Raw genomic sequence first — 53,834 nt, 5'->3', positions numbered from 1 at the left:
CACCCCGAGTCCCACCCCGGCGGTTGCCGGCCAGAGCACGCCCACGGTGGCGCGCCGCCTGATCGCTATGGTGTACGAGACCCTGCTCGGCCTGGCCGTGCTGTTCCTGCCCTTCCTCGTATTCGAAATCGCCACCCAGGCCAGCCACGCCAAGGTGATCGAGCACATGCGGCAAGCGCTGGCCTTTCTCGTGCTGGGCGCCTACTTCATCCATCAATGGAGCCGCGAAGGCCAGACCCTGGCCATGCGCACCTGGCGCATCAAGCTGGTGATGCCGGGCCACGAGCATGTGCCGCTGCAAGCGGCCGCCGTGCGTTATCTGCTGAGTTGGTTGTGGATCGTCCCCGCCGCCCTGCTGGACTACGCGCTGGGCTTAGGACACTGGCAAGCGCTAGGCGTCCTGGGCGCCGGCATCCTGGCCTGGTCGGCCACGGCCTTGCTGGACAAGGACCGCCAGTTCCTGCACGACCGCCTGACAGGCACCCGCCTGATCCAACTGCCCAAGCCCGAAAAAAAGAAAAAAACCGCGTAACTTGGCCGCAAAAAAAATGGGGACGTACCCCATTTTTTTGGTCTTGCTTAGAAACGCTCGTACGGCTGCAAGTAGCGCCACTCGGAAAATGGGGACGTACCCCTTTTCCGGAAAATGGGGACGTACCCCATTTTTTGGTGTTGCTTAGAAACGCTCGTACGGCTGCAGGTAGCGCCACTCGCCCACCGGCAAGCCGGCCATGGCGATGCGGCCGATGCGGATGCGCTTGATCGCCACCACGCTCAACCCCACTTGCTTGCACATGTGCTCGATCTGGCCCGGCTGCACGCCTTTCAGGGCGAAGCGCAGCCGCTTTTCGTTCTGCCAGCTGACCTTGATGGGCGGCAGCGCCTTGCCGTTGAACGTCAGGCCGTGGTTCAGCCGCGCCAGGCCGTTTTCCGCGATCTGACCGGCCACTTCCACGATCAACTCCTGCTCCACGCGCGACGCTTCATCCACCAGCTTGCGCGCCACGCGGAAGTCCTGCGTGAACACGAGCAGGCCGCTGGCCATCGTTTCGAGCGGATTGGTCAGCGTTAGCCCCGTCAGGTGGCGCTTGAGGAAGCGCTGGCCGCGGGCGTCGGCCGTCAGCGTGTCGGCGCTCAGGCAGCTGAGCGCGGGCGCGCCCTGCCGGCCGATGCCGGCATTGACGCCGGCCGGCTTGTGCAGCAGCAGCGTCACAGGCACCAGTTCCAGCAGCGTCGCATCGGGCGCAATGACGACAGCCTGCTCAGGCGCCGCGCGTGCGCCCGGCTCCTCGACGATGACGCCATCCACGCTGACCCAACCGCCCTCGATGTATTGTTCGGCCTCGCGCCGCGAACATGCGCGCATTTCCGCCACGCGCTTGGCGAGACGGACGGTGTTGTCTGTGCTGGTATCGGTCATTGCTTCAATCAAAACGGGGGAAACTGCCATTGTACTCGCCGGCCTGGTCGGGCGGCGAGCGTGGCATGGCAGTACAACTGGCCGGCCTTTGCGCCAGCGAGGAGGATAGTCGTTACGCGCTGGCCTGCGCCACTTGCTCGGTGAAGAAACGGTTGCCCATCTCCTCCAGCCCCAGCGTTTCCAGCACTTCCTGCAGGCGCTCGGTGGGACGGCTGCGCGGCAGGTTCTTGTAGGTGGCGATGATGAGCTCATTCTTCATCGAATGCTCCCAGCCCACCAGCTCCGTCACGTTGACCTGGTAGCCGTGCGCTTCCAGCTGCAGGCAGCGCAGCACGTTGGTGATCTGGCTGCCGAATTCGCGCGTATGGATGGGATGGCGCCAGATTTCCGTCAGCGCGGACTTGGCCAGCGCCTTGCCCTTGTTCTTCTTCAGTACCGAGGCCACTTCGGCCTGGCAGCACGGCACCAGCACCATGTAGCGGGCCTTCTTCTTCAGCGCGAAGTGGATCGCGTCGTCGGTCGCCGTGTTGCAGGCGTGGAGCGCGGTGACGATGTCGATCTGCTCCGGCAGCAACTTCGATTCGGTCGATTCGGCCACCGACAGCGGCAGGAAGGACATGCCGGGGAAGTTGAACTTCTTCGCCAGTTCCTGCGAGCGGGCCACCAGTTCTTCGCGCGTTTCGATGCCGTAAATGTGCGAGCCGTCGTTGCGGTTCTTGAAGAACAGGTCGTACAGGATGAAGCCCAGGTAGGACTTGCCCGCGCCGTGGTCGACCAGCGAAATGCCGGCACCGCCCTCGCCCCGCTCGGCCTGCAGTTCCTTGAGCAGCGGCTCGATGAACTGATACAGGTGATAGACCTGCTTGAGCTTACGCCGGCTGTCCTGGTTCATCTTGCCGTCGCGGGTCAGGATGTGCAACTCCTGCAGCAGCGCGACGGACTGCCCTTCCCGGATTTCCGGCATGGTGGCGGTGCTGGTGGTGGCGGCCAGCGGCACGGCCTTGGCCGCCCGGTTGTCAGCGCGCTTCATCGATCCACGCCGCTTGTATCGCTTCCAGGATCTTCTCGCCGCCACGGGTGTGGTCGTCGTCGAAGCCATCCAGGTCGACCACCCAGTTATGCAGGTCGGTAAAGCGGATGGTGGTCGGATCGGTGTCCGGATATTTGTCGTACAGTGCTTCCGCAATCGCGGAGATATCAGTCCATTTCATGTCGCTCTCCAGTCTCAATGACCGCCTTCGCTGGCATGGTTGATGGTGTATTTCGGGATCTCGATAACCAGGTCTTCGTCGGCCACGATGGCCTGGCACGACAGGCGGGACACCGCTTCCAGGCCCCAGGCCTTGTCCAGCATATCCTCTTCCGTCTCGGTCGCTTCGTTGAGCGAATCGATGCCCTCACGCACCAGCACGTGGCAGGTAGTGCAGGCGCACGATTTCTCGCAGGCGTGCTCGATGTGGATGTCGTTTTCAAGCAGGACGTCGCACACGGACTTGCCGGCGGGCGCTTCGATCACGGCGCCTTCGGGGCACAGTTTGGCGTGTGGCAGGATGACGATTTGTGGCACTTAATTACCTCTGTCTGTTCAGTTCGAGCCCGCCGGCCGGCCCGCGCAGGCGGGCGTCCGGCGGGACATGGTTGTTACACTACCTGGTCCAGCGTCTTGCCGGCCAGGGCGCTGCGCACGCTGCGGTCCATGCGGCGCGATGCGAATTCCTCGGTGCCGTTGGCCAGCGCCTCGACGGCCGCCTTCACGCCGCTGTGGTCCAGCGTGCCGGCCATCGATTGGGCGACGGCGTCGCGCACCTGCTGCATCAGCGCATCGACGGCGGCGCGCTCGGCGCCGTCCAGCAGGTTGCCGTCTTCATCCAGCGCGGACTGGGTGGCCAGCAGGATGCGCTCGGCCTCCACCTGTTCTTCGCGCAGCGCGCGCGCCACCATGTCGACGTCGGCCGACTTGTACGAATCCTGCAGCATGCGCGCCACGTCCTCATCGCCCAGGCCATAGGCCGGCTTGACGCTGATCGACGCTTCCACGCCGGAGCGCAGTTCGCGCGCCGACACCGACAGCAAGCCGTCGGCATCGACCTGGTAGGTGATGCGGATGCGCGCCGCGCCCGCCACCATGGGCGGTATGCCGCGCAGCTCGAAGCGGGCCAGCGAGCGGCAGTCCGACACCAGCTCGCGCTCGCCCTGCAGCACGTGCACAGCCAGCGCCGTCTGCCCGTCCTTGAAGGTGGTAAACTCCTGCGCGCGGGCGCACGGGATGGTGGAATTGCGGGGGATGATCTTCTCGACCAGGCCGCCCATGGTCTCGATGCCCAGCGACAGCGGAATCACGTCCAGCAGCAGCCAGTCGTCGCCGGGCGCGCGGTTGCCCGCCAGCAGATTGGCCTGGATGGCCGCGCCCAGCGCCACCACCTTGTCCGGGTCGATATTGGCGTGCGGGATGGTGTGGAAGAATTCGCTCACGGCGCGCTGCACATGCGGCATGCGCGTGGCGCCGCCCACCATGACCACGCCGTCCACGTCGTCGGCGTCCACGCCGGCGTCGCGCAGGGCCTTGCGGATCGCGTTCATGGTCTTGGCGACCAGGTGCTTGGTGATGTCGTGGAAGGTGGCGGCCGTGATGCGCAGGTGGACTTCCTCGCCCGAGCCCAGCACCGCGTCCACCGTCACTTCTTCCTTGTTCGACAGCAGTTCCTTCGCTTCGCGCGCCTTGACCATCAGGACCGCCGTGTCCTCGTCGGACAGGGGCGCCAGTTTTTCCTGCTCGTGGATCCAGCAGAACAGGCGGTGGTCGAAGTCGTCGCCGCCCAGGGCCGAGTCGCCGCCGGTCGAGAGCACCTCGAACACGCCCTTGGACAGCTTGAGGATGGAGATGTCGAAAGTGCCGCCGCCCAGGTCGTAGACGGCGTACAGGCCTTCGGAACCGTTATCGAGGCCATAGGCGATGGCGGCGGCCGTCGGCTCGCTCAGCAGGCGCAGCACGTTGAGGCCGGCCAGCTGGGCCGCATCCTTGGTGGCCTGGCGCTGGGCGTCGTCAAAATACGCGGGCACCGTGATGACGGCGCCCACCAGGTCGTCGCCCAGCGAGTCTTCCGCGCGCTGGCGCAGCGTGGCCAGGATCTGGGCCGAGATCTCGACCGGGCTCTTGATGCCGGCGATGGTCTTGAGCTGCACCATGCCTGGCGTGTCCTGGAAATCGTAGGGCAGGTTTTCCGCGTAGGCGATGTCCGCCAGGCCGCGGCCCATGAAGCGCTTGACCGAGACGATGGTGTTCTTGGGGTCGGTGGTCTGCGCGGCCTGGGCCTTGTAGCCAATGTTGGCGTGGCCGTTGGGCAGGTAGCGCACCACGGACGGCAGCAGCGGGCGGCCCTCTTCGTCGTTCAGCACTTCGGGGATGCTGTTGCGCACGGTGGCGACCAGCGAATTGGTGGTGCCCAGGTCGATGCCCACCGCCAGCCGGTGCTGGTGCGGCGCGGTCGACATGCCAGGTTCGGAAATTTGCAGAAGTGCCATTTATGGTTTCATGCCTTGCGGCTCTGATTGAAAGTATGCGTCGAGACGGTCGTCAACAAGCTGCAGTGCGCTGCGCTGCCGGCGTCGGCCGCGGGCGCGACGCCCTCTGTTTATACGTCCTCTAACAGCTGGAAGACCTGGTCGATCTCGTGCTTCATTTTGTCGATGAACATCAGCGCGCGGATATCCTGCGCGGCGGCGTGGTAGTCGCCCCCATCGAGATGCACGGCGATGTCGAGCAGGCGGCCCTTGCGGTCGTTGCGCAGTTCCAGGTCCAGCGCCTCCAGCGCGCCCAGATCCCTGGCGGTGCGGGCCTCGCCCAGCGCTTCGCGCCATTCCATCTGCTGCATCAGGAAGGTCATCGGCATGGCCGTGTTGGACTCGGTCTGCAGGTCCACGCCATTGAGCTCGCACAGGTACTGGGCGCGCTTCTGGGGATTTTTCAGGGTCTGGTAGGCTTCGTTGGCGCGCGTGGCCCATTGCATGGCGACGCGCTTTTCCGCGCCGGTGGCGTTGACGAAGCGGTCCGGATGGACCTGGCCCTGCACGTCTCGGTAGGCGGCGTCCAGCGCGCCCTGGTCGAGCGCGAATTGCTGCGGCAGGTGGAACAGTTCGAAATAATTTTGCATGGCTGGGGTCTATCCGTTTGCTGCCGTATCAATCGCAAGACCGCGGCGCATGGAACTCTGGGTCAGATGCGGAAGCTTTCGCCGCAGCCGCACGCGTCCTTCTGGTTCGGGTTATTGAACTTGAAGCCCTCGTTCAGGCCTTCGCGCGCGAAATCGAGTTCGGTGCCATCGATGTAGGGCAGGCTCTTCGGATCGACGAAGACCTTGACGCCGAACGATTCGAACACCGCATCTTCCGGCGCCGCCTCGTCCACGTATTCCAGCTTGTAGGCCAAACCCGAGCAGCCCGTCGTGCGCACGCCAAAGCGCAGGCCCACGCCCTTGCCGCGCCGTTCAATGTAGCGGTTGATGTGCTTTGCTGCTTTTTCGGTCAGTGTGATTGCCATGCATCTCTCCTACCGGCCCCCGATTGCATTCAGGGGCCGGCGTCAAACAAGTTTAAGCCGCAGCGACCGGGTGCTTGGTCTGGTAATCGAGCACGGCGGCCTTGATGGCGTCTTCCGCCAGGATCGAGCAGTGGATCTTCACCGGCGGCAGCGCCAGTTCTTCCGCGATCTGGGTGTTCTTGATGGCCAGCGCCTGGTCCAGCGTCTTGCCCTTGACCCATTCGGTCACCAGCGAGCTCGATGCGATGGCCGAACCGCAGCCATAGGTCTTGAACTTGGCATCTTCGATCAGGCCATCGGCGCCGACCTTGATCTGCAGCTTCATCACGTCGCCGCAGGCGGGCGCACCGACCATGCCGGTGCCGACGGTTTCATCACCTTTTTCGAAAGCGCCCACGTTGCGGGGGTTTTCGTAGTGGTCCAACACTTTGTCCGAGTAAGCCATTTTGATACTCCTAAATATACTGAATTCGTGCGCGCAGCTGGTGTGCTTAGTGCGCCGCCCATTGGATCGAATTGATGTCGATCCCCTCTTTGAACATGTCCCACAGCGGCGACAGTTCGCGCAGCTTGCCGACCTTGGACTTCATCAGGTCGACGGCGAAGTCGATGTCCGCCTCGGTCGTGAAACGGCCGATGGTAAAGCGGATCGAGCTGTGCGCCAGTTCGTCGCTGCGGCCCAGGGCGCGCAGCACGTACGATGGTTCCAGGCTGGCCGAGGTGCAGGCCGAGCCGGACGACACGGCCAGGTCCTTGACGGCCATGATCAGCGATTCGCCTTCCACATAGTTGAAACTCACGTTCAGGTTGTGCGGGACGCGGTGCGCCATGTCGCCGTTGACGTAGGTTTCCTCGATCTCCTGCAGGCCGGCCGCCAGGCGGTCGCGCAGCGCCTTGATGCGCACGATCTCCTCGTCCATCTCCAGCTTGGCCAGGCGGAACGCCTCGCCCATGCCGACGATCTGGTGCGTCGGCAGGGTGCCCGAGCGCAGACCGCGCTCATGGCCGCCGCCGTGCATCTGCGCTTCCAGGCGCACGCGCGGCTTGCGGCACACGTACAGGGCGCCCACGCCCTTCGGGCCGTAGGTCTTGTGAGCGGTGAAGGTCATCAGGTCGACTTTACTCTTTTGCAGGTCGATCACCACCTTGCCCGTCGCCTGGGCGGCGTCGCAGTGGAAGATGATGCCTTTCGAGCGGCACAGGGCGCCGATCTCGTCGATCGGCTGGATCACGCCGATCTCGTTATTGACCAGCATGACGGAGATCAGGATGGTGTCGGGGCGGATGGCCGCCGTCAGCTGCTCGATCGAGATCAGGCCGTTGTCCTGTGGGTCCAGATAGGTCGCCTCGAAGCCCTGGCGTTCCAGTTCGCGCACCGTGTCGAGCACCGATTTGTGCTCCGTCTTGACGGTGATGATGTGCTTGCCCTTGGTCTTGTAGAACTGGGCCGCGCCCTTCAGGGCCAGGTTGTTGCTCTCGGTGGCGCCCGAAGTCCAGATGATTTCGCGCGGGTCGGCATTGACCAGCGCCGCCACGTGGCCGCGCGCCTCTTCCACCGCCTTTTCCGCCGCCCAGCCGTACATGTGGCTGCGCGAGGCGGGATTACCGAACTGCTCGCGCAGATACGGAATCATCTGGTCGGCGACGCGCGGATCGACCGGCGTGGTGGCCGAGTAGTCCATGTAGATCGGGAAATGCGGGGCGGTATGGAACTGGACCTGCGCGACGTTTTTTTCAGGGGCATTCATCTAGTAACTCCAATGCGTAACAACTATTTATCAGGCGATTTTCAGCGCAGTGCGAGGCGATCCTCAGCCAAGCGCGGCTTGGTTGCGGTGTAGCACGACCACATTCTGTTCAGCGTTCTTCAGTTTCTGCTGGTCGACCAGGTCTTGCAGCGACACGGAATCGAGGTAGTCGACCATCTTTTCATTGAGCGTGGCCCACAGTTCGTGGGTCATGCAGCGCGCGCCGCTGGCCGCGTCGGCGCCGTGGCAGTTTTCCTTGCCGCCGCACTGGGTGGCATCCAGCGGCTCGTCCACGGCGATGATGATGTCGGCCACCGTCACCTTGTCGGCCCGGCGCGCCAGGCTGTAGCCGCCGCCGGGGCCGCGGATCGATTCGACGATTTCATGCCGGCGCAGCTTGCCGAACAGCTGCTCCAGGTAAGACAGCGAAATGGCCTGGCGCTGGCTGATGCCCGACAGCGTGACGGGGCCCTTGCCCTGGCGCAGGGCCAAATCGATCATCGCAGTCACGGCAAAACGGCCTTTGGTGGTCAGACGCATCACTACCTCGGTTCAACTCGGTTAAAATATCGGTATTCCAACTAGTCAAAGCCTGATTAGTTGATCGATTTAGTCAAGTATATCAAACTTTGACAAAGTTTGTCAGGCGGCCCCTTGGCCGGCCGCCAGCAGCCGCAGCGGGCCGAACAGGCCATGCATGGCGCGGTTGACGATGAAACTCAGGTTGTACGGATGCTCGCAACATACTTGCGGGAAACTTTGCATCACCGGCAACTTATTCAGCTGTTCCGCGATCTTTCCCCACAGTATGACCACCGGCACCGGCTGCGCCAGCCGGGCCAGCTCCGCCATCACCGTCTCGAAGAACGGCAGCCACGCCTTGGCGTCGCGCGCCGGCGCCACGTGGGGGCGGAACACGAGGGCCGCGTTCAGCAGCAGGAAACCGTGGGCCGTCAGCCGTTCCTGCATCTGCGCCAGGGTCTGGATGGTGGCGCCGCCGTTGCGGGCCCGCTCGGCCACGGCCGCCAGCGCCGGGCCGGCCGTGTCGTCGGGCGCCAGCTGGCCGTCGGCCACCAGCAGCATCTTCATGAAATTGCGCAGCGAAGTGGCCTTGTTGACGGGCTTGGACAGGCCGCCGCCCGGCTCGTCCGACCACAGGCTGCCCACGGCGCCATCCATGAAGCACACCCCGGTCGCGCTTTCGGCGCGCGGATACGGCCCCTCCCCCACCAGCACGTAACGTACCTGGTCCAGCGGCAAGGCGAAGGCGGCGAACAGGCGCTGCTCCGTGGGCAGGTAGTGGTCGCGGGCCAGGGCCGGCAGATAGGCCGGGTCGGCCGCCATCATCGCCTGCAGGCCCTTGCGCAGGATGGGGCGCCAGGAAGCATGGGCGCGCGCGAGCGCGTCGGCGATGGGCTTGGGGATGGACATGGCAGTACGGCGGGAGGGGAAAGGCGAAATTGTAACGCAGGGCGCTTACGGCTGTCTTGCGCCCACACGGGTTGCCGCGCTTGCGCAAGCATCGACAATGTAGCAAGATTGTTATGTTGTTTTCGCCGTCTCTTCCACCATCGAGGTCAAATGTGGCAACACCCGACATTTCCAAGCTCAAGATCGAACGCGGCGCCCAGGCGCAGATGACGGGGCCGCGCACACGGCGGCGCTGGATCAGGTGGGTGGTGGCGGGCTTGGTGCTGCTGGGCGCGGCCTCGGTCGTATCGCGCCAGCTGGGCGGCGCGGCCAGCGTGGAGACGGTCACCGTGGCGCTGGCCTACCCGTCCCAGAACTACACCCTGCTCAACGCCACCGGCTACGTGGTGGCGCAGCGCAAGGCGGCCCTGTCGTCCAAGGCCACCGGCCGGCTTGAATGGCTGGGCGTGCTGGAAGGCAGCCATGTGAAAAAGGACGAGGTGATCGCACGCCTGGAAAACCGCGACGTCAGCGCCGCGCTGGGCCAGGCCCAGGCCAACGTCAAGGTGGCGCAGGCCAACCTGGCGCAAGGCCAGGCCGAGCTGCAGGATGCGCAGGCCGCCTTCAAGCGCAGCGCCGAGCTGCTGCAGCAGAAGTTCATCGCCGCCGCCACCTACGATGCAGCCCAGGCCCGCCTGAACAAGGCGCGCGCCAACATCCTCGGCTACCAGGCCGGCATCGCCGCCGCCCGGGCCGGCGCGCAGGCGGCCCAGGTGGCGCTGGACCAGACCCTGATCCGCGCCCCGTTCGACGGCGTGATCCTGACCAAAAGCGCCAACGTGGGCGACAATATCACCCCCTTCTCGTCGGCCGCCGACAGCAAGGGCGCCGTCGTCACCATCGCCGACATGGATACGCTGGAGGTGGAGGCCGACGTATCCGAATCGAACATCAGCAAGATCCGCGTCGACCAGCCGGCCGAGATCCAGCTCGACGCCTTCCCCGAGCTGCGCCTGGCCGGCACCGTGTCGCGCATGGTGCCCACGCTGGACCGCAGCAAGGCCACCCTGCTGGTCAAGGTGCGCTTTGCCGCGCCCGACAGCAGGGTGCTGCCCGACATGAGCGCCAAGGTAGCCTTCCTGTCGCAGCCCGTGCCGGCGGCCGAGCGCGCGCCCGTGGTGGCGGTGCAGCCGGGCGCCATCGCCACCCGCGACGGCAAGGCCGTGGCCTTCCTGGCCGATGCCGGCAAGCTGCGCCAGGTGGCCGTGACGGCCGGGCACAAGGTGGGCGAGCTGGTCGCCGTGCAGGGCGTCAAGCCCGGCGACAAGCTGGTGCTCAATCCCGCCCCCGGCCTGCGCGACGGCCAGGCCATGGCGCTGGCGAAGAAATAGGCGACGAGACAAGCATGCAGCCCATCGTCCAGATCGAACACCTGGTCAAGTCCTACCGGCGCGGCGGCCAGCGGGTGCCGGTGCTGACCGACATCAGCCTGACCATCCAGGCCGGCGACTTCACGGCCCTGATGGGGCCTTCCGGTTCCGGCAAGAGCACCTTGCTCAACCTGATCGCCGGCATCGACAAGCCCGACAGCGGCCTGCTGCGGGTCGACGGCCTCGATATCGCCGCCATGAGCGAGAGCGCGCTGGCGCGCTGGCGCGCCAGCCACGTCGGCTTCATCTTCCAGTTCTACAACCTGATGCCGGTGCTGTCGGCCTACGAAAACGTGGAGCTGCCGCTGCTGCTCACGCCTCTGTCGCGGCGCGAACGGCGCGAGCGGGTGGAACTGACGCTGGCCATGGTCAACCTGTCGGACCGCATGGACCACACGCCCAACGAACTGTCCGGCGGCCAGCAGCAGCGGGTGGCCATCGCGCGCGCCATCGTCACCGACCCGGCCCTGATCGTGGCCGATGAACCGACCGGTGACCTGGACCGCCAGTCGGCGGCCGAAGTGCTGGCCCTGCTGCAGCGCCTGAACCGGGAACTGGGCAAGACCATCATCATGGTCACCCACGACGCCAACGCGGCCGCCGCCGCGCGCAGCATGGTCCACCTGGACAAGGGCGAACTGCTCGCCGAGCCGGTGGCCTGACGCATGTACGCGCCGGCCTATACGCTGCAGCTGATCGCCAGGAACACCTTGCGCCACAAGCTGCGCACGGCGCTCACCGTGCTCGGGCTGGTGGTGGCCACGCTGTCGTTCGGCTTGCTGCAGACCGTGATCGACGCCTGGTATGCGGGCGCCGAAGGGGCGGCCAACACCACGCTCGTCACCCGCAACAAGACCTCTCTCGTGTTTCCCCTGCCGCTGTCCTACCAGGCCCGCATCCGCGGCGTGGAAGGGGTCAAGGCGGTGGGCTATGCCAACTGGTTCGGCGGCGTGTACCAGGACCCCAAGAACTTCTTCGCCCAGTTCGCCGTCTCCGGCCAGAGCTACCTCGACATCTATCCCGACTACCTGCTGCCGGACGAGCAGCGCGCCGCCTTCCTGCGCGACCGCAAGGGCGCCATCGTGGGCCGCAAGCTGGCCGACCAGTACGGCTTCAAGGTGGGCGACGTCATTCCCATCAAGGGCACCATCTATCCGGGCCAGTGGGAGTTCGTGGTGCGCGGCATCTACGACGGGCGCCAGACCAGCACCAATACGGCCACCATGTTCTTCCACTGGGATTACATCAACGAGTCGGTCAAGAAGACGGCGCCGCGCCGTGCCAACCAGATCGGGGTGTACGTGGTGCAGATCGGCCAGCCGGAGAACGCGGCGGCCATCTCGGCGGCCATCGACAGCCAGTTCCGCAACTCGCTGGCCGAGACGCTGACGGAGACGGAAAAGGCGTTCCAGCTGGGTTTTGTGTCGATGTCGGAGGCGATCGTGGTGGCGATCCGCATCGTGTCCTATGTCGTGATCCTCATCATCATGGCGGTAATGGCCAACACCATGGCCATGAGCGCGCGCGAGCGGCTGGGCGAATACGCCACGCTCAAGGCGCTCGGCTTCGGTCCCGGCTTCCTGGCGCTGATGATCTTCGGCGAATCGCTGCTGCTGGCCCTGTGCGGTGCCGGGCTGGGGATCGCCCTGCTGTTCCCGGTGGCGGCCGGTTTCGCCGCCAGGATGGGCACCATGTTCCCCGTGTTCGAAGTGTCGGCGCCGACGGTCGTGCAGCAGGCGCTGGCCGCGCTGGCCATCGGCGTGGTGGCCGGTGTCGCGCCGACCATACGCGCGATCCGGGTCAACATCGTCGACGGCTTGCGCAGCATAGGATAAGGGATGAAGATTCCGCTCTCCTACATCGCCCGCAACCTGTGGACCCGGCGCCTGACCACCGGCCTGACGGCGGCCGGCCTGGCGCTGGTGGTGTTCGTGTTCGCCACCGTGCTGATGCTCGACGAGGGCCTGCACAACACGCTGGTGACCACCGGCGAGTACGACAACGTGGTGCTGATACGGCGCTCGGCCGACACCGAGATCCAGAGCGGCATCGACCGCGGCCAGGCCAACATCGCGGCCAGCCACCGGGCCATCGCGCGCGGACCGGACGGCCAGGCCATGCTGTCGAAGGAAACCGTGGTGCTCATTTCGCTCAACAAGCGCGATTCGGACAAGCCGTCCAACGTCATCATCCGCGGCGTGGACCAGCGCGGGCTGCAGCTGCGGCCCCAGGTGCGCCTGACGAGCGGGCGCATGTTCCGGCCCGGCGCCTCCGAGATCATCGCCGGGGCCAGCATCGCGCGCCGCTTCGCCGGCGCCGGCATCGGCGAGAAGCTGCGCTTCGGCCAGCGCGAATGGACCGTGGTGGGCCTGTTCGATGCCGGCAACAGCGGCTTCGATTCCGAGATCTGGGGCGACGCCGACCAGCTGATGCAGGCCTTTCGCCGCAACGCCTATTCGGCCATGGTACTGCGCCTGGCCAGCACCGACAGCTTCGACGGCTTCAAGAAGGATATCGAGGGCGACCCGCGCCTGACGCTGGAGGCCAAGCGCGAACAGGTGTTCTACGCCGACCAGTCGAAGGCGCTGTCGAACTTCATCAGCATCCTGGGGTTGACGCTGTCGGTGATCTTCTCGATCGGCGCCATGATAGGGGCCACCATCACCATGTATGCGTCGGTGGCCAACCGGGTGGGCGAAATCGGCACCCTGCGTGCGCTCGGTTTCCAGCGCCGCAGCATCCTGGCCGCCTTCCTGACCGAGGCCATGCTACTGGCCCTGGTGGGCGGCGCGGCCGGGCTGGCGCTGGCCTCGCTGATGCAGTTCCTGTCCTTCTCCACCACCAATTTCCAGTCGTTCTCGGAACTGGCCTTCGGCTTCAAGCTCAACGCCGCCATCGTAATCAAGACGCTGGTGTTCGCCCTCATCATGGGCTTCGTGGGCGGCTTCCTGCCGGCCGTGCGGGCGGCCCGCATGCGCATCGTGGAAGCGTTGCGCGCCGCCTGAGCAGGTCCCGGGTTCGCCTGCGGGCCCGGCCAGCTCGCCGCCCACCTGGCCGCCCACCTATCCGTCCGCTGGTTCGCCCGCTGGTTCGCCGGCGGCATCGCCTGACGAACCATTCTGCCATCCGTCCGTATTCGCATATCACTTGGCTCAAATGCGAATCATTATCATTTGCATTGACATTCGCAATACGAACCGGTAAGGTGGCGGCATGCCATTCAAACAAGCTTTCTTTTGAGGAAATTGCTGCGCCATGCCCCATCCACTCACCTTCTTGCCGTATTACGCGTCCGCGCGGGAGCGCACCCTGCGCCAGTTCATCGAAGCCTTTTGGAACGAGGGTTGTCTGACAGGCGCCGTCGAACAGCACCGCGGCTGCCGGCCCATGCTGCGGCTGGAAGGGCTGGGCGAAGACGGCCAGGTACGCGGCTACGCCGTCGCCATCGCCGGCCATAGCGGCTTCGAGCGGCTGCGCCTGGCCGGTCCGGTGCATGCGGCCGGCCATCCGGCGCCGGAACCGGAACTGGCCACCATCGCCTGCGACCTGCTGCGCCATCTGCAGCCGCAGGCGCCGGCACTGCGCCAGTTCGTGGCCGAGTTGCAGCAGACGGCGCTCAAGCAGGCCTGGTCGATGACGGCGCCACCCCAGGCCACGCTGGATTCGTCCTATCCATGGCAGGAGGCACAGCTGGGCGACGGTCACCTTTACCATCCCTGTTTCCGTTCCCGCATGGGGTTCTCGGTCGACGATCACCTGCGCTACGGCCCGGAGTTCGCGCGCCCGTTCGAACTGGTGTGGCTGGCCATCGGCCGCGACGCCAGCGCCGTGCATACCTTGCCCGGCATCGACTACGACGAGTTCCTGGCCGGCCAGCTGGGCCAGGCGGAGTACCAATGGCTGCAAGGACGCATCGCGCAGCAGGGCCACGCAGCGGCGGACTACCGGCTGCTGCCGGTTCACCCATGGCAGTGGGAGCACAGCGTTGTCCAGCACTACGCCGGCTGGCTCGCCGATGGCACGCTGCTGTATCTGGGCCAGGGACAAGGCCACTGGCTGGCGCAGCAGTCGATACGCTCGCTCAGCAGCCTCGATGGCGCGCAGCGTTGCAACATCAAGCTGCCGCTGGCCATCGCCAACAGTTCGGCCGACCGCATCCTGTCCGACCACCACGTGCACAACGCGCCCCGCATTTCGCGCTGGCTGGACGACATCTGCCGCAACGATCCCTATCTGGCCCAGGGCCAGCGCCTGGCCTTGCTGACCGAGCCGGCCGGCATTACGCTGGCGGCACAGCGCCAGCTGCCCGGCGCCTACGGCATGCTGGGTGCCATCTGGCGTACCGCGCCGGAATCGCTGCTGAGGCATGACGAACCGCGCGAACAACTGTTCCCCATGACGGCACTGACCACGGAGCTGCCGGACGGCGCGTTGACGATCCAACCCTGGCTTGCACAGCACGGGACCGAACGCTGGGTCAAGGCACTGCTGGCGGCCATGGTGCCGCCCCTGCTGCACCTGATGATGGCGCACGGCGTGCTGCTCGAATGCCATGCGCAGAACACGCTGCTGATCGTGCGCGATGGCCTGCCTTGCCGGATCGCCCTGCGCGACCTGCCGGGCGGACTGCACTACCTGCCAGGTCCGGCTGCCGACGCGGCGCAACAGGCGGGCCTGCGCACGGCGCCCGCCTACCGCAACGCGCTCAATGCCAGCGCGGGCTTTGCCTTCGGATCGGAGACCGAGGCGCGCGACTATCTGCTGGAGGTGATGTTCTTCATCAACCTGGGCGAACTGGCGTGGCGCCTGGAACGGCAGCACGGCTACCCCGAGGCACAGTTCTGGCGCGCAGCCGCCTGCGCCGTGCTGGACTACCAGGAACAGTTCCCCGCCATGGCGCCGCGCCAGCGCCAGTTCGACCTGCTCGGCCCTACCCTGCAAATCGAATGCCTGGCGGCGCGCCGCCTGCTCGGCTGGAGCACGCCGCACCTGCGCACCGTACGCAACCCGCTGTACGACGCACTGGCCGGAACATCGCAATGAACACGGCCATCATGAAGCCGGCGGCGATGGTCACGCGGCCCGTCATGGCGACCGTGGCCGGCCACTTCGGCGCCGCGTTCGCCGCGCTGTGCATGCCGCCGTTCTATGCTCACATCCTGCAGGCCAGCTTCGCGGAACAGGCGCCGTCGCTGGTCCTGGCCGGCTGGTACTTCACGCTGCCCACGCTGGCCGCGGCCATCGCCAATCCGCTGTGGGGACGGCTGGCCGACCGCATCGGCCGGCGCGCCTCGCTGATGCGGGCGCACGGCGGCTTGTGCCTGAGCTTCATCGTCACGGCCCTGGCCCGCACGCCGCTCGAATTCGCCATCGGCCTGACCTTGCAGGGACTGCTGGGCGGCACCTTCTCCGCCTCCAATGCCTACCTGGCCGAACAGCTGCCCGCCTCGCGCCTGGCGGTCTTGCTGGGGGTGATGCAAGGCTCGGCGCGGGCCGCCCTGTTCGCCGGACCGGCCCTGATCGGCCTGCTCAACGGCCGAACCGACCTGCTGCACCTGTTCTTCTACCTGGCCGTGTTTCCGGGCGCCGCTTGCCTTGCCCTGTGGCTGCTGCCGGAGCAGGCGCCCGCCGGACGCACGGCCGGTGGCCAGCACCTCGCCCCACCGGAGCGCAACGGCGCCGTACGCCTGGCCGCGCCCAACGCCAGTTGCGGCATCAGCGCCGGCGCACTGTATCGGCTGCAGGCGCTGTTCACGATAGGGACCGCGCTGAGCTACCCCTTTTTCGTCACCGATCTCGCGCAGCGCCTGCACCTGGGCAGCGCCACGGCCGGCATGCTGTTTGGCCTGCCCCATGCCGTGTTCCTGCTGCTGGCCTGGCCGCTGGGCCGCCGGCTGCATTGCGCCAATGCCGCTGCCAGCCTGGCAGGATATGCCGCCGTCACCTGCGCCGCCCTGCTGCTGCAACTGCTGGCCCATGGCCTGCCCTTGCTGGTGGCAGGACGCCTGCTGATGGGCGTGGGCATGACCGGCGCCTGCCTGGCCATCAATGTGCTGGCCGCCGCCACCACCGACACCACGCGGGCCGGCCGCCACTTCGGCCAGCTCGAGGGCGCCAACAAATGGGGCGCGGTCGCCGCCGGCCTGCTGGCCAGCGTGCTGGTCGCGCCGCTCGGCGCACCACTCGGTTACACCGCCCCCATGTGGCTGGGCTGCGCCCTGCTTGCCGTCTTGTTCATTTCACTGAAACGGAAACTGCCTTGAACTCTCCCCTGTCGCACACCCATTTGCAGCCCCCCGGGGCTCAAGCGCCTTCCGCCCGCGCGCCGCGCTTCGCCGAACTGCAGCACTGCCGCCTGCTGATCAACTGCTACGCCCGCGAGGTGGCGATGCAGGAACATACGCTGGCCGTGCTGCCCGCGCACCAGCTGGCCGACGCCGTGCCGCAACTGGCCGGCTACCACGGGCAGGTACTCGACATCGCCCTGCCGCGCATGGACAGCCGCCTGCGCGTCGGCGTGCTGCACGTTTCGGCCACCGCCAATTTCGACTACACCACGCCGGCCTACCTGAGCTCCGGCGGCGACGCGTGGCGCGAAGCGCCCTGGCAGGACCTGGCCCGCCTGCTGATCGAAGACCTGTCGCGCCGCGCCGGCACCGCCTTCAACGACGAGCTGTTGCAGCAGATCGGCGACAGCATCGCCACCATGCAGGATGTGCTGGACCGCCAGCCGGCGGCGGCCGCGCCGTGCCAGCCGTCCAGCTGGACGCCGCTGCAAGCCTATATCGACAGCGAGCAAAGCCTGCTGACCGGCCATCCCTTCCATCCCGCGCCCAAGAGCCGGGCCGACTGGTCGCCGGCCGAGCAGCGCCACTACTCGCCCGAGCACAAGGCCAGCATGGCGCTGCACTACTTCCAGATTCCGCAATCGTGGCTGGCGAGCGACAGCGTGGACGGCGAACCGGCAACGACATTGCTGGCCCGCGTGGGCGGCCACGGCCTGCAAGCGGAACCGGGCAGCGTGATCGTGCCGCTGCATCCGTGGCAGGCGGGCTGGATGCGGCGCCAGCAACGCATCGCCGCCGCCTTGCATAGCGGCGAGGTGCGCGACCTGGGTCCGCGCGGCCTGCCGTTCCACCCCACGGCCTCGATCCGCACCCTGCTGGCGGAAGACGCCCGGCACTTCCTCAAGCTGTCGCTCAATATGCGCATCACCAACTGCATCCGCAACAATGCGCGCCATGAGTTGCAAAGCGCGCTGACGGGCACCCGCCTGTACCGCAACCTGCGGAGCACCATGCAACAGCGCTTCCCCGGCTTCCACGTGCTGGAAGAACGCGCCTTCGTCACGGTGGCCTTCCCCGGCGCGGACGGCGCCGACAAGGAACTGGCCGACGGCTTCGGCGTGCTGGCGCGCGAAGGCATGGCCGACCTGATGCAACAAGGCGTACGCCCCGCCGTCTGCGCCGCCCTGTTCGGCAACGGCGCCCATGGCCGCGCGCGCGTGTTCGCGCTGATCGAACGCTACGCCCTGCACCGCGGCTACACGCTGGAGCGGGCCGCGCGGCTGTGGTTCGCCCGCTATGCGGAAACGGCCGTCCATCCCATCCTCTACCTGCTGTTCGAACATGGCATCGCGTTCGAGCCGCACATGCAGAACACGCTGGTGGGGCTGGACGCCGATGGCGCCCCCACCCATTTCATCCTGCGCGACCTGGAACTGACCCGGCTGGCGCCGCTGGCGCAGCCGCTGGCGCGCACGCTGGCCCTCGATGCGGCCACGCTGTCCGAACTGTGCTGCAGCGACGAGCGGGCCTGGATACGCATCGGCTACTGCCTGTTCGTCAACAACCTGTGCGAAGTGATCGCCACCATCGCCAACGGCAACCAACAGCTCTATCTGGGCCTGTGGGGCGTGCTGCGCCATACCCTGCAGGACTATCTGGCCCGTTATCCGAATCCGTCCGCCAGCCGCCGCATCCACGGCTTGCTGGCCGGCGAACCGCTGCCGGCCAAGGGCAATCTGCTGACCCGCTTCCTGCGCCAGGCCGACCGCCAGGCCAGCTACCTGCCGCTGTACCACCCGCTGGCCGTCGTCAACGGCGCGGCCGCTTCATCGATTTGATCCACCTTCACTTCACGACCTTATGTACCCAACCTCTCCCAAGCTCAAACCCCTGCCCCTGCTGCTGGCCGGCCTGTTCCTCCTGCACGGCGCCGCGTATGCCGACGACCTGCCCGACATGGCGCAAGTGACCATCAGCGGCAGCGGCGGCGCAGCCTCCAGCGGCGGCGCCACCAAGACCTACAGCAGCATGCTCGACACGCCGCAGGCCGTCACCGTCGTCAACCGCGACAGCCTGCGAAACCGCGCCGCCCTCACCAGCAAGGACGCGCTCGAATATGTGCCCAGCGTGATGGCCGGCCAGGGTGAAGGGCGGCGCGACGAGTTCTATATCCGCGGTTTCTACGCGCTGCGCGACACCCTGCTGGACGGCCTGCGCGACGACAGCCTGTACTCGCGCGACCTGGCCACGGTGGACCAGATCGAAGTGCTCAAGGGCGCGGCCGCCGCCCTGTATGGCCGCGGCTCGGCCGGTGGAGTGATCAACCGCGTCAGCAAGAAGCCGCACGCCAGCCAGGACACGGAAGTGACGGCCATCATCGGCTCCGAGCGCGAACGGCGCGTGAGCGTGGACGCCGGCGGTGCGCTGGGCGCCGCGGCCAACGGGCGCCTGATCGCCGTCTACGACAAGGGCGACAGCTACCGCGACGTGGTGCATCACACGCGCAGGCTGCTCGCGCCGTCCGTCCAGTTCGCGCTGGCGCCGGAAACGTCGCTGCTGCTGCAAGCCGAAGTGCAGCGCGAGGACCGCACGCCGGATCGCGGCGTGCCCGCGCTCGGGGGCCGTCCGCTGGCCGTGGCGCCCGGCACCTACTACGGCGAGGCCTACGACTACACCCGCACCGACAGCGACCTGGCCAGGGCCAGGCTGGAACACCGCATCGGCGAGCACCTCACGCTGGACAACACGCTGCAATACAGCCGTACGGAACTCGAAGGCGTGAACACCCGCAACCGCCGCGTCAACGCCAACGGCACGCTGTCGCGCCAGATCACCTACTTCCCGCAATGGCAGCGCAACCTGGTCAACCAGACGGAATTGACGTACACGCTCGATAGCCACACGCTGCTGGCCGGCCTGGAGCTGTCCGAGCAGCGGCGCGCCGTGCGCACGGCACAGACGGGGATCGCCTATCCGATCGACCTGTACGCGCCGCGGCAACTGCTGGCGGCACCGCAGGTGTCCACCTTCCCCGTCTCGCTCGACAGCGCTTTCGTGGCGCGTACCCAGGCGCTGTATGTGCAGGACCAGATCGACCTGCATCCGCAGTGGAAGGCGCTGCTGGGCGCGCGGCTGGACCGCTTCCAGCAACAGCAGACCAACCGGCTGAAAAACAACGAGCGCAGCGAGCGCACCGATAACGTGGCCTCGCCGCGCATGGGATTGGTGTACCAGCCCGACGACAGCCAGTCCTGGTATGTGAACCTGAGCCGCTCGTTCCAGCCTGGCGGCGGCGACCTGCTCTACACCGGCAACACGCCACTGGCGCAGGTAAAACCGCTGCAGACGGACTTGCAGGAACTCGGTTACAAGCACGACTGGCTGGGACGGCGCCTGTACACCACCGTGGCACTGTTCCGCATCGAGCAGCGCAACCAGCTGACGCTGGACCCCAGTGATCCAGCCGGCCTGCGCCAGCTACAGGTGGGCAAGCAGCGTAACCAGGGCGTGGAGCTGGAGCTGCAAGGGACGCTGTGGCAAGGGGCGCGCCTGAACGCGGCCTATACCTACAACGATGCGCGCATCGTGGCATCGAACGACGTCCCGCGCGGCAACCGGGCCGAGATGACGCCGCGCCACCGGGCCAGCCTGTGGCTGGACCAGAGCATCGACGCGGCATGGAGCGCGGGCCTGGGTGTGCTGGCCAGCAGCAGCCAGTTCGCACTGTCGGACAACGCGGTGCGCCTGCCCGGCTACGCCCGCGTGGACGCCATGCTGGCCTACCACCAGCCGCGCTACGATGTGCGCTTCAAGCTCAACAACGTGGGCAACGCACGCTACTACGAGTCGGCCATCAACAACGTCCAGATCCAGCCGGGCGCGCCGCGCAACGCCAGCCTGACGCTGGCCAGCCGGTTCTGATCCGGAGGCCCCGCCTCGGGGCATTGCCGCCGCGCAGCAAAGGCGGAGTCCCGCTAGCCCACAGCGCGGGGCTAGCGGCATAGCCCTAGCGACACACCGGTCGACGCCGGCCCTATTCCGCGTCCGGCTGCTGTGAAGGATGGGCCGCCGCGAACGCGGGCAGCGCCACGCAGTTGGCGTGAATGCGCATGATGGTGGGATACGGCGCCAGGTCCAGTTCGAAACGCTGGGCGTTGAACACCTGCGGCACCAGGCAGCAGTCGGCCATGGTGGGCGTGTCGCCGTGGCAGAAGCGGCCCGTCTGCGGCTCGCCGGCCAGGTGCGCTTCCAGCATGGCCATGCCCTCGCCCAGCCAATGCTTGTACCACTGCGTCTTCACTTCCTCCGACAAGCCCAGCGGCCCTTTCAGGTACTTGAGCACGCGCAGGTTGGTCAGCGGATGGGTGTCGCACGCCACCGTCAGCGCCAGCGCGCGCACGCGGGCGCGGCCCAGGGCGCCGGCCGGCAGCAGCGGCACGGCCGGATACAGTTCGTCCAGGTATTCCATGATGGCCAGCGACTGGTGCACGATGGCGCCTTCGTCGTCCAGCACCGGCAGCAGGGCGCTGGGGTTGACGGCGCGGTATGCCGGCGCCAGCTGCTCGCCGCCGTTGCGCAGCAGGTGCACCGGTAGCGCTTCGTACGCGAGGCCCTTGAGGTTCAGGGCGATCCGCACCCGGTACGCGGCCGAGCTGCGAAAGTAGGTATAGAGCTTCATGTCAGCCACGCTCCCGGTAGTGGGTCACGGTCTGCTCGATGGCGCCGAAGATGCTGGCGCCATCGGCGTCGCGCATTTCGATGCGCACCGTGTCGCCGAACTTGAGGAAGCCCGTCTGTGGCTTGCCGCGCTCGATGGTTTCGTACATGCGCACTTCGGCCAGGCAGCAGTAGCCCACGCCGCCGTTCTCGATGCTCGAGCCGTGCAGGCTGCCCTGCTTGTTGGACACGGTGCCGGAACCGATGATGGTGCTGGCCGCCAGTTCGCGCGTGGCGGCGGCGTGCGCCACCAGCTGGGCGAAGTTGAAGGTCATGTCCTCGCCCGCGTTGGGACGGCCGAACGGACGGTGGTTCAGTTCCACCAGCAGCGGCAGGTGCAGCTTGGTGTCGGCCCAGTGCGCGCCCAGTTCGTCCGGCGTGACGGCCACCGGCGAGAACGCGCTGGCGGCCTTGGACTGGAAGAAGCCGAAGCCCTTGGCCAGTTCGTTCGGGATCAGGTTGCGCAGCGAGACATCGTTGACCAGCATGACCAGGCGGATCGCCCGCGCCGCGTCGTCCGCGCTGGCGCCCATGCGCACGTCGCCCGTGATGACGGCCACTTCCGCCTCCAGGTCGATGCCCCACTCCTCGCTCAACGCGAAGATGGGATCATGGGGGCCGATGAAGCTGTCCGACCCGCCCTGGTACATGAGCGGATCGGTGTAGAACGAGGCCGGCACTTCCGCGTTGCGCGCCTTGCGCACCAGCTCCACGTGGTTGATGTAGGCCGAGCCGTCGGCCCACTGGTAGGCGCGCGGCAGCGGCGAGTGGCATTGCAGCTGGTCGAACGGACGGGCCTCGGCCACGGCGCCGGCGTTGAGCGCGGCGTAGGTCTGCTCCAGCCGGGGCGCCACGGCGTCCCAGTTGTCGAGCGCGTACTGCAAGGTGGCCGCGATCTGCGGCACGGCGGCGCAGCGCGACAGGTCGCGGCTGACGATGACCAGGGCGCCGTCGCGGCTGCCGTTTTTCAGGGTGGCGAGTTTCATTGCTGGCCCTCCGCTTGCGGCGCGTGCATCCAGGCCGCGTGCTTGGGCGCCTTGCGCGTTTTCGACCACTCTTCCAGCATCTCCCACTTGACGGCGTCGAGCCGCGCCATCATCTCGGGCGTGCCCGTGTTGGCGGCCAGTTCCAGCCGATGGCCGTTCGGATCGAAGAAGTAGATCGACTTGAAGATGGTGTGGTTGACGGGGCCCAGCACGTCGATGCCGGCGGCCACCAGGCGCTCCTTGGCGGCCAGCAGTTCGTCCATGCTTTCCACTTCCAGCGCCAGGTGCTGGACCCAGGCCGGGGTGTTGCGGTCGCGGTCCATCGGCGCCTGGGTCGGCAGCTCGAAGAAGGCCAGCACGTTGCCGTGGCCGGCGTCCAGGAACACGTGCATGTACGGGTCCGGCGCCTTGGTCGACGGCACTTCGTCTTCGGCAATGGCCAGCACGAAGTCCATGTTCAGGTGTTTGACGTACCACTCGACGGTCTGCTTGGCGTCGATGCAGCGGTAGGCCACATGGTGGATTTGCTTGATTTTCATCTCTGTCTCCGGGTGAGTCCTCATGTCACGCATTAGAATCCAGTTTCAGATATCATACAAACAGTATTTTCCAGACTATTTATCAGGTTTTCTTATGAATCCTAGCCTGCGCCAGATGCGCGCCCTGGTGGCCGTGGCCAAGACCGGCAGCTTCACGCTGGCCGCGGAATACCTGCATGTGACCCAGTCCGCGCTGAGCGGCCAGATCAAGGAACTGGAGCAGGTGCTGGGGGTGACCGTGGTCGAGCGTACCACGCGGCGCGCCCAGCTGTCGGAGCTGGGGCGCGAACTGTACCCGCTGTTCGACAAGATGCTGCAGGACCTGGACGGCGCCATGGCCGACATCGCCAACCGCAAGGCGCTCAAGAAGGGCATGGTGCGGGTGGCGGCGCCGCAGATGATGTCGTGCACCCTGCTGCCGGAAGTGATCGCGGCCTACCGGGCCGCCCATCCCGAGGTGCAGGTGCGGCTGGTGGACTGTCCGCTGGAACAGGTGACGGGCCGCGTGTTCAGCGGCGAAGTGGACTTCGGCATCGGGCCTGAACGCGACCCCACGGCCGAGATCGACGCCGTCCAGCTGCTGGAAATGCCGTTCGTGCTGGTCTACCCGCCCGGCCACCCGCTCGAACAGCGCGCGCGCGTGACGTGGGCCGACGTTTGCGACTACCCCTTCATTTCGCTCCAGGGCCAGTTCACGGAACGGCTGCTGCGCGACATGCATGCCTCGTTCCGCGACCTCTCGCTCAGCCCCTACAACGAGGTGACGTTCATGACGACGGCGCTGGCCATGGTCAGCGCCGGGCTCGGCATCACCGTCTGCCTGCCCTACGCGGCCCAGATGGTCAGGCTGTACGGCCTGCAGATGCGCCAGCTGTATGAGCCGGAGCTGACCCGGCGCTTCTTTGTCTACACCAAGAACGCGCGCGCGCTGTCGCCGGCGGCCGACAGCTTCGTCGGCTTCCTGCACCAGTTCGTGGCTGGCCACGAATGGAACGTCACGCTGGACTGAGGCGCGCCGGGCGCCGCCGCCCGTAGCGAGTAGCCGGCAGCCGGCAACCGCCCGCTTGCCGCCATCACACGCAATTGCAACAAAATATATACTTTTTACCCATTGGCAACATTATTGCAGCAAGGCTATACTGCGCGGGGCGCTACGCCCGACAACGAAACGAATCAATGCACATCCTCCATATTGACACCTGCGCCCTGGGCGACGTTACCGGCTCACGCCAGTCCACTGCCGCAGTTGTCGCCGCGCTGTGCCCTGCCGGTACGGCGCAAGTCGTCTATCGCGACCTGGCCGCCGCCCCGCTGTCACACATCAGCGGCCCGCTGCTGCAAGTACTGCGCCAGCATTGGGACGACACCATCCCCCTCAACGCCGAGCTGCGGGCCGAAGCCATGCTCAGCCAATCGCTGTTGCGCGAATTGCTGGACGCCGACCTCATCGTCCTGGGCGCTCCCCTGTACAACTATTCCATCCCTTCCGTGCTCAAGGCCTGGCTGGACCGCATCTTGCACCTGGTGCAGGGACCAGACGGTGAGGCGCTGCGTGGCGGCCTCGACGGCAAGCGCCTGATCCTGGTCACCACCTGCTGCAGCCCGGCCGACCAGCCCGCGCAACTGCAGTTGATGGAATTGCATGAACAACACCTGGCCCGCGTGTTCCGCCACATCGGCATCGGCCAGCCAGAATGCATGCGCATCGCGACGGACGGCAACGGCAAGTTGCTGATGCCCGACACGCTGCCCACGCCCCGGCTGCTGCCCCGCTCCTGAACCGAGCCTGGCAGCCGGTCGGACAGAGGCCCTAAGTCCGACCGGCTGCCCCTAAGTCCGACAGGCTGCCAGCCTCGCCGAACCGCAACGCCGGCCTTATAATGCAGAGGTGCCGCCCCTGCGCGCGGCGAGCTGGCCACCGACCCCCCCTGCAACCGCAACCGCAACAATGACTGCCAACACCATCGCCGCCAACCAGAAGATGGACAAGTTCGACGGCTGCCACAGCGTCTGGCTGTTCGGCTACGGCTCGCTGATCTACAAGGCCGACTTCCCCTACCTGGAGCGCCGTCCCGCCAGTATCGCGGACTGGACCCGCCGCTTCTGGCAAGGTTCGCACGACCACCGCGGCACACCGGACGCGCCGGGCCGAGTGGTGACCCTGATCCGCGAAGCGGGCGCCATCTGCCACGGCATGGCTTACCTGATCACGCCCGAAGTGTTCGGCCACCTCGACCACCGCGAGAAGAACGGCTACCTGCGCCTGCCCATCCCCATCCGCTTCGACGACGGCCGCAGCGAGGAAGGCCTGGTCTACATCGCCACGGAAGACAACACGGCCTTCCTGGGCGCCGCCTCCGAGCGCGAGATCGCGGCGCACATCGCCCGCTCGTCCGGCCCCAGCGGCCCCAACAGCGATTACCTGAACCACCTGGCCGCCGCCCTGCGCGAACTGGGCCAGCACGACCAGCACGTGTTCGCCATCGAGCGCCACCTGGCCGAACTGAACTCAGCCGAATAAATCCAGCTGCCCCTCCCCATCGCCCCTGGCCCGCGCACCGAGCGGGGGAATGACGAGCGGGCGGCGGAACTGGCTGGCATCGAGCTGCTGGAAGCGGCTGCCCCGCCCGGCCAGCCCCAGCCGCGCGGCGGCGATCTTGAAACGCTGCCGTATCAGTTCGGCCCACACGCCCTCGCCCTTCATGCGCGTGGCGAAATCGCTGTCGTAGTCCTTGCCGCCGCGCATTTCCCGCACCCGGTTCATCACGCGCTGGGCCCGCTCCGGAAAGTGGGCCTGCAACCACTGCTGGAACAGGGGATTGACTTCCCACGGCAGGCGCAGCACGACGTAGTGGGCCGAAGTGGCGCCCGCCTCGTGCACGGCTTCCAGCAAGCGCTCGATTTCCGGTTCTGTGATGAAGGGGATGATGGGCGAGATGCTGACACCCACCGGTATGCCCGCCGCGGCCAGCGTGCGGATGGTGCGCAGCCGGCGCGCGGGCGCGGCCGCACGCGGCTCCAGCGTGCGCGCGATGGCCGGGTCCAGCGTGGTGACGGTGATGGCCACGGCCGCCTGCTGGCGGGCCGCCATCGCCGCCAGGATGTCGATGTCGCGCTCGATCAGGGCCGACTTGGTGATCAGGCCGACGGGGTGTTCGCACTCCTGCAACACCTCCAGCACGCGGCGCGTGAGGCGCAGTTCGCGCTCGCAGGGCTGGTAGGCGTCCGTGTTGACGCCCAGCGCGATCGATTCCGGCACATAGGATGGCTTGGCCAGTTCGCGCCGCAGCAGTTCCGGCGCGTTGACCTTGGCAAAAATCTTGCTCTCGAAATCGAGTCCCGGCGACAGCCCCTGGTAACTGTGCGTAGGCCGGGCGTAGCAGTAGATGCAGCCATGCTCGCAGCCCCGGTAAGGGTTGAGCGACACGTTGAACGGCAGGTCGGGCGAGGCGTTGCGGCTGAGGATGCTGCGGGCCTGCTCATGCGTCACCTGGGTCTGCCAGCCGCGCGGCGCCTCCTCTTCGTGTTCCCAGCCATCGTCGAACGCCTCACGTGCATTGCGCTCGAAGCGCCCCTGCAGATTGCTGACGGCGCCACGTCCCTTGGTGGCCTGCAGGGGCCTAGGCGGCAACATCACCTGCTCGAACTGTTCTTCCTCGTTGGACATTGCGCACCTGAAAATACTGTATGGATACACAGTATTTTAGGCAGTTGTGGCAGCCATATCAAGCGCAACCGTAAAAAAAATCTATCCATGTCACCTCGCATCGATCACTGCCCTGAATAGCCAAGCGCTAGTTAATCCGATTAACGCAATCGCGTCTTGAATAATGACGATTATGCACTAGACTGGCGAAAAGAAATTAAAAGATATTAATAAATTAATTGAAATAATTTCCACAGAACAAAGCGATACCACGTGAATTAATAAACAACGTCAATTTCCGAAACTTAATTTATTTGACCAACCAATAAAAGGGAGGACGCCACACGCTTTAACATCCATACTGCAACTCATTATTCGCATTCAATAATAAAAGGGAGAAACACCATGGCAGACATCACCAATATTCAAACCACGGCAAGCAAGGCTTCCGGCGCGGGCAACAACTGGGATATCACGGTCACCTACGACGCCGTGTTCAGCCAATATGAATGGAAGACGGCCAACTTCACCTTCCGCGACGGCTTCATCCTGATGGAGTCGGACCAGGGCGAAATCTTCGGCGGCGCCGACGACCAGCTCACCGGCATCGTGGCCGTGAGCACCTTCAACCCCAACGAGCCCAAGGTGCGGCGCGTGATGAAGCTGCGCATCAACGGCGACACGCTGGACACCGAACTGGGCGGCGAAGAACTGTATCCGGTGGTGCGCCTGCGTAACCTGGACCTCAACCTGCTGTATCCCCAAAAGAAAGGAGGCATCCTGCATTTAAACCCCTAGTTTGACCATCCCGGTCGCGGGAATAACATCTGACCGATGTTAGCGGAGCTGGCCCAATCGCGCAGGCGGATCGCGCCGCGCATTGCTGGCCGGCTTTGCCATTGCGCGTCCAATATATAAAATGGTTGCAGATAAAATATCAATGGAAATATTATTTCCGCCTCGCAAAAACAATACCACAGCGCATATTCAGCATGCCGGAACGGAATAAAGATTTATCCGGCAATTAGCCTGACAATTCAAATCACCACAGGTAAAATGCAAATCGGAAGCCGGTTTGCATGGCCGTCCCTTGCTGCGTCCGTGCCACTGTGCCGGCGGACCGGCCGGAGGCCTTGCCTCTGCAGTTCCAGCCCGCAAGCTGGTATCATGCGAACAAACTTGGGGAGAAATCATCCCCACGCCGCGCGCGCCCCGGTTGCTGCGCCGGCGGGCCTGTAGCGCCCCAGCCCCACACACCAACATATCCCGATGCCGCCCGGTGCATGGCGGCGTCGTGATGATTACCTTATGCGAGCACCCCATGACCCAAGCCACACCCGCCAAACTGTCGTTCTGGAGCCGGCTGCCGCTGGCCTTCAGCGCCTTCATCAACACGCTGTCCGATGCCGACTATGCTAGTCGCCTGCAGCGCATGACGGACGCCGCCAGCTATCCGCCAGCCCCTGTCGCAACGCCTGCCCCCGCGCCGCTGCGCGTGGCCACGCCCGACGCCGCCCTGCAACTGCTGAGCCTGCTGCAACGGGAAGCGCGCCTGATCGACTTCACCCAGGAAGACCTGAGCGCCTATGCCGACGCCGACATCGGCGCCGCCGCCCGCGTGGTGCACGCAGGCTGCGGCAAGGTACTGCGCGAGCACTTCCACATCGAACCGGTGCGCAACGAGGCCGAAGGCAGCCGCGTGGTGCTGGAAGACGGCTTCGACGCGGGCGCCGTGCGCCTGACGGGCAACGTGGTCGGCAAGGCGCCGTTCCGCGGCACCCTGTCCCACCGCGGCTGGCGCGCCACCAACGTGCTGCTGCCGAAGCTGGCCGAAGCGCACGACGCCAGCGTGCTGGCCCCGGCGGAGGTGGAATTATGAGCGAACCGCGCTATGCCATCGGCATCGACCTGGGCACCACCCACAGCGCCCTGTCCTATGTAGACCTGGCCGCCAGCGACGGCGAGCAGACCAGCCACGGCGTGCTGGCCGTGCCCCAGCTGACGGCGCCCGGCACGGTGGAAGAACTGCCGCTGCTGCCGTCCTTCCTGTACCTGCCGCACGCGGACGAACTGGCGCCCGGTGAACTGAGCCTGCCCTGGGCGCAAAGCGCCGCCGAGCAGACCGCCGTGGTAGGCGAGATGGCCCGCAGCCGCGGCGCCACCACGCCGATCCGCCTGGTCTCCAGTGCCAAGAGCTGGCTGTGCCACCCCGGCGTGGACCGCCGCGGCCCCATCCTGCCGAACGACGCGCCGGAAGAAGTGGCGCGCGTCTCGCCGCTCGACGCCTCGACCCGCTACCTGGCGCACCTGCGCGCGGCCTGGGACCAGGCCCACCCGGAAGCGCCGTTCGCCGAGCAGGCCGTCACCGTCACCATCCCCGCCTCGTTCGATCCGGGCGCGCGCGAACTGACGGCCGACGCGGCCCGCGCCGCCGGCTACGACGCGCTCACGCTGCTGGAAGAACCGCAGGCCGCCCTGTACAGCTGGATCCAGGGCAGCGCCGGCCGCTGGCGCAAGGAAGTCAAGCCGGGCGACGTGATCCTGGTGGTGGACGTGGGCGGCGGCACCAGCGACTTCTCGCTGATCGCCGTGCTGGAACGGGACGGCGTGCTGGAACCGCACCGCGTGGCCGTGGGCGACCATATCCTGCTGGGCGGCGACAACATGGACCTGGCGCTGGCCCACCTGGTGGCGCGCAAGCTGGCCGCCAACGGCACCGCGCTGGACGCCTGGCAGATGCGGGCCCTGACCTACGGCTGCCGCGCCGCCAAGGAAGCGCTGCTGGCCGATGCCGACGCGGCCACCTGGCCCATCGTCGTACCCAGCCGCGGCTCCAAGCTGATCGGTGGCTCGATCCGCACTGAACTGACGCGCGAGGAAGTGAGCACCTTCATCCTGGACGGCTTCTTCCCCACCGTGGATGCGTCGGCCCGGCCGGCCGTGCGCACCCGCGCCGGCCTGACCCAGCTTGGCCTGCCGTATGCGCAGGATGCCGGCATCACGCGCCACCTCGCTTCGTTCCTGGCGCGCCAGCTCGGCGCGACGGCGGAGCTGGCAGGCTATGCCGGCCGGCAGAACGCGGACGCCACCTTCCTGCATCCGACGGCCGTGCTGTTCAACGGCGGCGTGTTCAAGTCCGAGCTGCTGGCCCAGCGCGTGATGGCCACCCTCAACGACTGGCTCTACCTGGAGGGCGCGGAACCGGCCCGCATGCTGGGCGGCGCCGACCTCGATCTGGCGGTGGCGCGCGGCGCGGCCTACTACAGCTACGTGCGGCGCGGCAGCGGCGTGCGCATCCGCGGCGGCACGGCCCGTTCCTACTACGTGGCCATCGAGTCGGCCATGCCGGCCATCCCCGGCATGGAACCGCCGATCCAGGCCCTGTGCGTGGCGCCGTTCGGCATGGAGGAAGGCGCGGAGATGGAATTGCCGGCGCAGGAATTCGGCCTGGTGGTGGGCGAGCCAGTGCAGTTCCGCTTCTTCGGCTCCACCGTGCGGCGCCAGGACCAGATCGGCGACATGCTCGACAGCTGGCTGCCGGACGAACTGCAGGAACTCAACGAGATCGCCGCCACGCTGTCGCCGGAAGGCCGCCAGCCGGGCGACGTGGTGCAGGTCAAGCTGCACGCGCTGGCCACCGAATCGGGCACGCTGGAACTGCTGGCCGTGGCCAATGACGGCCAGCGCTGGAAGGTGGAGTTCGACGTGCGTGCGGGAGCTGCTGCCTGACGATGACGCACTACCTCGTCAGCATCGACCTGGGCACCACCAACACGGTGCTGGCTTACTCCGAACTGGGCGCCGCGCCCGGAGCGGAGCAGATCCGGCTGTTCGACATCGAGCAGCTGGTGGCGCCGGGCGAAGTGGCGCCCGGCACGCTGCTGCCGTCGCTGCGCTACCATCCGGCCGAGGGCGAACTGGCCGGTGGCGATCTGCAGCTGCCATGGCGGCAGGACGACGTGGCCGGCCTGGCGCAAGTGGTCACGGGCCGGCTGGCCCGCCAGCTCGGTGCGCAGGTGCCGGGCCGGCTGGTGGCCAGTGCCAAGAGCTGGCTGTCCCATCCCGGCGTGGACCGCATGGCGCCCATCCTGCCGTGGGGCGCCGAGGACGGCGTGCCGCGCGTGTCGCCGGTGGCGGCCAGCGCCAGCTACCTGGCCCACTTGCGGGCCGCGTGGAATACCCGCTTCCCGCAGCAGCCGCTGGAGCGGCAGCAGCTGGTACTGACCATCCCCGCCTCGTTCGACGAAGGCGCACGGGCGCTGACGCTGGAGGCGGCCCGCATGGCCGGCCTGCCCGCCTTACGCCTGCTGGAAGAACCGCAGGCCGCCTTTTACGACTGGCTGTTCCGCCACCGTGCCACCCTCAATGAAGAACTGGCCGCCACCCGCCTCGTGCTCGTGTGCGACGTGGGCGGCGGCACCACCGACTTCAGCCTGATCAAGGTGGAGCTGGCCGACGGCGAGCCGCAATTGAGCCCGCAGTTGAGCCGTATTGGCGTGGGCAACCACCTGATCCTGGGCGGCGACAATATGGACCTGGCGCTGGCCCACCTGGCCGAAAGCCGCATGGCGGCCGGCGCTGCGGGCGCAGCGCGCCTGTCCGCCGGCCGGCTGGCGCAGCTGACGGAGCGCTGCCGCGCCGCCAAGGAACAGCTGCTGGCGGCCGATGCACCGGAGCGCGCCACCGTCACGCTGCTGGGTGCGGGATCGCGCCTGATCGGCGGCACCCGCTCGGTGGAATTCACGCGCGAGGAAGTGGAGCGGCTGGTGGTGGACGGCTTCTTCCCCATGGGCGCCGTGGACGACGGCGCGCGGCGCGGCCGTGCCGCCATCGTCGAATTCGGCCTGCCCTACGCCAGCGATCCGGCCATCACGCGCCACCTGGCCAGCTTCCTGCAGCAGCACGCTGGCGCCGCGCGGGCCGCGCTGGGCTTGGCCGAAGACGCAACAGCCACCATCCCCATTCCCGACACGCTGCTGCTCAACGGCGGCGTATTCCGCGCCGACGCCCTCGCACGCCGGCTGCAGGCAACGCTGGCGCAATGGCGCGGCCAGCCGCTGCGCGTGCTCCACAACGACAATCCCGACGTGGCCGTGGCCCGTGGCGGCGTGGCCTACGCACTGGCCCGGCGCGGCGCGGCGCCCGCCATTACGGGCGGTTCGCCGCGCAGCTACTTCCTGGTGCTGGACGAGGAACCGCGCGCCGACAAGCCGCGCCGCGCCATCTGCATCCTGCCGCGCGGCAGCGCCGAAGGCAGCGAAGTGCTGCTGTCCGAGCGCACCTTCGCACTGCGCCTGGGGCGCCCGGTGCGCTTCCACCTGGCCTCGTCCACCACGCAAACGGGCGCCGCGCCGCTGGCCGGCGACATGGTCGATCTGAACCAGGGCGACTACGTGCGCCTGCCGCCCATCGCCACCGTGCTGCGCGACAGCGGCGGCGCCGCGCGCAAGGAAATCCCCGTGCAGCTGGCCACGGCGCTGAGCGAATTGGGCACGCTGGAAGTGCATTGTGTGGCCGCCGCCGATGACGATGGCGGCCAGCCGCCCCAGCGCTGGCTGCTGGAGTTCCAGCTGCGCGAAGCGAACGCGCCAGATACCGGCGCCGGCCAGGCGCAGGAGCCGGAAGGTGCCGCGCATCCGGGGCTGGAAGCGGCCATCGAAAAGATAGACCGCATCTTCGGCGCCCGCGCGCAGCAAGTGGAACTGAAGGAAGTGCGTCAGCTGCGCACCCAGCTCGAACAAGTGCTGGGTAGCCGCGAAAAGTGGGCCACGCCCCTGCTGCGCCAGCTGTTCGACGCCCTGCTGGCGCGCGCCAAGGGCCGGCGCCGCTCGGCCGAACATGAGCGCGCGTGGCTTAACCTGGGCGGCTATTGCCTGCGTCCCGGCTTCGGCTATGCGCTCGACGAGTGGCGCATCGAACAGCTGTGGGCCCTGTTCGAAACGGGCGCCCAGCATCACAAGGACAGCCAGGTCTGCGCCGAATGGTGGACCTTGTGGCGGCGCGTGTCCGGCGGGCTGGATGCGACGGCCCAGCTGCGTATCCTCGACGATTTCGCCTTCAACGTGCAGGCCGACGCGCAGGAGCGGGGCCGCCGTCCGCACACGCTGGTCACCGGCAGCGAAGACGACATGCTGCGCCTGGGCGCTTCGCTGGAACGCATCCCCGGCAACTACAAGGCGGAAATCGGCGCCTGGATGCTGGGACAACTGGAGCAGGCCACGACGGCGTTGCAACGCACCGTGGCGGCCAAGGGTGGCGCGGCGGCGCGCAGCAGCAGCGCCAAGGCGGAAACAACAGCCAAGGCGGAAGCGGCGCAGGCCCGCTACCTGTGGGGCCTGAGCCGCGTGGGCGCACGCCAGCCCTTCCACGGCAGCGCGCACGACGTGGTGGCCACCGCCACCGTGGAGCAGTGGCTGGCCGTGATCCTGGCGCTGGACTGGAAGAAGGTGGAGCCGGCCGGCTACGCCGCCGCCCACCTGGCGCGCATGACAGGCGACCGCTCGCGCGACGTGGACGAAACGCTGCGGTCCGAAATCCTGCGCCGCCTGACCGCCGTGGGCGCGCCCGCCGGCTGGAGCGCCATGGTGCGCGAAGTGGTGCAGCTGGACCAGGCCGACGAAAAGCGCCTGCTCGGCGACGCGCTGCCGCCAGGCCTGAAGCTGATCGCCTGAGCCCGAATACATCGGGGGTCAGTGCCAACATTCATGCACGAGGTCGACCGTAGAAATAGCTAAGGCTGAGCCCGTGTATGAATGTTGGCACTGCCCCCGGCACTGTAACCTTGCTGCTGCGCGACGAAGCCGTCGAAGGCGGCGATCAGCGGGTCGAAGGCGGCCGCCCTGCCCTCCAGCTGCTGCAGCGCGTAGCAGGTCGCTTCCAGCGTCGACAACTGGTCGGGCAGGTGCGCCTTGCGGATCAGATAGTGGGATGGCGGCGTGTCGCGCAGCGGCAGGCGCGGCAAGCCTTGCAGCGCCGGATTCAGGTACAGCATCTTGCGGCTCTTGCGCCAGGTGCCGTCCAGTACCACCAACCGCAGACGCTCCGGCTGAGCGCGCCAGGCTGGATCGAACGGGGCCGCCGGGACCATGGCCGGACCGCCCGCTTCCACCGTCTCCGGATACAGCAGCACCGGGCGGCGGCCGTCCGCCGTCAACCAGTTGGCCAAGGCATCCGCCGCAAACGTTTCCCCCACTTCCAGCCGGCTGCGTGACAGGCTCAGATGCAGCAACCGCGCGCTGCCCTTGGCGTTCGCCACTTCCATCGGGTGCTGCAGAATCAATACGTCGACCACGTTGTCCAGCGCGGCCACCCAGCGGCAGATGCAGGCCGATTGCGCGCGCAGGCAGGCGGCGCATATGGCGCGGCGCTGGCCGCCCGTTGCGGCAGGTTCCATGGGAATAGTCATGAGGCGACATTGTACCGAAGCGGCGCTCGCACTGGCCGGGCGGTAACGGATCTATATCTGCAAAAACAGCTGTTAATCCAGTCAAATAGTAAAAATGAAATTGTGTGAAAAATAGTTCTTAAAATGTAAATTATGCAATAGCAATCACAAATGCCTCTGCTTATACTGGGTGAGCCTAACAGGCGCAATCCTCGCTTTCACCGCACTATCGTCAACAATAATCCGGAGGTGATCCATGAAACCACTACCCCGCTTACTTGCCGTGGCCGCCCTGCTGGCCGCGACGCAGCCGGTGCTTGCCGTGCCGCTGCCGGTCAACACTTACACCAGCCTGCCCGGCACCACGGTAGCGGCGGAACCGCAACTGGCCGGCGTCGTGCTGGCGGATGAAGTGCAGGCGTTCTCATTCAACAATGGCAGCGGCACCATCTCCGGCACCGTGCAGTCGCGCGTGGTGCGCTCGAGCGTGGACGGTACGCTCGATTTCTATTGGCGCGTCATCAGCGACCGCAGTTCGGCCGCCGATATCAATTCGTTCAGGCTGGGGAATTTCATCGCGCCGGAATATAACGGCAACTGGCGCAGCGACGGTCTCGGGTCGGTGGCGCCGGATGCCGCTTACCACTTCAGCGTGCCTTCCACCGCCTATGTCAACTACCTGTTCGGCCACACGCAGGGCGACCCCACCCTGGCGCCGGGCACGGAGTCGTATTTCATGTTCCTCGATACCACGGCCACCAGCTATGGCAAGACTGCGCTGTACGACCTGACCGCCACAGGATCGGGCAATATCTCGGCCAGCTACGCCACGTTCGCCCCGGCCGTGCCGGAGCCGTCGGGCAGCGCCATGCTGTTGCTTGGCCTGGCCGGCATCGCCGTGGCCGCCGCACGCCGCCGCGGTTAGCCCGCGGTTAGCTCGCAGTTAGTCCCCGGCGCCGGACGCCGCCGCACCCAGCAAGTCTTCCAGGCTGGCCAGCGTGACCGGGTCCTTGACCACGGCGCGCAGCCACAGGTGCAGCGGCTGTTCGCCCCAGCTGGCCGCCTTGTCCGCGAGATACAGGTCCACCAGGCCTTTCTGGATTTGCTCCGGGCTGCCTTCCAGCGTCAGGTCGTCCTTGGCGGCCGTCTTCAATACCCAGTCGGCGCTTTGCAGCTCGTGGGTGGCCGCTTCCTTGAAGGCGCCATCGACGTATTTTTCCCACGCCTCGCGGGTGAAGGCGCCGGACACGGCGTGGCTGCCGGCCACCAGCGCCTGGTCCTGTTCGCCCACGATACGCGCCACCGTCATGGTGGGGAAGCGGGTGGCGGCGCGGGCGCGGATGTCGGCGTACACGCGCTCGCGCGCCGGCATGCCGTGCACCACGCGGCGCAGGTTGTCGCGGGCCTGGTCCACCAGCGCCAGCTTTTCTTCCACCCGCGGCCAGGACGGGTCGTTGATCTGGGCCAGGTAGAACGTCATCAGCCGCTCGGCGCTGCGTATCATCTGCTCGCGCGGCATGGCGCCGCGGTTGCTTTCCAGCCAGCCGCGCCAGTAGCGGGTCAGCTGGTCGTTCAGGTGGCTGGGCTCGGCGTGCGACTTGTCGGCCAACATCAGATAGGTTTTCAGGGCGTTGTAGGCATCCTCGACATTGGTAGGCGAGGCGTCCAGGTAGGGCTGCGTGGCCGCCGGGCGCGGGATGGCGCCCTGAACGGCAGGCTGGCCGGCGGCTGGCGTGACGGCCTGGCCGGCCGACGGTTTCGCTGCTACGCCGACAGGTGCGCCCGCAGCGGCCCCGGCAGCAGCGCCTGCCCCCTCACGCCCGTCCGGCGCGGGCCGGGTGACGGCTTGCAGCTGGTCGGCATTGGCGTTCATTTCCGCCAGCAGCGCTTCCAGATTGGCGGCGACGGGCCTGAGCATCACTTCCTTCACCCCGGAAAAATATTCCTCGCGCAGCTTGCGGTCCAGCAGCTCGCCCTGATACAGCCCCATGCGCAGCGACCATGGCCGGTGCTTGCGGTAGCTGTCCAATTGTTCAATGCGGTCCTGCAAGATGTCGAGCGCTTCCAGCCGCGACTGCAGATCGAGCCGCTGGTCCTGCAGCTTGATGACTTTGTCCAGGTCGGCCTGCACATTGCTGACCAGCTGCCGGTTGCCCAGGTAAGACCAGCTCCACCCGCCCAGGGAGGCACCCAGCAGGATGGTGGAGGCGAAGAACACGCCGTACTTGATCTGCATCTTGCTCTTGCTGGCGTACTGGGCCACCAGTTCCTTGTCCGCAAAGATCACCTTGCGGAACAGGTTGAGCAGGAAGTAACCGGTCTGGCCGCTGTACGTGACCGGCTGCGTGGCAGGCAACTGCAGCGCAAAGCGCTTGGCAATGTGCTCCGATTGCGCGCTGACCGGCTGCCCCTCCTGCAGGGCGCTGGTGAAATAGAAGCCGCGAAACACGGGCTTGAACTGGAACGGATTTTCCTCGAACAAAGTAGCCAGGAACGCCCGCAGCGAAGGACGGATGGTGGCAAACTCCAGCGGGAAGGTGAACACGCCGGCCGGCATCCGTTCGCGCCGCTGCATGGCCATGTTGGCCAGGCTCATTTCCTTGAGGCCATCGCACAATTCGTCGAAGCCCTGGTCGAAGAATGCCAGCAGCTGCTGGCTGGTGATCTTGCGTTTGTAGGGCATGGTGGCGCCCCACACGCGCTCGCGCTCGCTGCGCTCCGTCTTGGCGAAGAACTCGCCGAAACCGGCGATCAGGTCCACCTTGGTGAAAACGACGTACACGGGCGCGAACACTTCCAGCCGTTCGATCAGGTCCTGCACCCGCTTGCGCAGGCTGTGCGCCAGCTTGATGCCCGTTTCCGGATCGTCGCCCCGCAGCTCGGCGATGCTGACGGCGATGATGATGCCGTTGATGGGCGCGCGCTTGCGGTACTTCTTCAGCAGGTCGAGAAAGCCGAACCATTCCTCGCGGTGCTGGTCGACCACGGCATAGCGCCCCGCCGTATCGAGCAGGATGCCGTCGGTGGTAAAGAACCAGTCGCAATTGCGGGTGCCGCCCACGCCCTGCACGATATGGCCGTCCGCCACAGGGAACTGCAGGCCGGAGTGGGTGATGGCGCTGCTCTTGCCGGCCGCTGGATTGCCGATAATCATATACCACGGCAACTCGTACAGTGCCCGCGCGCCCGACACCATGCCCATCTTGGAACCCTTGATGGTGGCGATGGCCTTCAGCATGCTGTCGCGGATGCCGTCGACTTCCGCGCGAGACGGCCCGTCGGCGCGGAAGTCGACGGACGCGTCGGCCGCGCTGGCTGCCGCCTCGGCGCCGATGGCATCGCCCAGCTTTTCCGATTCGCGCCGGGCGTGGCGGCGGCGCAACCAGCGCCAGGTAACGACGCCCAACACCGCGGCGACCAGCGCCACCGCCGCCCACGCCATGGCCAGTTCCAGCAGCGCCGCGCCGCCGAACAGCAGTAGCGCCATCGCCACAAAACCGACGACGCTCAAGCTGCGGCCATCGGTGAGAAAGTACCAGATTTTTCGCATCATGAGCGGACCGCCAGGTTAGGGTGAAGGAGGATGCGGGCAGACCGAGCCATGTTGCCACTGCTGCCCCGGCGCTTATTTGAGCGGGAACAACGATAGCGCCGCGTCCGCCTATTTCCTCACCGTGCCCGGCACGCGCAGCTCCGTATGGCCCAGGTCCATCATGGTCCAGCGCCCGCCCCAATGCAGGCCGACCGATTCGGCCGCCTCCCCATACAGCCGGTAGCCGCGCATGGCCCACGGATCTTTCTCGGAGATGAGCAACTTGCCGTCGCGCAGGAAGGCGCAGTCCGCCGCCAGGCCGAACTGGTGATAGCTCTGGAAAGCCTTGGCATTGGTCACGCTGGAACCGGCGGCCGCCAGCTGGTTCTGGCGCTCTGGGCTGCGGTAACCTTCCAGGATAGCCATGTCGTAGCCGTGGCGCTCGCGCATGATCCTGAACACCAGCAGCAGGCGCTGGGCGAACTCGGCGTCGAGCAGGCGCCAGTTGCGGTTGGCACTGTCGAGCATGGGCCGCACCTGCGCCACCTCGGCCGTGGTGAAGGTAACAGGCGGCAGCGGTGCGGGCGGGGCCAGCTGTTCTCCCTGCAGCAGCTCCGCCACCTGGGCGTTCACTTCGCTGCTGCTGCCGCCATCAAAGCCCCCCAGCATGCCGCGTCCGCTCACCATCCAGGCCAGCATGGGCGGCACCGTCACCAGCACGGCAGCGGCCAGCAGGGTCAGCCAGTGGCGGCGCAGCAGCCGGCCGCCCGACCGCAGCGCCGTCGCGGTGCCGTCGGCCAGCGTTCCGGCGCCGTGGCTGCCGCGCTGCCCCGCGCGCTGCAAGCGCCGCCCCGTCCACTGTCCCACGTAAGCCAGCGACTGGCGGGCCAGATCGCGGCCGGCGGGAAACAGCGACAGCCAGGCGCCGGCGCAGACCAGCAAAAAGAAGATCAGCATGGAAAGAAGAAACATCGTGCGCTCCGTCAATACAGGCGGCTGGCGCTGATCGGACACTAACTAGCGGCCATGCCGGGATCGTCCCATCGTAGGCCGCCCAGAAAACTTCATCGAACGCTAGATCAAATTCGGGGGTGGTATTTTGGAGACGCAGAACAAACCGACGTTGGTGACGGCCAAACGCAAGGCGCACGAAGGCACGCGGCGCATCCTCGCCAGCCTGGAGCATGGCGCCCTGACGCTGGAACAGGAAAGAGTGGCCCGCTGGAAGTTGAATGGCTGGACCATGGGCCTGTGCATCCTGCTGCTGGCGATGACGGTGCTGGCGTGGGTGGTGCACCAGTCGGCGGTCAAGACCGTAGCGCATCAGGATGACGCACCTCCCAGCGTTGGCGCAGCCAGGAGCGACACCATTTTCACCCATGCCACAGCGGCGCCAACCACCCTGCCTGCCGCCAGCCAGGCGGCAGCCATCATCAACGATGGGCCAGTCCAGGTGGAGATCGTACGGCGTGCCGACCCGCAGGGCGCGGCGCTATCACAGCAGTCCGGCAAGCCTGCCGGGAGCGAAGCAGGAGTTGCCGGTACGCTGGCCGGGCGCCCGGCGAAGACGGTAGCCAAGACTGCAGGCATCGGACCGGCACACGCCCGGAAAGCGACTGCGGCCCTCCCCGTGGCGCCGAGCGATACGGATGTCACCTTGCTCGCGGCCTTGGTGGCGCACGCCAACCAAACAGCCGTCGTCACCGCGGAACGCAGCCGCGATATCGTCGAGCGCACCGACGGCGACAATACGGCCGAACTGCTGCGCCGCTGCAAACAACTGGGCCTGATCGAAGGCATGCTGTGCCGTTCACGCATCTGCTCCGGCCGCTGGGAAAACGATCCGGCCTGCCGCGCGCCCAGCCGTTGAACGGGTCGCCCAGCCAATTCAGAAGACAGCCTGCTCCACGCGCCCATGCAAAAGGCCCGCAATCGCTCGCGGGCCTCATGGACTAATCCGATCCGGTGGGACGCAGCGCGCCCCGCTGGCTTACATGCCCAGCGACTTCAGCAGTTCATCGTTGTCTTCGTCGGCCGACGTCACGGGCGCCGATTCGGCCGCCTGGTTCTCTTGCTCGAACGCCAGCAAGGCATCCGGATCGGGCGCCTCGTTCGCATCGAATTCATACAGGCGCACGAACTCGGTACGGTCGATCGCCAGTTCCAGGTAGAACACATTGCCCTTTTCAGTGTAGAACGACACGCGGCGCATTTCCGGCCGGTCCAGCGGCGTATCGACGCTCAGCATGACCTGCTTGTTCAGCACCAGCATCTTGGGCTGGTTCTGGGTGATATTGGTCTGCAGCTCGCGCCGCACCTTGCCCGTGAAATCGCCGACGATCTGGTTCATCAGTTCGCCCAGGATGTTCGACACTTCGTCCGACGTGTGGGAACCGGCCAGTTCGGACTTGGGCATCCCCATGTGCAACATGTAGCGCGAATAGATCTCCATCGCCGTGTCGGCCGAGAAATTCAGCACCACCAGGCCCGTGAAACCGCCGTCGAACAAAACGAAGCAGCCGATGTCGGGCTTCAGGCCCACCTTGGTAATCCGTTGCACCATGGCCGAGTAATGCACCTTGGTTTGTGTAGCAATGCCCAGTACGCGCGTGACCGAATTGCACAGACTGGTCAGCAAATCCTCCGTACCGTATACGATTTGTGTTTCTTCCATGGCCTAGGCCCCTTCCATTATTATTTGAGCATTATGCTCTATCAGCCAGCGCTATGCGAAACAAAGTGACCTCGCTCAGCAGGCGAGCGATCTGCGCCCGCCGTTCCGTATCGTCCATGGCCGCGCCGGGCGCGCCGGCCAGGCTGCTGCGCAAATCGCACACAGCCCGCTCCAGCGCGCGCACGCGGCGCGCCGCCAGGAGGGCTGCGTCAGAAATGTCTTGTTTGGCGGACAAGTCGTCCACCGGCATCGCCGTTACGGGTCCCACGTCGGTGATCTGCATCTCGCCTCCCTCTGCGCGTCCAGTCCGGCCACAGTGCTGGCCAGGCGGACGCCCTCGCCCGCCTGGATACCAAGAGAATACTGAAATGCAACTTTCCCGTCCACCGTATTTAACGGCTGGCAGGTAATTGTCGTTTTCCCGGCGTGTCCAAGCGAAAAACCCAGCCTGTTGGGGCTGGGTTTTTGGCATGCCGGGGCAATGTCCAACGGCAGAACTGCCACGGGCTGACGATCGGCAACACAGCGGCATCAGGCCAGGCGCACCCAGTCGAGGGTTTCCATCGCATAAGGCGCAAACAGAAAGTCGCGGATCATCGAGATTCGCCCGTCCTGCCATTCGAGCAAAACAAAATGGGCGGGCTGCACCATGGCACCGGCATGGTCGAACACCAGCATCGCCGGCCGTCCCTCCACGGCGCCGAAGGCGAAACGCCACTTGTTCTCCTCGGCATAGCGCGTGAAATAGCGGCCGATGCTTGTGCGCCCCTCCAGTTTGAGGCGGTTCACCAGGTCGAGCCTGACATCATCGGCAAGCATGGCGCGGATCGCATCGAAATCGCCGCTTTGGAACAGGTGCACGTAGGTCGTCATTTTTTCCCGGCCGGCATCCGGCATGAGCGGCAGCCGCGCATCGCGCGGCTGCTTGATCAGTTGCCGCAGCGCCGCGCGCCCCCGCTGCAACGCGGACTTGGCCGCCGCCGGCGTGCATGCGGCGATGGTCGCAATCTCTTCGACCGAATGGCCAAGCACGTCCTTGAGGATCACGGCGCAGCGTTGCAGTTCCGGCAGTTGCAGGAAGGTCTGGAAGCCGACCATGACGATGTCCGCCTCGGGCAGCGTGGCGTCTTCCATGTCGTCGGTGAGCGGAACGATGTTGTGGCGGGCACGCCGGCGCAGGAAATCCAGGCTCGTATTGTGGGCGATACGCAGCAACCAGCCGCCCAGGTTGTCCACCACCACGCCGTCCGCCCGCGCATGCAAGGCCTTGATCAGCGTATCTTGCAGCACATCCTCGCCGTCCACGACCGAGCCGGTCATGCGCGCGCAGTAACGGTGCAGCCGCGGCCTGAGCTCCTGCAGGCGGCGCTCAAAGTCATCCTCTCGCATGGCGGGCGTCGCGTTGGTCATCGTTCCTCCTCATTGAATGTCGCTGAAGACTGTCTCGCCCAGCGTCGAGTCGAAGCTCGCCAGTTCGCGGATGCGGGGAAAATAGGCTTGCATCCGTGGATCGGCCCGCATGGCCTCGACAGCGCCGGGCGCATCCCATTCGGAATAGATGATAACGCTGGCGCCGTCGCTGGCGGCGATCAAGCGGCTGCCACGCCAGCCGGCCAGCGTTCTGACGACGGTATCGATGTTCTGTTTCAAGAGCGCAATCAGCGCTGCCTGGTTGCCAGGTTCGACCTTGAGTACATTGACGAGGACGGCAGGTTCGGTTTTCATGGAGTGTCTCCCTTTTCAAATTGATGGACACACTAAAGACGAAGCGGCGCAGGCAAACGGATCGCGACTGGAGAAATTTTCTTCCGAACAAAAAGCCCAGCCGGTGAAGGCTGGGCTTTTGCTCGCGGCATTCAGGCTCCCCGCGGAACGGCGTGCACAGCTATTTTTTTCGGGGATCATCCATCGGATTGACATAGTTAATACCCCACGGCCCCATGCCATGAATCTGAACGACCGTTTCGTCCTTGGTCCAGGCAAAATGGTTGGTCTTGGGCTGCATGATGGCAACGCTGCCCGGCGACAATGGTTTGGTCTTCGACGCATCAAGCTTGTCGCCCATTCCCATGTTAAACGTGCCGGAAATCACTGTAACGTGTTCAATGACGGGATGCCAGTGGGCTGGAATTTCATAGTTTGCGGGCAACTTGATGCGCGCGGTAAATGGCACCGCCTCGTTCATGGGGCCCTCGATCACGGCGATTTTCGCGCCGGGAGGAAGTGACGAGACGTCCGCCCACTTCAGGTCAGCCGGCACGACCATTAAGTGCTGCATCGGATCAGCCCAACTTGCGGATAAGCCCAAACCAGCAACCACGACACCGACGGATAAGGCAAATATTGTATTCTTCATTTTGCGTTTACTCCTGATGGTATTGGGGCCCCAAAAAGTGACAGCACGAGCATCGGCTCCGGTACGCTCGCCCATACTTGATAAGCGGCCGGCTAGCCGGCAATGTAGCAGTGCTGAAATTCGATCAATATCATCGGCAAACACCGCATCAAGTCCGCAGCGCATTGACGAATACGGCGGGCGCAGGAAATCGCCCGTCCGATCAGGCATTGTGATGATGCATAGCATACTCGCTCAGTCGCCGAACAGGCGATTCTCCTGAAAAGGCCTTGACGCTCCCGACCGGGCGGCCTCTTGATTCTGTACAACTAAAATTCCGCGCTCCCGATTTAGTGACATGCTCGAAAAAAATGATATTCTGCACGCCGTCCAAACCGCGCGTAGATAGCCGTCGAGGAAAACACGGTATGGCGCATACTCGGTTTTTCAAGACGCCGCAATACACTCATGCAAAAAATCTATACGATTTCGATCACCTGCCTCACTGGCCGATACTTGACGGAGGCGTTTCAGTTCGTCCTCGACATGCCAGCGGACGCGACCCTTGATGAGCTGGCGTCATGCATTCTTGACGTGGTCGAATTCGACGGCGATCACCTGTCCGAGTTTTACCTGGCCAATAGCTTGCGCGGCAAGAAGCTCTACTTCACGGCCGATGGCGCTTGGGATGACGACGATAGCGCCACGCTGGATCTCCGTCTATGCGATATCTACCCGCTGGACCGGAATAAGAAAATGTATTACGCCTACGATTTCGGGGCCTCGTGGTGCTTCGAGATCGTCAAAAAAGGCAAGGAGACTCCCCCCTTGGAAGGCCGCGAGTACCCCTATCTCGTTTCGCAGGAAGGCGCGAAGCCATTGGAGTATGGCCCCGACGATTAGAGATCAAAAGTAAGCGTTCCATAAACCCCATTTTTCAACTGCCCCGCCGGGAATAGCGCTGCCCTAGCTGGACAAGTATTGGTCCAGGCTGGTGCGCTACACCGAGCGTGGCGATCTGCCGATCGACCAGGAGCTGGCATGAGCAGAATATCAACCGAGGTGCTGGCCAAGGCCATCAAAACGGTCCACGCCATGAGCACGTCACAGAAGGAAGCGCTGGTCGACGAAATGTTCCGCACGCAGCCGACCTTACTCGGCACGGCGCTCGCCCTGCCAAGAATGGGCGTATCGATGGCAAGGGTCGAGTTTGCGCTCGAGCTGCTGTTCGTCTGCTTCCAAGCCATGAAGGAATCGGGCTTGTCATGGCCCCGAATTTCCGAAGACGAAATGGATCGGCAAGCGACCCGTTACAGCGCCGTCGTCCAGTTCAGCGAAGGCATGCATCCTTCGCAGGTTCAACAAGCTCAGCAACAGTACGCCGCCGGGCATCCCGAGCCGGCCTTGCTGGCCTACGTGAGTACGGAAACCACGCGGTGGCTCGCCAGCGTCGCCCCACTCGAAAGCGACAAGTACGTTCTCCTGTCCACGATGAACGTCGTCAATTGCATCGCGCACGTCCCAATGCGGAAGCGGGCCAAATAGGCGCCAAACCGGTGGTTCGTGGAGCCGCGTCAAACACTGCTAACGCTGTTTCGCACTCTAGCGTCAGTCCGTCTTGGATTGTCGGACCAGCCACTCCCGCACGGCATCGTTCACGCGGGTTTGCCATCCGCGCCCGCTCGCCTTGAGCGCATCGAGAACGTCCTGATCGAAACGTATGGTGGTGGGCACCTTGGGCCGGGCCTTGACGCTCCCGAGCGGGCGGCCACGACGGGCCGCGATCTGTTGTGGGGTATTCACTCGCCCTTCCCCGTTCATGGCTTGCTCCAGACTCCGAAACAGCGCCTGCTCGAACTCGACAATTTCGGGATCAATTGCCCGCTTGGTTCGCTTGCTCATCAAACTTCTCCCTCAACCTCAACAGGAACAATCGATCAACTCGGCATGCACTGTGTCAGTCCAGATCGGGCGGCTGATGCAATAAACTACTTATTTAAGTGTATTTACAAAAAAATAGGCCAACAAGGAAAATTTGTTAGTACGTTTAATTAAGACGGGGCCATCAGCGAAACGCTTCGCGCTGCCTGAGGAAAATCAAAATTGATGCCGGGCTTCTTCTCGATGCCAAAGGACCGCCGCCCCCTTATGCGCAAATAAATGAGGCCTCTGAAATGCAAAAAGCCCAACCGGTTAAGGCTGGGCTTTCTGCATGCTGAATTCTGGCTCCCCGACCTGGACTCGAACCAGGGACCTGCGGATTAACAGTCCGTCGCTCTACCAACTGAGCTATCAGGGAAAAGAGGCCGCATTATATACGGCCATTTTCGGGCTGTCCAGAAGGCGGCGAAAAATTTTCACCGCCCTCCTTCCGCCCGTCGCTCAAGGCTTAGAAGTTGCCCTTGAACTGCACGCCGAACTGGCGCGGTTCGTTGACCATGCCGGTCAGGTTGTTGAAGTCGATGGCGCCGATGATGCGCTTGGTGTTGGTGATGTTGCGGCCGAATGCTGCCACTTCATACTTGCCGCCATCCCAGTTGTAACCCACGCGCAGGCCGCCTTCCAGCAGTGGCTTGCCCGTGAACTCCTTGCTCTCGTACAGGAAGAAGTTGATCTTGCTGCGATACGACCAGTCGGTCAGCACGAACAGGTTGCCGTCGGCCAGCGCCCAGTTGTACTTGGCCGTGGCGTTCAGGGTCCACTTCGGCGCCTGCGGCAGCGGGTTGCCGTCGATGACGACGCGGCCGGCCGCATTGATCGGATCGGTAATCGTGCACTGGCCGCACTTGTTCACGGCCAGCGACGGGTCCTTGATCTCGGTGAAGTTGTAGCTGCCGCCAGCGGTGACCTTGAAGTCGCCGGTGATGAAAGCCTCGAACTCCGCTTCGACGCCGTGGCCCTTGGTCTTGGCTGCATTGATCAGCTTGGTCACATTCGAATTGCCGCCCACCACGGTCAGCTGCTGGTTCTTCACGTCGTAGTCGTACACGCTCAGCGACGCGCGGGCGCGTCGGTTGAACAGGTCGGCCTTGATGCCCGCTTCGTACGAGACGATGGTTTCCGCATCGGCCACGGTGATCGGCACCGAGCTGTTGGCGGCGGCAATACTCGGCGCACGGAAGCCGGTGGCAACGCGGCCATAGAGGTTGACGTCCTTGTTCAGCTTGTAGGTGCCGCTCAAGTCCCAGTTGACCTTGCTCTTGCTTTCGCTGACCGATTTGGGACCGATCTGGGTCACGTTGACGGCCTCGACGGTGTTGAAGTCCTTCTTGTCGTCCGTGTAGCGCAGGCCGCCGCGCAGCATGAAGGCGTCGGTCACGGCGTAGTTGACGGAACCGAACGCGGCCCACGCGGTGTTCTTCTGGTGGCTGGCCAGGTGCGAGGTCTGGGCGCCCGTGGTGCTGTTGAAGTTGTTGCTGTAGCCGTTGGCGTCTTCCTGGAAGAAGTACACGCCCGACTGCCAGTTCAGGGGACCGGCGTTCTTCGATTCGACGCGGAATTCCTGGCTGTACTGCTTGAGGTCGGTCAGACCGCCGCCCGTTTCAACCTGGAATGGCACCAGGCCGGGGCCGTTCGGCGCGCCGCCGTCGATGTCGCCGCGGCTGAAGTAGTTGTCCACGCCTTCGTAGGCGGTGACGGAGAACAGCTTGACGCTGCCCAGGTCCCACGTCAGGCGGGCATTGGCGCCGTTGGTGCTCAGGCTTTGCGCGTTCTGGCCGTTGGTGTTGATCTTGGTGAAGTCGTAACCGTCGGCGAAGTCGTTGGTGCCCTTCTTGATGATGTTGGCGCGGAACAGGCGGGCGCTGCCATCGGTGGTGCGCGAGTGCACGTTGAACAGGGCGTTGAAGGCGGCGCCCGGCTGGTACAGGAACTGCACGCGTTCGGCGTGCTCGTTGTAGCCTTCCATCACGTCGTTCTGGCCCGTGAAGGTGTTGTCGACGAAGTTGTCGCGGTGCTGGCGCAGGGTCGATACGCGCATCGCCCATTCCTTCGACAGCGGGATATTGGCGGCCGCTTCCACGTTGGCCGTATTGTGCGTCGCCAGCGACAGGTTGTAATAGCCTTCGATGCCCTTGGTGTTGGGCTTTTCGGATTCGAACTTGACCACGCCGGCCGGGGTGTTGCGGCCGAACAGGGTGCCTTGCGGGCCGCGCAGCACTTCCACGCCGGCCACGTCGAAGATCGGGAAGCCTTTCAGGATGCCGTTTTCCTGCACCACGTCGTCATAAATGAGCGACACCGGTTGCGAGGCGAAGGTGCTGAAGTCGGTGTTGCCGTAGCCGCGGATGTAGAAGCGGGGGAAGGTGCGGCCGTTCGACGATTCCACGTTCAGGCTAGGCACCTTGCCGGCCAGCAGGCGGATATCCTGGCCGCCCGAGACCAGCACGTCCAGCCGCTCGTCTTTCAAGGTCGATACCGATACCGGCACATCCTTGATGTTTTCGGTGCGGCGCTGGGCCGTCACGGTGATCGTTTCCAGCTGGGGCACGTCGGCTGCGGCCGGTGCGGTTTGCGCCACGGCGGCGCCCATAGGCATGACGGCACCCAGCGCCAGCAGGCGCTTGTGCATCTTGGACATTTTGGTCATTCAATTTCCCGATTTAAATATGATCGTTGCAAGAGGGGTTAACAGTTGTCTCCTGTTCTCTCTTTTGTCGACACCGCTCCCGGGGGAACGGCGCAAGCGGGCTGTGCCGCTTTCGGTGAGCCTGGAGCAGCCAGCCACTTCGCCTCGTGAGCGGTGACAGGTCTGATCCGCATCTCAATGATGTCTAGAATGCACCGACTTGCAGAAAGGCAGTATTGTCTTGCATTGATACCTGGTATTGCAAGTGCAATATACCGAGGGGCCGCTCAATTGGTAGAAATTGCCGTCCAGGCGGGGCCGGACAAAACAAAACGCGCCCCAAACGCGAAAAGGCCGAGACCGTTGGGCACGGCCCGGCAATGCAAGCTAAGCTTTTGATTAATATGAAGTTATTTGCAAGTATCGAGCGGCAGGCCGTACTTGCGCAGGATGCGGGCGCAGCTGCCGTCGTTGCGCATGGCCTTCATGGCCGCCTGCCATTGGGCGATGTCGGCATCGGAAAAATCGAGCGAGCCGGCCAGCCAGATTTCGCCGGACCGGAAAGGCGCACTGTAGTCAAAATCCGACACGGCATTGCCGGACAGGTTGGCCGCGCTGCGATGGATTACCTCGCCGCCATAGGTGGCATCGGCCAGGCCGGTCTGGACCATGCGCATGCACTCGCGCACGGTCGTGCATTCGAACACGGCCGTGAAATGCTCGGCGGCCAGCACTTCCTTGTGGGGCGAGCCGCGCAGGACGGCAATGCGGCGCGACTTCAAGGCCTGGATGTTGCGCAGGTCGAGCGTGCCGTGGCGGGCCACGAACACGAAGTCCTGGCGATACAAGCGGGTCAGCCAGCGGTAGCGCGGCTCGCGCTCGGGCGTGCGGGTGAGCGGCAGCACCACTACGCGCGACATGCCTTCCGTCATCTTCAACGCCCGTTGCCAGGGAAAGAATTCGACGGGGGTAGCCAGGCCCAGGCGTTTCGCCAGTTCCTGGGTGATTTCCACCAGCGAGCCCGGCGCGAATTCGCCGTTCTCCATGGCGAATGGCGGTAATTCGCCCACCACCAGCCGCACGGGCGCCTGGCTGGCGGCGCTGCCCGCCAGCGGCAAGGCCAGCAGCAGGACGCACACGGCAAACGCCAAGCCCCTACGGTACAACCGGTTCCACATAATCCACTCTCCGTCCAGCCACGGTTCCCCCGCCAGCACTATTGCCGCCCACTCCCGGGCGCGGCAGCGCGCGGACGGCAGTGGGAAATTCGGCAAGGACGGGGCCGCATCGCAGATCCGCGGCATCACAGGATGGGCGGGCGACTTTCCAAATATACAGCAAAAACTATCCACCAACCCACTAAAATAGCAATGAAGCAACATCTACCCGTGCCATTGCCGGCACGCCGGTGCTACCGGGCTGCGGGCCGCCCCACGTCGCCCTGCCTGTAATCGCACACGCCCTGCGGGAAGATCCGGGCCAGCCACGCCTGCTGCCCGGCTGAAAAATGGACGGCGGGCGGATAGCTGCCATCGGCCAGGGCGGTGGCCAGCGGCTTGAGGGCGCACTTGAAGGTATCGCCCCGGATCGATTCGCCGGCCACCATGCGTGGACTGGCGAAAATAGGGAAGGCTTGGGTACAGGCGCCAGGCGCATGATCGTTGAGTATCCCGTCCCAGACGGCGGGGCCGGCGGCGATGGTGGCGCCATGGCCATCCATGCAGCGGTCGGTGAACTGTGCCGGCGCCTGGTGCTGGGCCAGGTAGCGGTCGATGACGCCGACCGCCTCCAGGACGACGGGCGCCAGCTCCGCCTCGGGCCGCACGAACCAGATCACCTGCCGGGCTGCCTGCGCGGGACGGTGCGCCAGCAGGCGCGCCCGTACGGCGAACGATTGGCGGGCGTTATGCATGTCCAGTGTCGCCTCCAGATAGGGACGCAGGTCGATCATGGGAATGTCCAGCCGCTGGCCGCTGAACACTTGGCCGGCCGTGTAGGCCAGCCGGATGGCATCCAGGTCACCGCTCCGGCGCGGGGCCGGCGTGCCGTCCGGGAAGCGGCAACGCTCGCCCCGTCGTATGTTGGCCGCGTCGAACGGGTCGTCCGCTCCCTTCCACGCCACAAAGTCGCCCTGCTCCTTCCAGGCGCCCACGCAGGCGTTCAGGCGCAGGAATTCATCGGTGTCGATTTTCCCCGCCGCGAGCGCGGCCAAGCCGTATTGCACGCCCACGTTATCGATCGGAATCGGCGCATAGCCGTGCGCGTCCACGCCATAAATATCGGCCAGGTCGTTCCAGTGCGTCCACTTCACGCGGTCAAGGACCCCGTCGGGATAGCCGTAGGCACGGGCGCCGAGGTCGAAGCGGCGATCCCGGTACAGCGGATTGAGCACCGTGGGCATGGCCATGCGCCAGCCGTTGATGCACTCGGTCGTGCCCGGCTGGCCGGTCTGGGCGTTGCGCACTGTATCGCTCGCGTTCATGCCCTCGATCAGCGACTGCGCGCTCCAGCGCGCCCACGGCGAGCCGGCATCGTTGGCCACGGCCTCCTTGAAATATTGTCCCAGCAACGGGCAGTCGGCGATGGGAATGGTCTGGGTGACCATGTCCGGGAAGGACTGGATGGGCACGCCGCCATCGAACAGCCCCGGCAGATTCTGCGCGAACAGGTATTGCTGGACCGCCCCGCCCGAGCCGCCCACGGCGATCGTGTACGCAGGCTGGCCGTAAGTGGCGATAAAGTGCTGCTTGACCTTGACGGCCGTGTCGCCCGCCAGCCGCATGTTGTAATGCACGCCAGTCTCGTTGCCCGATGAACTGAGTATGGCAAAGCCCTGTTCCAGGATGGCGGGCAGCAGCTGCCGCTCCGAACGGCTCAGCGCGCCGTTGATCCACATGGGCAAGCCCTGCTGGTGGCCTATGCCTACCCCGCCCCGCAACCAGTACAGCAGCTTGCCGTTCCAGGCCGGCGCGGCCGGTTCGGGCGACGGCGCCAGCATGGCGATGGTGTAGAAGAAGCGGTTGATGGTGCCCACTTCAACCCGCACCACGAAGGGCACGCTGGCGCCGCTGTATTGCACGCGCTGCATGTCGGCCGGCGGATGGGCATAGCCGGTGGCCGGCGCGAAGGGCTTGAATTCGCTGCCCGTGAAATAGAAGTAGGCGAGTCGCGGCGCGATGCCGCACTGCCGGCTGTAGCCGAACGGCACGTGGTCGGCGGGATTGAGCACAGGATGGCCCGTGCCGTCGAAACTGTCGACAATGGGCGGGCCCAGGCCCGCCTCCTGGGCGCGGCAGATGAAGGGGAACTGCTGCGCCGGCGCGTCGCCCGGCGCGGCCTGGCACTGGGCCGCCAGGACGAAAGACACGATCCACCAACTCCAGCGTCGCATGGTTTTCTCCCGGTCAGGTATCGCAGCAGCCAGCGGCGCCGCCCCAACGGGGATACATGCCCGGGGCCAGCCAGCACCGATCTGGCTACCAGTATAGCGCGATGTATTGCCTGACAGGCAATGTGCCGTTGGCAATGGGCGAACCGCCGGTCGCGCGGTAGCGCTGGCATACACGGCAGGCGTCGCCCCCCAGCAACAGACGCGGCCCGATACCCTGTTCGGCGTTGAGCGCCTGGCAGGATAGGCGTATGTTGATTGCTGGTATCACCACGCCGCCGGCACTTTGGCCTGGCAATATTCCTACAACGAGACGCGGGAGAAACATCGATGAAGCATCCTCATGCTATCGCACTGGCGGCGCTGCTGCTGATGAGCGGCACCATCCAGGCCCAGGACAAGTCCGTCGAAGTGGTCCACTGGTGGACCTCGGGCAGCGAGGGGGCGGCCCTCAAGGTACTCAAGGACGACGTCGTCAAACGGGGCTTCAACTGGAAGGACAGCGCCGTGGCCGGCGGTGGCGGCGACAATGCCCGCGCCGCCCTGCGCGCGCGCGTGGCCGCCGGCACGCCACCCGATGCGATGCAGATGCTGGGCTACTCCATCACCGAATACGCGGAAGAAGGCATGCTGGGCAACGTGGACGCCGTCGCCGCGGCCGAAGGTTGGGACAAGCTGGTGCCGGTGCCGCTGCAGAAGTTTTCCAAGTTCAAGGGGCATTGGGTGGCCGCCCCCGTCAACATCCACCGCACCAACTGGATCTGGGCCAACAAGGCCATCTTCGATGAACTCAAACTGACGCCGCCGAAGAGCTTCGACGAACTGGTCGCCATGGCCGACAAGATACGCAAGGCCGGCTACATCCCGCTGGCCCACGGCGGCCAGCCCTGGCAGGATGCCACCCTGTTCGACAGCGCCGTCATGTCGGCCGGCGGACCCAAATTCTACAAGGAAGCCTTAATCGACCTCGATCCCAAGGCGCTGTCGGGCAAGACCATGGAAAAAGCGTTCGAGCAACTGCAGAAGCTGCGCACCATGGTCGATCCGGCCTATGTGGGGCGCGACTGGAACATCGCCACCTCGATGATCTACCACAAGAAGGCGGCCATGCAGATCATGGGCGACTGGGCCAAGGGCGAGTTCGAGAAAGGCAAGATGAAGCCCAACCAGGACTTCCTGTGCTTCCAGTACCCGGGCACCGAAGGCAGCTTCATCTTCAATGCCGACCAGTTCGGCTTCCTGAAAGTGGGTGACAAGCAGATGGCCGGCCAGGCCGCGCTGGCGAGCGCCGTGATGGACAAGAGCTTCCAGGAAAAGTTCAACCTCGTCAAAGGATCGATCCCGGCCCGCACCGACGTGGCGATGGACAGCTTCGACGACTGCGGCAAGAAATCGATGAACGACATGAAGGCCGCGCTCAAGAACAACACCATGGTCGGCAGCTTTGCCCACGGCCACGCCATGCGCGACAAGGCCAAGGCGGCGGCGATCGACGTGGTGGCGAAATTCTTCGATTCCGGCAAGTCGCCGGCCGAGGCGGCCAAGCAGTTGGCGGCCGCCGTGGCCGCCAACAAGTAAGGGGCCGGCAGATGCCAGCCTGGCCCCGCGTGCGGCGCTGGCTGGCCGCCTCCTGCCTGCTGCTGGCCGGCGCCTGGGTCGCGCCGGTGTGGGCCACATTGCAGGTGATCTATCCCCGCATCGAAGAGCGGCCGCCCGATGATTACGGCTTCAAGCTGCTGGAATTGGCGCTGAAAAAATCGGGCGTGCCGTTCGCGCTGTCGATGTCGGTGCCCAAGATGAACCAGGAGCGTGCCCGCTACCTGCTCGAGCAGGGAGACATTTCCGTGTTCGACGCGGGCACCAGCACCGAATTCGAAGCCCGCTTCGATGCCGTCTACTTTCCCATCGACCGCGGCCTGAGCGGCTTTCGTTTGCTGCTCATTCACAAGGATGCGCAGCAGGACTTCGCGTCCATCCAGAGCCTGGACGAGCTGCGCCGGATGACGGCCGGCCAGGGGCCAGGCTGGGCCGACAGCAAGATACTGACGGCGGCCGGCATCCACGTGCGCACGGCCGAATTCGAATCGCTGTTCCGGATGGTCAACGCCAGACGCATCGATTTCTATCCGCTGGGCGCCGACGAGGCATACATGCTGCTTGAACGCTACCGCGCGCTGGCGCCCGACGTTGTCGTCGAGCCGCATCTGGTGCTGCAGTATCCGTTCAGCCGTTTGTTCTTTGTCCGCAAAGGCGACATCCAGTTGCGCGACGCGATCCTGAGCGGATTGCAAAAGGCGTTCGCCGACGGCAGCCTGCTGCGCTTTTTCGACCAGGATGAACGTTTCCACACCAGCCTGCAACGGGCCAGCCTGAAGCAACGGACCGTCATCGGGCTCGACAATCCCTACCTGACGCCGTCCTTTCGCCAAATCCCGAAAGCCTATTTTTACGTCCCTTAGCCGGCCGGCGCGACGGCAGGCGGATGGGCCATGCCGGTCCCCGTGCGCTTATGCCCCCATGCGCCGCACGCTGGGCTGGCTGACGGGCGGCGGGCAGGCGTATGCCGGCGCCGCGCCGTTGCCGCGCTGGGTGACGGCGGCAGCCTGCTCGTCGTCGAGCAGCTTGATCAGCGCCGCGAAAATGGGGCGCTCGTCCGGTGCCGTACAGCGCAACGCCAGGTCGCGGGCGATATCGCGCAAACGCCATTGGATTTCGCGGGTGGCCGTTTCCTTTTCGAACAACAGCCTGCCGTCCGCGCCACCGCCCAAGTCGCCGCGCGATCCCAGGTAGGCATCAAGTCCGGTGCCGATGAATGCACGTTGGACGTGCTTGACACGATCGAGCGCGCCAGCCAGCAATTGGCGGGTGCGCGGCGACTTGACGGCGGGACCGTCGAGCAAGCCGCGGCCCGTCTCGAGAATAGCGGAAATGCGCCAGAACAGCCGTTCCACCGTTTCCCCATCGGGGCCGGCCGCGGCCGGATCGGCGGCGCCCGCTTCCGCGCTCACCAGGCGCAACGCGCCGGAAATGGCCGACAGCAGGTCGGGCGCATGCTCGCCCGGGATGATTTTCAGCGCCAGCTCGGCACGTTCCAGCGGCCTATCCTTGAGCAACAGGCCGGCGATCAGCTCGGCCACGGAGACGGCCTGGCCCGCTGCACTGATGTCGCTGCCGGCCGTCTGGCGCGGATAGCCGGTGCCGTCGTAACGCTCGTGATGTTCGCCCACCGCCCGCC

General features: G+C 65.5%; 49 protein-coding genes, 1 tRNA gene and 1 pseudogene. 22 read left to right on the top strand and 29 right to left on the bottom strand.

Annotated elements, in window-relative coordinates; all coding sequences use genetic code 11:
* Positions 1-532, top strand: a 532-nt coding sequence (locus AC3WOS_RS22105; RefSeq protein ID WP_492718584.1) for an RDD family protein, incomplete at its 5' end; no start/stop codon positions are given.
* A 144-nt stretch (positions 533-676) separates the two neighbouring features.
* Here the strand turns inward: AC3WOS_RS22105 and AC3WOS_RS22100 are convergent.
* The 11 genes from AC3WOS_RS22100 to AC3WOS_RS22050 form a co-directional block, all read right to left on the bottom strand.
* On the bottom strand, positions 677-1,420 hold the full coding sequence (locus AC3WOS_RS22100) for an rRNA pseudouridine synthase (RefSeq protein WP_492718582.1): 744 nt from the start codon (positions 1,418-1,420) through the stop codon (positions 677-679).
* A 112-nt stretch (positions 1,421-1,532) separates the two neighbouring features.
* On the bottom strand, positions 1,533-2,450 hold the full coding sequence (locus tag AC3WOS_RS22095) for a class I SAM-dependent methyltransferase (RefSeq protein ID WP_492718581.1): 918 nt from the start codon (positions 2,448-2,450) through the stop codon (positions 1,533-1,535).
* Positions 2,437-2,631 (bottom strand): Fe-S cluster assembly protein IscX, encoded by a 195-nt coding sequence (iscX, locus tag AC3WOS_RS22090; protein WP_492718580.1) that lies wholly within the window; start codon positions 2,629-2,631, stop codon positions 2,437-2,439. Before iscX ends, AC3WOS_RS22095 begins: the two co-directional genes overlap by 14 nt.
* Positions 2,632-2,645: 14 nt before the next feature.
* The gene (gene fdx / locus AC3WOS_RS22085; RefSeq protein WP_492718578.1) at positions 2,646-2,987 is read right to left on the bottom strand and encodes an ISC system 2Fe-2S type ferredoxin; all 342 of its coding nucleotides are present in this window, start codon (positions 2,985-2,987) and stop codon (positions 2,646-2,648) included.
* Positions 2,988-3,061: 74 nt separating this feature from the next.
* Positions 3,062-4,942, bottom strand: a complete 1,881-nt coding sequence (gene hscA, locus AC3WOS_RS22080; protein ID WP_492718576.1) for a Fe-S protein assembly chaperone HscA — start codon at positions 4,940-4,942, stop codon at positions 3,062-3,064.
* Between the two features lie 110 nt (positions 4,943-5,052).
* On the bottom strand, positions 5,053-5,571 hold the full coding sequence (gene hscB / locus AC3WOS_RS22075; protein WP_492718574.1) for a Fe-S protein assembly co-chaperone HscB: 519 nt from the start codon (positions 5,569-5,571) through the stop codon (positions 5,053-5,055).
* 62 nt (positions 5,572-5,633) lie between these two features.
* Positions 5,634-5,957: an iron-sulfur cluster assembly protein IscA gene (gene iscA / locus AC3WOS_RS22070; protein ID WP_492718572.1), complete on the bottom strand. Its 324-nt coding sequence runs from the start codon at positions 5,955-5,957 to the stop codon at positions 5,634-5,636.
* 52 nt (positions 5,958-6,009) lie between these two features.
* Entirely contained in the window at positions 6,010-6,402 is a 393-nt protein-coding gene (iscU, locus tag AC3WOS_RS22065; RefSeq protein ID WP_492718570.1) for a Fe-S cluster assembly scaffold IscU, read from the bottom strand.
* Positions 6,403-6,448: 46 nt separating this feature from the next.
* Positions 6,449-7,705 carry an IscS subfamily cysteine desulfurase gene (locus AC3WOS_RS22060; protein ID WP_492718569.1) on the bottom strand — a complete coding sequence of 419 codons (1,257 nt, stop codon included), beginning with the start codon at positions 7,703-7,705 and terminating at the stop codon, positions 6,449-6,451.
* 63 nt (positions 7,706-7,768) lie between these two features.
* Positions 7,769-8,245 (bottom strand): Fe-S cluster assembly transcriptional regulator IscR, encoded by a 477-nt coding sequence (gene iscR / locus AC3WOS_RS22055; RefSeq protein WP_492718567.1) that lies wholly within the window; start codon positions 8,243-8,245, stop codon positions 7,769-7,771.
* A gap of 102 nt (positions 8,246-8,347) precedes the next feature.
* Positions 8,348-9,136, bottom strand: coding sequence for a uracil-DNA glycosylase family protein (locus AC3WOS_RS22050; protein WP_492718566.1), 789 nt, complete (start codon positions 9,134-9,136; stop codon positions 8,348-8,350).
* Positions 9,137-9,288: 152 nt separating this feature from the next.
* Here AC3WOS_RS22050 and AC3WOS_RS22045 point away from each other — a divergent pair, with 152 nt between their 5' ends.
* The 8 genes from AC3WOS_RS22045 (at position 9,289) to AC3WOS_RS22010 (ending at position 20,753) form a co-directional block, all read left to right on the top strand.
* A complete protein-coding gene (locus AC3WOS_RS22045; protein ID WP_492718564.1) occupies positions 9,289-10,506 on the top strand; it encodes an efflux RND transporter periplasmic adaptor subunit in 1,218 nt (405 codons plus the stop codon).
* Positions 10,507-10,520: 14 nt separating this feature from the next.
* Entirely contained in the window at positions 10,521-11,207 is a 687-nt protein-coding gene (locus AC3WOS_RS22040; protein WP_492718562.1) for an ABC transporter ATP-binding protein, read from the top strand.
* 3 nt (positions 11,208-11,210) lie between these two features.
* Positions 11,211-12,380, top strand: coding sequence for an ABC transporter permease (locus AC3WOS_RS22035; protein ID WP_492718561.1), 1,170 nt, complete (start codon positions 11,211-11,213; stop codon positions 12,378-12,380).
* A 3-nt stretch (positions 12,381-12,383) separates the two neighbouring features.
* Positions 12,384-13,550 carry an ABC transporter permease gene (locus tag AC3WOS_RS22030; protein WP_492718559.1) on the top strand — a complete coding sequence of 389 codons (1,167 nt, stop codon included), beginning with the start codon at positions 12,384-12,386 and terminating at the stop codon, positions 13,548-13,550.
* A 250-nt stretch (positions 13,551-13,800) separates the two neighbouring features.
* Complete coding sequence (locus tag AC3WOS_RS22025) at positions 13,801-15,588, top strand: IucA/IucC family protein (protein WP_492718557.1); 1,788 nt, start codon at positions 13,801-13,803, stop codon at positions 15,586-15,588.
* Positions 15,585-16,808: an MFS transporter gene (locus AC3WOS_RS22020; RefSeq protein WP_492718555.1), complete on the top strand. Its 1,224-nt coding sequence runs from the start codon at positions 15,585-15,587 to the stop codon at positions 16,806-16,808. Before AC3WOS_RS22025 ends, AC3WOS_RS22020 begins: the two co-directional genes overlap by 4 nt.
* On the top strand, positions 16,805-18,670 hold the full coding sequence (locus AC3WOS_RS22015) for an IucA/IucC family protein (RefSeq protein ID WP_492718554.1): 1,866 nt from the start codon (positions 16,805-16,807) through the stop codon (positions 18,668-18,670). Before AC3WOS_RS22020 ends, AC3WOS_RS22015 begins: the two co-directional genes overlap by 4 nt.
* 22 nt (positions 18,671-18,692) lie before the next feature.
* Positions 18,693-20,753 carry a TonB-dependent receptor gene (locus AC3WOS_RS22010; RefSeq protein ID WP_492718552.1) on the top strand — a complete coding sequence of 687 codons (2,061 nt, stop codon included), beginning with the start codon at positions 18,693-18,695 and terminating at the stop codon, positions 20,751-20,753.
* A gap of 112 nt (positions 20,754-20,865) precedes the next feature.
* Here AC3WOS_RS22010 and maiA read toward each other — a convergent pair whose 3' ends face one another.
* Genes maiA through AC3WOS_RS21995 form a run of 3 tightly spaced genes read right to left on the bottom strand, consistent with a single transcriptional unit; the run spans position 20,866 to position 23,073 of the window.
* On the bottom strand, positions 20,866-21,510 hold the full coding sequence (gene maiA, locus AC3WOS_RS22005; protein WP_492718550.1) for a maleylacetoacetate isomerase: 645 nt from the start codon (positions 21,508-21,510) through the stop codon (positions 20,866-20,868).
* 1 nt (position 21,511) lies between these two features.
* Positions 21,512-22,534: a fumarylacetoacetate hydrolase family protein gene (locus tag AC3WOS_RS22000; protein ID WP_492718548.1), complete on the bottom strand. Its 1,023-nt coding sequence runs from the start codon at positions 22,532-22,534 to the stop codon at positions 21,512-21,514.
* Complete coding sequence (locus AC3WOS_RS21995) at positions 22,531-23,073, bottom strand: VOC family protein (protein WP_492718546.1); 543 nt, start codon at positions 23,071-23,073, stop codon at positions 22,531-22,533. The genes AC3WOS_RS22000 and AC3WOS_RS21995 overlap by 4 nt, the downstream gene beginning before the upstream one ends.
* A 94-nt stretch (positions 23,074-23,167) precedes the next feature.
* Here AC3WOS_RS21995 and AC3WOS_RS21990 point away from each other — a divergent pair, with 94 nt between their 5' ends.
* The 3 genes from AC3WOS_RS21990 (at position 23,168) to AC3WOS_RS21980 (ending at position 25,594) form a co-directional block, all read left to right on the top strand.
* Positions 23,168-24,082 (top strand): LysR family transcriptional regulator, encoded by a 915-nt coding sequence (locus tag AC3WOS_RS21990; RefSeq protein ID WP_492718544.1) that lies wholly within the window; start codon positions 23,168-23,170, stop codon positions 24,080-24,082.
* A gap of 167 nt (positions 24,083-24,249) precedes the next feature.
* Positions 24,250-24,852 (top strand): NAD(P)H-dependent oxidoreductase, encoded by a 603-nt coding sequence (locus tag AC3WOS_RS21985; protein ID WP_492718542.1) that lies wholly within the window; start codon positions 24,250-24,252, stop codon positions 24,850-24,852.
* A 169-nt stretch (positions 24,853-25,021) separates the two neighbouring features.
* Positions 25,022-25,594: a gamma-glutamylcyclotransferase gene (locus AC3WOS_RS21980; RefSeq protein ID WP_492718540.1), complete on the top strand. Its 573-nt coding sequence runs from the start codon at positions 25,022-25,024 to the stop codon at positions 25,592-25,594.
* Here AC3WOS_RS21980 and AC3WOS_RS21975 read toward each other — a convergent pair.
* Positions 25,583-26,740, bottom strand: coding sequence for a PA0069 family radical SAM protein (locus tag AC3WOS_RS21975; RefSeq protein WP_492718539.1), 1,158 nt, complete (start codon positions 26,738-26,740; stop codon positions 25,583-25,585). The two genes, AC3WOS_RS21980 and AC3WOS_RS21975, sit on opposite strands and share 12 nt — an antisense overlap.
* A 384-nt stretch (positions 26,741-27,124) precedes the next feature.
* Between AC3WOS_RS21975 and AC3WOS_RS21970 the strand changes: the two genes are divergently transcribed.
* The 4 genes from AC3WOS_RS21970 to AC3WOS_RS21955 all read left to right on the top strand — a co-directional run bounded on the left by AC3WOS_RS21970 (position 27,125) and on the right by AC3WOS_RS21955 (position 33,390).
* A complete protein-coding gene (locus AC3WOS_RS21970) occupies positions 27,125-27,517 on the top strand; it encodes a hypothetical protein (RefSeq protein WP_492718537.1) in 393 nt (130 codons plus the stop codon).
* 523 nt (positions 27,518-28,040) lie between these two features.
* Entirely contained in the window at positions 28,041-28,598 is a 558-nt protein-coding gene (locus AC3WOS_RS21965) for a DUF2760 domain-containing protein (RefSeq protein ID WP_492718536.1), read from the top strand.
* Positions 28,595-30,448: an Hsp70 family protein gene (locus tag AC3WOS_RS21960; RefSeq protein ID WP_492718534.1), complete on the top strand. Its 1,854-nt coding sequence runs from the start codon at positions 28,595-28,597 to the stop codon at positions 30,446-30,448. Before AC3WOS_RS21965 ends, AC3WOS_RS21960 begins: the two co-directional genes overlap by 4 nt.
* Before the next feature lie 2 nt (positions 30,449-30,450).
* A complete protein-coding gene (locus tag AC3WOS_RS21955; protein WP_492718533.1) occupies positions 30,451-33,390 on the top strand; it encodes an Hsp70 family protein in 2,940 nt (979 codons plus the stop codon).
* Positions 33,391-33,449: 59 nt separating this feature from the next.
* Here AC3WOS_RS21955 and AC3WOS_RS21950 read toward each other — a convergent pair whose 3' ends face one another.
* Entirely contained in the window at positions 33,450-34,112 is a 663-nt protein-coding gene (locus AC3WOS_RS21950; RefSeq protein WP_492718532.1) for a tRNA-uridine aminocarboxypropyltransferase, read from the bottom strand.
* A gap of 247 nt (positions 34,113-34,359) precedes the next feature.
* On the opposite strand from AC3WOS_RS21950, the gene AC3WOS_RS21945 reads away from it, so the two are divergent.
* Positions 34,360-35,028, top strand: coding sequence for a PEP-CTERM sorting domain-containing protein (locus tag AC3WOS_RS21945; RefSeq protein WP_492718530.1), 669 nt, complete (start codon positions 34,360-34,362; stop codon positions 35,026-35,028).
* Positions 35,029-35,154: 126 nt separating this feature from the next.
* Here the strand turns inward: AC3WOS_RS21945 and tssM are convergent.
* A pseudogene (tssM, locus tag AC3WOS_RS21940) lies at positions 35,155-37,653 on the bottom strand (type VI secretion system membrane subunit TssM); the annotation flags it as partial.
* Positions 37,654-37,764: 111 nt separating this feature from the next.
* Positions 37,765-38,607: a M15 family metallopeptidase gene (locus AC3WOS_RS21935; protein ID WP_492718529.1), complete on the bottom strand. Its 843-nt coding sequence runs from the start codon at positions 38,605-38,607 to the stop codon at positions 37,765-37,767.
* 127 nt (positions 38,608-38,734) lie between these two features.
* Here AC3WOS_RS21935 and AC3WOS_RS21930 point away from each other — a divergent pair, with 127 nt between their 5' ends.
* Positions 38,735-39,505 (top strand): hypothetical protein, encoded by a 771-nt coding sequence (locus AC3WOS_RS21930; RefSeq protein WP_492718527.1) that lies wholly within the window; start codon positions 38,735-38,737, stop codon positions 39,503-39,505.
* Between the two features lie 120 nt (positions 39,506-39,625).
* Here the strand turns inward: AC3WOS_RS21930 and AC3WOS_RS21925 are convergent, their stop codons facing one another.
* The 5 genes from AC3WOS_RS21925 to AC3WOS_RS21905 form a co-directional block, all read right to left on the bottom strand.
* Positions 39,626-40,309: a DUF3334 family protein gene (locus tag AC3WOS_RS21925; RefSeq protein WP_492718525.1), complete on the bottom strand. Its 684-nt coding sequence runs from the start codon at positions 40,307-40,309 to the stop codon at positions 39,626-39,628.
* Between the two features lie 31 nt (positions 40,310-40,340).
* Positions 40,341-40,592: a hypothetical protein gene (locus AC3WOS_RS21920; protein WP_492718524.1), complete on the bottom strand. Its 252-nt coding sequence runs from the start codon at positions 40,590-40,592 to the stop codon at positions 40,341-40,343.
* Positions 40,593-40,840: 248 nt separating this feature from the next.
* Positions 40,841-41,719: a sigma-70 family RNA polymerase sigma factor gene (locus tag AC3WOS_RS21915; protein ID WP_492718522.1), complete on the bottom strand. Its 879-nt coding sequence runs from the start codon at positions 41,717-41,719 to the stop codon at positions 40,841-40,843.
* A gap of 9 nt (positions 41,720-41,728) precedes the next feature.
* Positions 41,729-42,034 (bottom strand): putative quinol monooxygenase, encoded by a 306-nt coding sequence (locus tag AC3WOS_RS21910; protein ID WP_492718521.1) that lies wholly within the window; start codon positions 42,032-42,034, stop codon positions 41,729-41,731.
* A 160-nt stretch (positions 42,035-42,194) separates the two neighbouring features.
* On the bottom strand, positions 42,195-42,893 hold the full coding sequence (locus AC3WOS_RS21905; RefSeq protein ID WP_492718519.1) for a cupin domain-containing protein: 699 nt from the start codon (positions 42,891-42,893) through the stop codon (positions 42,195-42,197).
* A 219-nt stretch (positions 42,894-43,112) separates the two neighbouring features.
* Between AC3WOS_RS21905 and AC3WOS_RS21900 the strand changes: the two genes are divergently transcribed.
* Both AC3WOS_RS21900 and AC3WOS_RS21895 read left to right on the top strand, forming a co-directional pair.
* A complete protein-coding gene (locus AC3WOS_RS21900; RefSeq protein ID WP_492718517.1) occupies positions 43,113-43,547 on the top strand; it encodes an IS1096 element passenger TnpR family protein in 435 nt (144 codons plus the stop codon).
* A gap of 138 nt (positions 43,548-43,685) precedes the next feature.
* On the top strand, positions 43,686-44,189 hold the full coding sequence (locus AC3WOS_RS21895) for a hypothetical protein (RefSeq protein WP_492718516.1): 504 nt from the start codon (positions 43,686-43,688) through the stop codon (positions 44,187-44,189).
* Between the two features lie 63 nt (positions 44,190-44,252).
* Here the strand turns inward: AC3WOS_RS21895 and AC3WOS_RS21890 are convergent, their stop codons facing one another.
* From AC3WOS_RS21890 to AC3WOS_RS21870, 5 genes are all read right to left on the bottom strand, one after another.
* On the bottom strand, positions 44,253-44,465 hold the full coding sequence (locus AC3WOS_RS21890) for a BrnA antitoxin family protein (RefSeq protein WP_492718586.1): 213 nt from the start codon (positions 44,463-44,465) through the stop codon (positions 44,253-44,255).
* Between the two features lie 402 nt (positions 44,466-44,867).
* A tRNA-Asn gene (locus tag AC3WOS_RS21885) sits at positions 44,868-44,943 on the bottom strand.
* Positions 44,944-45,033: 90 nt separating this feature from the next.
* Positions 45,034-47,232, bottom strand: coding sequence for a TonB-dependent receptor (locus tag AC3WOS_RS21880; protein ID WP_492718514.1), 2,199 nt, complete (start codon positions 47,230-47,232; stop codon positions 45,034-45,036).
* 389 nt (positions 47,233-47,621) lie between these two features.
* On the bottom strand, positions 47,622-48,350 hold the full coding sequence (locus AC3WOS_RS21875; RefSeq protein ID WP_492718513.1) for a substrate-binding periplasmic protein: 729 nt from the start codon (positions 48,348-48,350) through the stop codon (positions 47,622-47,624).
* Positions 48,351-48,622: 272 nt separating this feature from the next.
* The gene (locus AC3WOS_RS21870) at positions 48,623-50,602 is read right to left on the bottom strand and encodes a DUF6351 family protein (RefSeq protein ID WP_492718511.1); all 1,980 of its coding nucleotides are present in this window, start codon (positions 50,600-50,602) and stop codon (positions 48,623-48,625) included.
* A gap of 327 nt (positions 50,603-50,929) precedes the next feature.
* Here AC3WOS_RS21870 and AC3WOS_RS21865 point away from each other — a divergent pair, with 327 nt between their 5' ends.
* Positions 50,930-52,177: an ABC transporter substrate-binding protein gene (locus AC3WOS_RS21865; RefSeq protein ID WP_492718509.1), complete on the top strand. Its 1,248-nt coding sequence runs from the start codon at positions 50,930-50,932 to the stop codon at positions 52,175-52,177.
* Positions 52,178-52,188: 11 nt separating this feature from the next.
* The gene (locus AC3WOS_RS21860; protein WP_492718507.1) at positions 52,189-53,058 is read left to right on the top strand and encodes a hypothetical protein; all 870 of its coding nucleotides are present in this window, start codon (positions 52,189-52,191) and stop codon (positions 53,056-53,058) included.
* Positions 53,059-53,106: 48 nt separating this feature from the next.
* Here the strand turns inward: AC3WOS_RS21860 and AC3WOS_RS21855 are convergent.
* Positions 53,107-53,834 (bottom strand): HD domain-containing phosphohydrolase (locus AC3WOS_RS21855; protein ID WP_492718505.1); only part of this gene is annotated, 728 nt, incomplete at its 5' end.

The sequence above is a fragment of the Rugamonas sp. FW305-51 genome, from assembly GCF_058786935.1.
The sequence above is the reverse complement of the archived record's forward strand: the minus strand, read 5'-3'. Positions and strand labels throughout refer to the sequence as shown.

What these genes read in the sequence shown, in the direction of transcription:
- AC3WOS_RS21905 (WP_492718519.1), bottom strand. Translation starts at nt 42,893, where the DNA reads ATGCTATGCATCATCACAATGCCTGATCGGACGGGCGATTTCCTGCGC.
- AC3WOS_RS21920 (WP_492718524.1), bottom strand. Translation starts at nt 40,592, where the DNA reads ATGCAGATCACCGACGTGGGACCCGTAACGGCGATGCCGGTGGACGAC.
- AC3WOS_RS21950 (WP_492718532.1), bottom strand. Translation starts at nt 34,112, where the DNA reads ATGGAACCTGCCGCAACGGGCGGCCAGCGCCGCGCCATATGCGCCGCC.
- AC3WOS_RS21990 (WP_492718544.1), top strand. Translation starts at nt 23,168, where the DNA reads ATGAATCCTAGCCTGCGCCAGATGCGCGCCCTGGTGGCCGTGGCCAAG.
- iscX (WP_492718580.1), bottom strand. Translation starts at nt 2,631, where the DNA reads ATGAAATGGACTGATATCTCCGCGATTGCGGAAGCACTGTACGACAAA.
- AC3WOS_RS21960 (WP_492718534.1), top strand. Translation starts at nt 28,595, where the DNA reads ATGAGCGAACCGCGCTATGCCATCGGCATCGACCTGGGCACCACCCAC.
- AC3WOS_RS21970 (WP_492718537.1), top strand. Translation starts at nt 27,125, where the DNA reads ATGGCAGACATCACCAATATTCAAACCACGGCAAGCAAGGCTTCCGGC.
- AC3WOS_RS21955 (WP_492718533.1), top strand. Translation starts at nt 30,451, where the DNA reads ATGACGCACTACCTCGTCAGCATCGACCTGGGCACCACCAACACGGTG.
- AC3WOS_RS21915 (WP_492718522.1), bottom strand. Translation starts at nt 41,719, where the DNA reads ATGACCAACGCGACGCCCGCCATGCGAGAGGATGACTTTGAGCGCCGC.
- AC3WOS_RS21945 (WP_492718530.1), top strand. Translation starts at nt 34,360, where the DNA reads ATGAAACCACTACCCCGCTTACTTGCCGTGGCCGCCCTGCTGGCCGCG.
- AC3WOS_RS21870 (WP_492718511.1), bottom strand. Translation starts at nt 50,602, where the DNA reads ATGCGACGCTGGAGTTGGTGGATCGTGTCTTTCGTCCTGGCGGCCCAG.
- hscB (WP_492718574.1), bottom strand. Translation starts at nt 5,571, where the DNA reads ATGCAAAATTATTTCGAACTGTTCCACCTGCCGCAGCAATTCGCGCTC.
- iscU (WP_492718570.1), bottom strand. Translation starts at nt 6,402, where the DNA reads ATGGCTTACTCGGACAAAGTGTTGGACCACTACGAAAACCCCCGCAAC.
- AC3WOS_RS21985 (WP_492718542.1), top strand. Translation starts at nt 24,250, where the DNA reads ATGCACATCCTCCATATTGACACCTGCGCCCTGGGCGACGTTACCGGC.
- AC3WOS_RS21980 (WP_492718540.1), top strand. Translation starts at nt 25,022, where the DNA reads ATGACTGCCAACACCATCGCCGCCAACCAGAAGATGGACAAGTTCGAC.
- AC3WOS_RS22020 (WP_492718555.1), top strand. Translation starts at nt 15,585, where the DNA reads ATGAACACGGCCATCATGAAGCCGGCGGCGATGGTCACGCGGCCCGTC.
- AC3WOS_RS22010 (WP_492718552.1), top strand. Translation starts at nt 18,693, where the DNA reads ATGTACCCAACCTCTCCCAAGCTCAAACCCCTGCCCCTGCTGCTGGCC.
- AC3WOS_RS22035 (WP_492718561.1), top strand. Translation starts at nt 11,211, where the DNA reads ATGTACGCGCCGGCCTATACGCTGCAGCTGATCGCCAGGAACACCTTG.
- iscA (WP_492718572.1), bottom strand. Translation starts at nt 5,957, where the DNA reads ATGGCAATCACACTGACCGAAAAAGCAGCAAAGCACATCAACCGCTAC.
- AC3WOS_RS22100 (WP_492718582.1), bottom strand. Translation starts at nt 1,420, where the DNA reads ATGACCGATACCAGCACAGACAACACCGTCCGTCTCGCCAAGCGCGTG.
- AC3WOS_RS21935 (WP_492718529.1), bottom strand. Translation starts at nt 38,607, where the DNA reads ATGTTTCTTCTTTCCATGCTGATCTTCTTTTTGCTGGTCTGCGCCGGC.
- AC3WOS_RS22040 (WP_492718562.1), top strand. Translation starts at nt 10,521, where the DNA reads ATGCAGCCCATCGTCCAGATCGAACACCTGGTCAAGTCCTACCGGCGC.
- AC3WOS_RS21925 (WP_492718525.1), bottom strand. Translation starts at nt 40,309, where the DNA reads ATGGAAGAAACACAAATCGTATACGGTACGGAGGATTTGCTGACCAGT.
- AC3WOS_RS22095 (WP_492718581.1), bottom strand. Translation starts at nt 2,450, where the DNA reads ATGAAGCGCGCTGACAACCGGGCGGCCAAGGCCGTGCCGCTGGCCGCC.
- maiA (WP_492718550.1), bottom strand. Translation starts at nt 21,510, where the DNA reads ATGAAGCTCTATACCTACTTTCGCAGCTCGGCCGCGTACCGGGTGCGG.
- AC3WOS_RS21860 (WP_492718507.1), top strand. Translation starts at nt 52,189, where the DNA reads ATGCCAGCCTGGCCCCGCGTGCGGCGCTGGCTGGCCGCCTCCTGCCTG.
- AC3WOS_RS21910 (WP_492718521.1), bottom strand. Translation starts at nt 42,034, where the DNA reads ATGAAAACCGAACCTGCCGTCCTCGTCAATGTACTCAAGGTCGAACCT.
- iscR (WP_492718567.1), bottom strand. Translation starts at nt 8,245, where the DNA reads ATGCGTCTGACCACCAAAGGCCGTTTTGCCGTGACTGCGATGATCGAT.
- AC3WOS_RS21995 (WP_492718546.1), bottom strand. Translation starts at nt 23,073, where the DNA reads ATGAAAATCAAGCAAATCCACCATGTGGCCTACCGCTGCATCGACGCC.
- AC3WOS_RS21900 (WP_492718517.1), top strand. Translation starts at nt 43,113, where the DNA reads ATGCAAAAAATCTATACGATTTCGATCACCTGCCTCACTGGCCGATAC.
- AC3WOS_RS22025 (WP_492718557.1), top strand. Translation starts at nt 13,801, where the DNA reads ATGCCCCATCCACTCACCTTCTTGCCGTATTACGCGTCCGCGCGGGAG.
- AC3WOS_RS22000 (WP_492718548.1), bottom strand. Translation starts at nt 22,534, where the DNA reads ATGAAACTCGCCACCCTGAAAAACGGCAGCCGCGACGGCGCCCTGGTC.
- AC3WOS_RS21880 (WP_492718514.1), bottom strand. Translation starts at nt 47,232, where the DNA reads ATGACCAAAATGTCCAAGATGCACAAGCGCCTGCTGGCGCTGGGTGCC.
- AC3WOS_RS21895 (WP_492718516.1), top strand. Translation starts at nt 43,686, where the DNA reads ATGAGCAGAATATCAACCGAGGTGCTGGCCAAGGCCATCAAAACGGTC.
- AC3WOS_RS22030 (WP_492718559.1), top strand. Translation starts at nt 12,384, where the DNA reads ATGAAGATTCCGCTCTCCTACATCGCCCGCAACCTGTGGACCCGGCGC.
- AC3WOS_RS21865 (WP_492718509.1), top strand. Translation starts at nt 50,930, where the DNA reads ATGAAGCATCCTCATGCTATCGCACTGGCGGCGCTGCTGCTGATGAGC.
- AC3WOS_RS22050 (WP_492718566.1), bottom strand. Translation starts at nt 9,136, where the DNA reads ATGTCCATCCCCAAGCCCATCGCCGACGCGCTCGCGCGCGCCCATGCT.
- hscA (WP_492718576.1), bottom strand. Translation starts at nt 4,942, where the DNA reads ATGGCACTTCTGCAAATTTCCGAACCTGGCATGTCGACCGCGCCGCAC.
- AC3WOS_RS21975 (WP_492718539.1), bottom strand. Translation starts at nt 26,740, where the DNA reads ATGTCCAACGAGGAAGAACAGTTCGAGCAGGTGATGTTGCCGCCTAGG.
- AC3WOS_RS22060 (WP_492718569.1), bottom strand. Translation starts at nt 7,705, where the DNA reads ATGAATGCCCCTGAAAAAAACGTCGCGCAGGTCCAGTTCCATACCGCC.
- AC3WOS_RS21890 (WP_492718586.1), bottom strand. Translation starts at nt 44,465, where the DNA reads ATGAACGGGGAAGGGCGAGTGAATACCCCACAACAGATCGCGGCCCGT.
- AC3WOS_RS21965 (WP_492718536.1), top strand. Translation starts at nt 28,041, where the DNA reads ATGACCCAAGCCACACCCGCCAAACTGTCGTTCTGGAGCCGGCTGCCG.